Below are 55,817 nucleotides of genomic sequence, written 5' to 3'. Positions count from 1 at the left end.
GCCTCGGCCATGGCCTCGACGGAGGCGGTGGCGGACGGGGAGATCAGCAGGATGTCCGCACCGGCCGCGATCAGCGCGGGCAGCCGGCGCTGGGCGACCTGCCCCGCCCCGAGGACGACCACACACCGCCCGGAAAGGCGCAGTCCGACGGGGTATGCGAAGTGTTCGGACATGGCGGTGCGGCTCTCCTCGTGCGAATGCGCGGCCGCTGCGGCGCTGGAGCGGCTGATCGACTGGGGCTTGATCGACTAGAGCTTGATCGACTCTGGGGCGGAGCCCCCGCCGACACCCTACGCGGCGGGGGCGCGCATCAGTTTTTCTCCGTGACCCCTGCGGAGTCGAACGTGGCCACCTCGTGCATCGCCCGTGCGGCGCTCTGCACCACCGGGAGGGCGAGCAGCGCCCCGGTGCCCTCGCCGAGCCGCAGATCCAGATCGACCAGGGGACGCAGACCCAGCTTGTTCAGGGCCGCCACATGGCCCGGCTCGGCGCTGCGGTGGCCCGCGATGCAGGCCGCCAGCACCTCGGGCGCGATGGCCCGGGCGACCAGCGCGGCGGCGCCCGCGCTCACCCCGTCCAGGATCACGGGCGTACGCAGCGAGGCGCCGCCCAGCAGCAGCCCGGTGATCGCGGCGTGCTCCAGGCCGCCGATCGCCGACAGGACGCCGATGGGGTCGGCCGGATCGGGCTGGTGCAGCTCGAGACCGCGCCGTACGACATCGATCTTGCGCGCGTGCATCTCGTCGTTGATGCCCGTGCCGCGCCCGGTCACCTCGGCCGGGTCGGCGCCGGTGTAGATGGAGACCAGGGCGGCCGACACGGTGGTGTTGGCGATCCCCATCTCTCCGGTGAGCAGCGCCTTGTTCCCGGCGGCCACCAGATCGCGGGCCGTCTCGATGCCCACCTCGATGGCGCGCAGCACCTCCTCGCGGGTGAGCGCGGGGCCGACGGTGAAGTCTCCGGTGCCCGCCCGCACCTTGCGCGGCAGCAGCCCGGGGGTACTGGGCAGCTCGCTCGCCACCCCGACGTCCACGACGCACACCTCGGCACCCACCTGGGCGGCGAAGGCGTTGCAGACCGCGCCGCCGCCCAGGAAGTTGGCCACCATCTGGCTGGTGACCTCCTGTGGCCAGGCGGTGACGCCCTGGGCGTGCACCCCGTGGTCGCCCGCGAAGATGGCGACGGCCGCGGGCTCCGGGATCGGCGGCGGGCACTGCCGGGACAGCCCGCTCAGCTGGGCGGAGATGATCTCCAGCATGCCGAGCGCACCCGACGGCTTGGTCATCCGCTTCTGCCGCTCCCACGCCTCGCCGAGCGCCTTGGCGTCCAGCGGGCGGATGCCCCGCAGGGTCTCCTGGAGCAGGTTGTGCGGATCGCCGCCGGGCAGCGTGCGGCGGCCGTACGTCTCCTCGTGGACGACCCAGGACAGCGGGCGGCGCTTGGACCACCCGGCCTTCATCAGCTCCGGCTCCTGCGGGAACTCGTCGACGTACCCGACGCACAGATACGCCACGATCTCCAGATGGTCGGGCAGCCCGAGCTCCCGCACCATCTCGCGCTCGTCGAAGAAGCTGACCCAGCCGACGCCGAGGCCCTCGGCGCGGGCGGCGAGCCACAGGTTCTCCACCGCGAGCGCGGAGGAGTACGGCGCCATCTGCGGCTGGGTGTGCCGGCCGAGGGTGTGGCGGCCACCGCGGGTGGGGTCGGCGGTGACGACGATGTTGACCGGGGTCTCGAGGATGGCCTCGATCTTCAGTTCCTTGAACTGCTTGGCCCGGCCCTTGGGGAGGGACTTGGCGTACGCGTCCCGCTGGCGCATGGCCAGCTCATGCATGGCGCGCCGGGTCTCCGCCGAGCGGATGACGACGAAGTCCCACGGCTGGGAGTGCCCGACGCTGGGCGCGGTGTGCGCCGCTTCGAGGACGCGCAGCAGCACCTCGTGCGGGATGGGGTCGGACCGGAAGCCGTTACGGATGTCCCGGCGCTCGCGCATCACGCGGTGGACGGCGGCGCGCTCGGCCTCGTCATACCCCTCGGCGCGGGGGCCGATGGGGATCGGCTCGGGCTCGGTTTCGGCGTCGGTCTCGGGCTCCGGTGTGGATTCCTGGGCCTCGTCCGCTACGGGCTCGGTGGCCATGTCGGGATCCGTTTGGGGCTCGGGCGCCGGCTCGGAGGCGGTCGCCTCGAGTTCGGCGGCTTCCGGGTCTGTGGGCTCCGGTTCGGCGGTCCCGGCCTCGGGCTCGGGGGCTGCGGTCGCGCCGGCCTCGGGCTCGGCGGCTGCGGGCTCGGCGGCTTCCGGGCTATCGGCCTCAGCGGTACCGGTCTGCGGCTCCGTGGCTTCCTGCTCGGTGGCCTGCGGCTCGATGGCTTCGGCTTCGGCCTCGGGTGCCGTTTCGGGCGTCGTGGCCTCGGGCTCGGTGGGCTGGGCCTCCGCCTCTGCCTCAGCCTCGGGCTCGGTGGCTTCGGCTCCGGCCTCCGGCGCTGCCTCGGCCGCCGCTTCCGCGTCCGGCTCGGCGGGCGCCGCCTCGGCCTCGGCGGTCTCGGGTGCCTCCGCCTCAGTGGCTTCGCTCTCGGTGGCCTCAGCCGCCGGGGTGTCCGCCGCTTCGGCCTCGGGAGCCTGCTCCACCGGGGACTGCTCCGCTGCCTCGGCCACGGTCTCCGTCTCGGCGATCGGCTCGGGCTCCGGCTCGGCCGCCGCCTGCTCAGGCGTCTCGGCGGGCTCCTCCGACGCCGCTGCCTCCGCCTCCGGTACGACCTCCGCTTCGGCCTCGGCCTCCGGCTCGACGGGCGCCTCCTGCTGAGGCGTCTCGGCAGCGGCCGGCTCCTCAGCGGCTGCCTCCTCAGGCTGAGGCGGCTCGTCGGCCACTTCGCCCACTTCGCCCACTTCGGCCACTTCGGCCACTTCGGCCACTTCGGCCACTTCGGCCACTTCGGCCACTATCGAGAGTGCCGGGTCCACCGCGGCCTGCTCCACCGTTTCGGCGGGCTGATCCGGGAGTTCCTCGACGGCGGGGGCGTACGGCTCCTCGGCCGTGACCGGCTCATGGGCCAGCTGCGCCGGGATCTCCGGTACGGCCTCCGCGACCGGGGCGGGGGCGGGCTGGGCCTCGGGCTGTTCGGTGACGGGCTCGGTCTGGGCCTGGGCCGGGATGTCGAGGACCTGCTCCTCGGCCACGGCGGCCTCTGGGGCGGGCTCCATGACGGGCTCCCCGGCCTGGGCCGGGATCGTCGCGCCCATCTGGTGCGGGTCCGCGACCGCCGGGTCCCCGTACGTCTGGTCCATCGTGACCGGCTGCGCCTCCGGCGCCATCGCCTCGGGCTGGGCGAACTGCTGAAGAGCGGGCTCCGCTTCGGGCCCCTCCACGACCGGAGGCTCCTCGGCCGTACCGGCCATCTCCGCGGGAGCGGGCGCGGGCGCAGCGGCCTGCGCGGCCTGCTGCGCAGGCGGCGTGGAGTCCCAGGCGTCCCCCGGCTGCGGGGCGTCGACCATCTGCGGGAGGTCCGCGAGCTGGGGCCCGGGGAGCCGACTCAGGTCGTCGGGCTGCGGGGTGAAGTACTGCGGCCCGGCGGCGTACTGGGGTGCGGTGGAGTAGTCGGCCGCCAGAGGCTGCTCAAGCTTGACCGGCTGCTCGGGAACGACGAACTGCTCAGGCGCGGCAAGCTGCTCAGGCGTGGCGAACTGCTGCTCGGCCTCGGCAAACTGCTCAGGAGCGGCAAACTGCTGCTCGGCCTCGGCGAACTGCTCGGGCTCCGCGAACTGCTGCTCGGGCCCGGCAAAGTGCTCGGGCCCGGCGAACTGCTGCTCCGCCATCCCGCTCTGCTCAGGCCCGGGAACGCCCTGCTGCGGCCCCGGCCCGTACTCGGGCTGGGCCCCGACCTGATGCGGCACCTGCGGATGTGGCTCCGGTACGGCCTGCGGCTCGGGCTCCGGCTGGCGTACGGGCGCGGCGTGCCGGCCCGCGGCCGGGCCCCGGTCGGCGAGCGAACGCACCACGCCGTTGGAGCTGTCGGGCACCGGCGGGCCCATGTGGAGCGGTCGCCGGGCGGGGGCGGCGGGCGCCGCGTACGCGGCCTGGGCGGGGGCCGACTGCGGTAGGGGCTGCTCCGCCACGGGCTGCGGCTCGGGCATCTGGGTCTCGGCGTACGCGGCGGCGCCGGGGTCGAGCACACCCGCCTCGTACGCCCCGGTCTGGTACTGGGCCTGCTGCTCGCTCCAGGCGCCCTGGGCGCCCGGCATCAGCAGCAGATCGTCCTCCTCGCCGACGTGTTCGGGCCCGTCGAGGAAGGTGTAGGCGGCGCCGGGAGGGACACCGGGATGCGGCTGCTCGATGTAACCGGCGTCGGCAGGCGGGGCATGGACATCCGCCGGGTGCGGATGTCCGAGTCGTCCGCCTGCGTTCTCCGGCAGTCCCTCTCCCGGGACCTGGCCGGTGTCGGTCATGCGTACCCCTCGCCCATCGTTAGTGCTCCTTCCAACCGCCTACCGCCGAGAGCAAGCCCCCTGAGCAAGAACGAGCATGCGCCGTGCGCGGCACGTAGACACGCCCGAGGCTTGCCTACCGCCACCCCTTCAAGGAAGGGGCGTTTTCCGGCCTTTGGCCAATAAAGCGCCGAACGCCGGGCAGCGGTACAGGCAGTACAACGATCCGCCAGCCTACCCCGCGCGGTGCCCGGGGCAGGTCACCGGGGCGAAGCTCGGGGCGAACGTCACAAGGACAAAATCACTGGTGCGGGCGGTGGCCGCAGAGCATGAAGGCGACCGCGCGCTCCCGTTCGGTCCAGCCCCGCGTGTCCAATTCGACGGACTGCAGCAGCACGCATTCGACGGCGTAGCCGCCGTCCTCCAGCGCCTGGCCGATGGCCTCCGCCTCGTCGCGAGTCGCGGCGTGGGTGACGATGCGCTCGGGGCGGCGCGCGGCGCACGCGGCGACGACGGACGCGCCCCCTCCGCCGATCCGTACCACGTCCGGTTCCGGCAGGTCCTCCAGCACCTCGGGGGCGACGCCCTGGACGACCTGGAGCTGTACGCCGAAGCGGCGGGCCAGGGTGTCGGTGCGCTCGCAGGCGTCCGGGTCGCGGTCGACGGTGATGACGGCGGCGCCGAACCCGGCGGTCTCGACGGCCGCCGCGCCGCTGCCCGCTCCGATGTCCCAGACCAGGTCGCCCAGGCGGGGGCCGATGCGGGCGAGTTGGAGGGCGCGCAGCTGCGGGGACTCGCTCTCGCCCAGCACGGTCCCGTACGCGGGGCCGGGCAGCGCCCAGCCGCGGACGGCGCCCGGGTAGCCGGGGTCGCGTCCGGCGATCCAGCCGCCGCTCTGCAGCGCGCCACGGGCGGCACCGGCCGCCGGGCCGCCGCGGACGGGAGTTATGCCGGAGCCGCCGATGACGATGACTACGTTGGGGTCGCGCCAGGCGTGGTCGGCGGCCTTGTCGGAGGTCAGGACGGTGACCTGCTCGCGTTCGGTGCCCAGCGCCTCGCAGATGACGAAGGTGCGGTGCACGGGGCCGAGCAGCAGTGCGAGTTCGGCGGGGCCGGCGCCGGGCGAGGTGAGGACGGCGACCTTGGTGTGGGCGCGGCAGACGTTGACCGCCCGGCGCAGATCGCGGCTGTGGGCGACGACGACCTGGGCGTCGTCCCAGGGCATCCCGGCCCGGGCGAAGGCGGCGGCGACGGCGGAGACGGCGGGGACGACCTCGACCTCGAGTCCGTGCTCGGGGGCGCGCAGGGCGCGGACGACGCCGAAGAAGCCGGGGTCACCGTCGGCCAGGACCACGGCGGAGCCGCGGTGCTGGGCGATCCTGCGGGCCGCGAGGTCCACGCTGCCGAGCCGGATCCGTTCGGCACCGGGCGGGACTTCGGGCAGCGCCAGGTGGTGGGCGGCGCCGGCCACGAGGGTGGCCGCCGCGAGGGCGGAGCGGGCCGCGTCCGTGAGCGGGGTGCCGTCCCAACCGATCACCGTGACGCGGTCGGCCATCGTCCTTGTTCTCCCCTATGTGTGGCGGGTCGGGTCTGTCGGTGCGTCGCGGTGGGCCGTGTGCGTCGCGTGGTGTGCCTGTGAGGGTTCACGGGCGGGTCGCGGCCGGTGCGCCGCGGGTGCGCGGGGCGCGGTCCCGGATGCGGCCAAGGCGCGGGTGTTCGGCGCGGACGAAGAGTACCCCGGCTGGTCCGGACCGCCGGAGCGGGGGCGGGCGCGGGGGTGGTGCACCGGGGGCGCGGACGGCGCGAATGCGCCGGATCTCCGCCCCGGGCGGGGCGCGGTGGGGCGTCAGCCCCAGTCGGAGTAGGTGGGATAGACGCCGAAGCCCTCAGGTCCGGAGATCCGGTCGGGGGTGCCGTCGAGATCCTCGGCGAGCAGACTCCAGACGATGAGGTCGGTGCGCATATCGGTCCAGCCGCCGTCCTCCGTCTGGGTCCGGGCTATCCAGGCGTTGCGCAACACACCCTCGCTGATACAGCCGACCTTCTGGGCGACCTGCTGGGCGGCGGTGTTGCCGGCGGCGGTGCGCAGCTCCAGGCGCTCGAACTTCTGGTCCTGGAACAGCCAGCGGGCCACGGCCAGCACGGCCTCCGAGGCATAGCCCTCACCGCGCGCCCAGGGGGCGACGATATAGCTGGCCTCGGTGGCCAGCAATCTCCAGTCGGTATGGCTCAGATGCACGATGCCGACCAGCCGCTGGGTGAGGAATTCGGCGACCGCGAAGACGATTCCCCGGCCGGTGGTCCGTTCCGCCGGGGCGAGCCGCAGCGCCTGGTCGCGGGCGTCGGCGGGGCTGTACGGATTGGGCGCCCGGGTCCAGGCGATGATGTGTTCGTCGTTCATCATGTCCGCGAGCGCGGGTATGTCCGCTTCCTCGAACGGGCGCAGCACCAGCCGTTCCGTGCTGATGGAGATGTCCGGGAAGGTGGGTGTCATGCGCCGCTCCGTAACCGGGTCGTTTCAGGGCCGTAGAGAGGCCCAGCATGCAGCATCACGCAGGGAGAATGCAGCACGGGGGGTGAATCGGAAGGCCCCGCATCCGGTTGTGGTCCGGATGCGGAGCCCTGGGGATCCGCTGGTGGGCGGGAAGGTTGGCGCGATCGTTGCGGTGGTGTCGCGGTGGTGTGGCGGCGCGCCGCGAAATCAGAAGGACGCCAGCACGGAGCCCTGGTACTGGTCCTTGATGTACTTCTTCACCTCGGGGGAGGTGAGGAGCTTGGCCAGCTTCTTGACGCGCGGGTCGTCCTCGTTGCCCTTCTTCACGGCCAGGAAGTTGGCGTACGGGTTGTTCTTGGGCGATTCGAGGAGGATGGCGTCCTTGGCGGGCTTGAGGTGCGCCTCGATGGCGTAGTTGCCGTTGACGACCGCGGCGTCCACGTCGTCGAGCGACCGCGGCAGCTGGGCGGCCTCCAGTTCCTTGAACTTCAGGCCCTTGGGGTTGGTGACGATGTCCTTGGGGGTGGCCTCGTTGCCGACGCCGCTCTTGAGCTTGATGACCCCATTGGCGTCCAGCAGCTTCAGCGCGCGGGCCTCGTTGACCGTGTCGCTCGGGACGGCCACGGTGGCGCCCTTCTTGAGCTCGCCGGCCTTCTTCACCTTGTGCGAGTAGAGGCCGAGCGGCTCGAGGTGCACGGTGACGACGGGCACGATGTCGGTGCCCTTCTTCTTGTTGAAGTCGTCCAGGAACGGCTGGTTCTGGAAGTAGTTGGCGCCGACCGAGCCGTCCTGGGTGGAGAGGTTCGGCGTGTTGTAGTCGGTGAACTCCTTGACCTCGAGCTTGAGGCCCGCCTTGTCGGCCAGGTGGTCCTTGACGTAGTTGAGTATCTCCGCGTGCGGGACCGGGCTCGCGGCGACGACCAGCGCGCCGTTCTTGTCGTCGGAGGACGAGGGGCTGCAGGCGGCGGCGCCGAGGGCGAGCGCGCCGGCGGCGAGGACGGTGGTGACGGTCTTGGTGGTGTTACGCACGAAAAGTGCCTTTCTTCGAGGGCGCGCGAATCCGCCGCGGGTGCGGAAGCGGAATGACGGGCGGGTGGTACGGGGGGACGCGGATACAGGGAGTGGCTGGGGGCTCAGGGGACCTTGGTCGGCTCCACGGACTCGATCTCGGCGGGCGCGGCCTGCCGCTCCGGGGCCGGAGCGGGCTTCCCGGCCCGGGACGCGCCGCCGCGCAGCAGCACCAGCCGCGGGGCGACCGAGGAGCGGCCGCGGTGCGACAGGCCGCGGGCGGCGAGATCGCCCGCGAACTGGATGACGGAGATGACCACCGCGAGGATGGCGACGGTGATCCACATCAGCTTGGTCTCGAACCGCAGATAGCCGTAGCGGACCGCCAGGTCACCGAGGCCACCGGCGCCGACCGTGCCGGCCATCGCGGAGTAGCCGATGAGCGCGACGATCGTGGTGGTCGCGCTGGAGATCAGCGCGGGCAGCGACTCGGGCAGCAGCACCTTGCGGACGACGGTCCAGGTGGAGCCGCCCATCGACTGCACGGCCTCGACCAGCCCGCCGTCCACCTCGCGCACCGAGGTCTCCACGAGCCGGGCGTAGAAGGGGATGGCGCCAATCGCCAGGGGCACGATCGCGGCCTCGGGGCCGATGGTGGTGCCCACGATCGCGCGGGTGAAGGAGATCAGGGCGACCATCAGGATGATGAACGGCATCGAGCGGGCGACGTTGACGATCTGCCCGACGACCTTGTTCACCACGACGTTCCGCAGCACTCCGCCGCGGTCGGTCAGGACCAGCAGCACACCGAGCGGCAGTCCGCCGACGACGGCGATCACCGCCGACCAGCCGACCATGTAGAGGGTGTCCCAACAGGCCTGCTCCAGCAGGGGCTCCATCTCGGACCAGGTCACTTGGCGCCCTCCTTGAGCAGCGGGGTCGGGTTCGCACGCGGGCCGTCGGCGATGGCCGCCACATCGACCTGCAGGCCCTGCTCCCGCAGGAAGCCGATCGGGACGACGTTCTCCTCGAACCGGCCGGGCAGCTCGATCCGCATCCGGCCGACCTGGTGGCCGCCGACGGTGTCCATCGCGGCGCCCAGAATCGAGATGTCGATGTTGTACGTACGGGACAGCTGGGAGATGACCGGCTTGGTGGCCGCCTCGCCCTGGAAGGTGACGTCCACGACCGTACGGTCCTCGCCCGAGGGCACCCCGCCGACCGGGAAGAGCTCCTGGGCCAGTTCGGAGCCGGGCGTCGCCAGCAACTCGCTGACCTGGCCGGACTCCACGATCCGGCCGTCGCGCATCAGCGCGGCCGAATCGCAGATCGTCTTGACGACGTCCATCTCGTGCGTGATGAGCAGCACGGTCAGGCCGAGCTGCTCGTTGAGGTCGCGCAGCAGCCGGAGGATCGAGCGGGTGGTCTCGGGGTCGAGCGCGGAGGTCGCCTCGTCCGAGAGCAGCACCTTGGGGTCGCCGGCGAGCGCGCGGGCGATGCCGACGCGCTGCTTCTGGCCGCCGGAGAGCTGCGCGGGGTACGCCTTGGCCTTGTCGCTGAGGCCCACCAGTTCCAGCAGCTCCAGGGCCTTGCGGGTGCGCTCCTTGCCGGAGACGCCGAGGATCTCCAGGGGCAGCTCGACGTTGTCCCGCACGGTGCGCGAGGAGAGCAGGTTGAAGTGCTGGAACACCATGCCGATACGGCTGCGGGCCTGGCGCAGCGCGGAGCCGGCGCTCTGGCCGCGCCCGGCGAGTGCGGTCAGGTCCTGGCCGGCCACGGTGACCGTGCCGGAGGTGGGGCGCTCCAGGAGGTTGACGCAGCGGATGAGGGTGGACTTCCCGGCGCCGCTCTGGCCGACGACGCCGTACACCTCACCCTCGCGGACATGCAGATCGACGCCGTCGAGGGCGGTGACCTCGCGGCCTCGTGAGCGGTAGACCTTGGTCAGGTCCGTGGTGGTGATCACAGGGTTTCCGTCACTGTTGAGTGCACGGCGGTTGGTGCCGCCGGGCACGGCTCGTTCATTTCGGAACGCGGCAGGGGGGACCCGAGGGGATGCGCGATGTGTGGGCGCGTTTCGGGTTCCGGTGACGCGGGGCGGCGCGGCCCGGCGCGCTGGGCGCACGGGTGCGGCTCAGCCGGTCTCGCTTCGGGGCGCGAGGCTCAGGCAGGGGCCCTCAGCAGTCACACATTCGACACCGACAACGAGCACCGGGCGTGGGGTTCGCCTCGGTCGCAGGGATGCGGCAGCTCGTCGTGGTCATGGCTGCAAGTAAAGCAGACACGCGTACGAACCCATCAAGCATGTCCGTATAGCGGACGCTCTTGACCGGTCCGTGGACGGTGGGAGGGGGTCGCCGGGGTCCGGTTCAGACCCGGCAGGTGATCTCCACTCCCCCGTCGAGGAGCCGTGCGGACACGGCCGACAGGTCCTCGACCACGATGTCGGCGACCAGCTCCTCGCGGGCGGTCGTTGTGGTCAATGCCACGGTCCGCATCCCGGCCGCGCGGCCCGCCGTGAGCCCGGCCGGGGCGTCCTCGAAGACCACACAGCGTGCCGGGTCGACTCCGAGCCGCTCGGCCGCCAGCAGGAACGGCTCGGGGTCGGGCTTGCCGCGGGTGATGTCGTCGGAGGTGATCAGCGTTCCGGGGCGTATCGCCACCTCGGCCAGGCGGGCCTCGGCCAGCGGACGGTTGGCGGAGGTGACCACGGCCCAGCGCGCGGCGGGCAGCCCCGCCAGCAGTTCGGCGGTGCCGGGGAGCAGCTTCACCCCGCCCGGTACATCCTCCAGCTCCAGCTCGTCGATGCGCGCCCGGGCCCGCGGGGCGCGGTCGGCGGGGAGCAGATCGGCGATGATGTCGTCCGCCGGGCGGCCGTGCAGCTCGACCGCCGCGAAGTCCTCCGCCGGAATCCCCTGCTCCTCGGCCCAGCGGGTCCAGCAGCGATGCACCGAGTCCAGGGAGGAGACGAGGGTTCCGTCGTTGTCGAACAACAGCGCGTCAGCGGAGATCTTCATGAGCCGCAGCGTACGTGGGGGTCGCGGACGCCCTCCGGCGCGGGGCCGAGCGCAGCACGGCCGGGCGGGCCGATTACCCTCGTCCCATGCTTGTCACTCCCTGTGTGCGCCGCCCTCGGGTGCGCCGCCGCACCGCGCGGAGGTCCCGTTGATCGACGCGCTGACGGTCGCGCTCGGTGTGACCGCGCTCCTCCTCGCCGCGTGGTGCGGCTTCGCCGCCTACCGGGACCAGCCGACCAAGGACTGGCACTTCATCGGCATGGCCGTGGTGGCGCTGCTGGCGATCGTGCAGCTGGTCATAGGAGTGGTGCGGCTGGCGGGCGGCGCCGACCCGCAGCAGGGGGTGGCCATCTTCGTGGCCTATCTCATCGGCTCGGCGCTCGCGGTGCCGGTCGCGGCGTTCATGTCGCTCACGGAGCGGACCCGCTGGGGTTCGGCGACGGTCTCCGCGGCGGCCGTGGTGCTGGCCGTGCTCGAGGTGCGGCTGTACGACATCTGGGGAGGCGTCGGTGGCTGATTCACGGGAGACGCGGGAGACACGGGGAGCACGGGAGGCGTCGATGGCTGAGGACTCGGCGGCCGGGACGACGGCCGGGACGACGGAAACGGCCGCGCGCACCGGACTGGGGCAGGGCCCCGGGCGGCTGCTGGTGCTGCTCTACGGGGTCTTCACCGTGGCCGCCGCGTCCCGCTCGATCTACCAGCTGATCGCCCAGTACCAGGAGGCCCCGCTCGCCTACATCCTCTCGGCGGTCTCCGCCGTGGTGTACGCGTTCATCACGGTCTCGCTGGTGCGCGGCGGCGAGGGCGCGCGCAAGGCGGCGATGGTCTGCTGTGCGGCGGAGCTGGTGGGGGTGCTGACCGTGGGGACCTGGACCCTTGCCGACCCCTCTGCCTTCCCCGACCAGACGGTGTGGTCCGACTACGGGATGGGCTATCTGTTCATCCCGATCTTCCTGCCGGTCACGGGCCTGCTGTGGCTGCGCAAGGCCCGCCGGGACGCACCGGATACGGCGTCGCGGGCCTGACCGAGGCCGCGGGTCTGCCGGGGCTCCGCCCCTGAGCCCGGCCCCCGGTCGCCGGGCGGGCCGGCAGTCCAGCCCGCCCGGCAACCGGCCGCGTCAAGGCCGCGGCCTAAGCGCTGGCCGCGTACGCGGCGGCCGTGGCGTCCTTCTCCAGGGTCACCAGGCTCAGCCGGCGGTTGACCTCCTCGGTGCCCACCTGGGCGTAGCCGTAGCGGCGGTACAGCCGCAGATTGCCCTCGCTGCGGTGGCCGGTGAACAGGCGGTACCGCTTGGCGGCCCGGTCCTCGGTCAGCCGCCCCTCGATGGCCGCGAGCAGCCGTCCGCCCAGGCCGTGCCGCTGCATCCGCGGGTGGACGATCAGCTTGCCGATGGCGGCGGTCCCCTTGTCGTCGACGACTCCGCGGACCGAGCCGACGACCTCCGCGCCGAGCCGGGCGACGAGCACGCAGCCCCCGCTCAGTTCGGCGCGCAGGTCGTCGAGCGACTGCGTCAGCGGTTCGATCGAGTAGTCGCCGTAGAGCTCCGCCTCGCCCTGGTAGCACAGATATTGCAGCTTCAGGATCTGCTCGGCGTCGTCCGCGGTCGCCGCGGAGATGGTCACGCTCATGCCCATGTGCGCATGCCTCCCCTATTCTCAGTCCCCCGGCCGCGGTGAGGGTAGGAGTGCGACCGAGGGTTCATGGCCTGGGTGGAGGCGCCGCATGGTGGGCGTCCGCCTCCGAGGCGCCGGTTGTCTATCGCTCCTTTCCCCATGGTTCAGGAGCCGCAACCTCCGCCATGAGCATTCTGCGCAGGCAAGCCAGACATCGGGAACGTACCGGGCCCAGACTGCCCTGTGACATTCCCAACTGGTGCGCGATCTCGCGGTACGTGAGGTCGGAGCGGGAGAGCATCGCCGCGAGCAGCGCGGGGCAGCGGCCGGGCAGCCGCCGCACCGCAGCGCGCAGCGTCCGGCGGGTCTCCGCGGTCAGTACGGCGTGTTCGGCGGGGTGGGACTCGGGGCCGCTGAGCGGGCCGCCGGCCATCGGGTCGTACGGCACCTCACGGCGCGCCCGGCGCCTGGCCCCGCGCACCTCGGCCCGTACGGCGCAGCGCAGCCAGCGGGCGGGGTGGGGCGGCGGTCCGGTGTCCCGGGTGCGTTCCAGCAGCCGTAGCCAGACGGCCTGTTCGAGTTCGGCGGGCTCGACGCCGACGCCGTATGCCTCGGCCGCCGCTTCGGCGGCCAGCAGCGGGCCCAGTTGCTTCACAAGGTCCATGCCGGGCGGGACGAGGCCAGGTCGTGGGGTGGTTGCCGGGTGACCGTGGTCTCACCCGACCGGGGAAGCGGCGGGGCCGCGCCTTGACGCTCGCGCGGCCCCGCCGTCACCCCCTGCGTACGGACTCCGTGCGGACTACTTGCGGAAGTCCGCCGCCGCGAGAAGGGCAGTGTCCGCATTGTCGGAGAAGATGCCGTCAATTCCGGTCGCGAAGTATGCCTTGAACGCCCCGAAAGCGTCACCGTAGGCGTTGGGGTCGGTGCCGCGGCGGAAGTCGGCCGGGAGGAAGGTGTTCTCGTTGCGCATGGTGTACGGGTGCAGGATCAGCCCCGCCGCGTGCGCGTCCTTCACCACGCTGGTCGGCGTGCCCAGCTTGCCGTCCGGCGTCCGCGGGATGATGACCGACAGATCGGGGCCGATGCCCTGGGCGTAGCTCGCGATCCACTTGAGCCCCTCGGGCTTGACCAGGTCCGCGACCGTACGCGGGTCGTTCGCCTCGACGAAGTCCCAGGGCCGGCTGTCGACGGTGGACAGCAGCACGACGGACGGGGTGCCGACCAGCTTGCGCAGCCGCTGGATGCTGCTCGGCTCGAAGGACTGGAGGAACAGCGCCGCGTCCTTCTTGTGGCGGCCGTACCGGCGCAGCAGCTTGGCCAGCGGCTCCTCGAGGCCGAGGCCCAGCTTGCGGAAGTAGGTGGGGTGCTTGGTCTCCACGTACAACCACACGCGGCGACCGCGCTTGCGGCCCTCGCGCTCGGCCCACTGGAGCACCTCTTCGAAGGTGGGCACCTCCCAGCGGCCGTCGTAGAGGGTGTTGCGCTGACGGTTGCCCGGGATGCGCTCCTTGGCGCGCAGCGTCTTCAGCTCGGCGAGGGTGAAGTCCTCGGTGAACCAGCCGGTGAGCTTGGTGCCGTCGACCGTCTTGGTGGTCTTGCGGTCGGCGAACTCCGGGTGCGCGGAGACGTCCGTGGTGGCCGTGATGTCGTTCTCGTGGCGGCAGACCAGATGGCCGTCCTTGGTGGGGACCACGTCCTGCTCGACGATGTCCGCGCCCATGTCCAGGGCGAGCTGGTAGGAGCCGAGGGTGTGCTCGGGCCGGTAGCCGCTGGCGCCGCGGTGGCCGATCACGGTGGGAACCGGCAGCTCATGGCCCCGGCCGGACGTCCCCGCGGCAGCCGCCGCGCCCGGCGCCGACTGTGTGCCCGCGGCCGTCGCCGTGCCCGCACCGCTCAGCGCCACCGCTCCCGCACCGAGGGCCGCGGCCCCCAGAAGGGCGCGCCGTCCGGGCTGTTGCTCCCGCTCCATCTGCACTCCTTGATGTGGTGTTCAACACCTGTCAAATCCAGTCAGAAGATGGGCTGATGGTAGGCGTGGGCAGCTTTCGTACGGGAGACATCGGACGAAACACGGAGGGAACGCGGGTCAACACTGCGTACCAGGTGGGTGAACCTGGTGTGCGCCGGGGCGCAACCGGCGAGTATCGTCCTCATCGGCGCTCCGGTGCGGTACGAGGTTGACGGACCGTACAACGGTGCGCCCCAGACCTTGACCCCGACCGGAGGGCCCGTGTCCCGATTCGCGTTTCTGAAGGCAGTACTCGGTCCGCTGATGCGCCTGATGTTCCGCCCACGGGTCGAGGGGGCCGAGGGCATTCCGGGCTCGGGCCCGGTGATCCTCGCCGGAAACCATCTCACCTTCATCGACTCGATGATCCTGCCGCTGGTCTGTGACCGTCAGGTCTTCTTCATCGGCAAGGACGAGTACGTCACGGGCAAGGGCCTCAAGGGTCGGCTGATGGCCTGGTTCTTCACCGGCGTCGGCATGATCCCGGTGGACCGGGACGGCGGACGCGGCGGCGTCGCGGCGCTGATGACGGGGCGCCGGGTGCTGGAGGAGGGCCGGGTCTTCGGCATCTACCCCGAGGGCACCCGCTCCCCCGACGGCCGCCTCTACCGCGGCCGTACCGGCATCGCCCGCCTCGCGCTGATGACCGGCGCGCCCGTGGTGCCGTTCGCGATGATCGGAACCGACCGGATCCAGCCGGGCGGCAAGGGGCTGCCGCGGCCGGGCCGGGTGCAGGTCCGTTTCGGCGAGCCGCTGGAGTTCACCCGCTACGAGGGCATGGACCGCGACCGCTATGTGCTGCGGGCCGTGACCGACGAGGTGATGAGCCACGTGATGCGGCTGTCGGGTCAGGAGTACGTGGACATCTACGCCACGAAGGCGAAGGCGGCGGCCTGACGTTTCGGGCGAACCGCCGAGGCTCTGTCGAGCGGCGAGCGGCGAGCAGCACGGCCCGCACGTCGCGGGCCGTCAGCTCACCGCGGGTGACGGCCCGGCCTTTACGCCTTCGGGCGAGCCGCCGGCGCCGCACTTCCGGCGAAACCGCCGCCTCACGTTCGGCCCGGCCGCGGCCCCGCCCCGTTCTGGCGAGCCGCCCCCTACACGTCCGGGCGAATCCGCCGCCTCCGCTGCGGCGGAACCGCCGTCGCATGGCGTTCCGGCCAACCTGCCGGGCAGGGCGAGTTGTCGGCTCCGGTCGGCGTCGCCCGTCGGCATCGTGGCGGAAGATCAGATTCCGCTACCCGCTGGTCACCACCGGGCCCGGGCACTATGGTGCCGCGGGTGACCACAGTGACCGTGCCCTCCCCCGACTTCCTGACGCTGCGCGGTCGGCGATTCGCCCTGACCGATTTCGGCGGACCGGGCGACCCGGTGCTGGCCCTGCACGGCCACTTCGGCCGGGGCAGGATGTACGCGCCCCTGGCCGCCGCCCTCGCCCCGGAACGGCGGGTGATCGCCCTCGATCAGCGGGGGCACGGGCTGACCGGCGGCGGTGGCCCGTTCACGCTGGACGAGTACGTGGCCGACGCCGCCGCACTGCTGCGGGAGCTGCGTCTGGGCCCGGTCCCGGTCGTCGCCCACTCCACCGGCGCGGTCGGCGCGTACGCCCTGGCCGCCCGCCATCCGGACCTGGTGAGCGCGCTCGTCGTCGAGGACATCGGCGCGGTGACGGGCCGTCCGGTGGTCAGCCATCCGGTGCTCGACGTCTCGGGGTGGCCGACCTGGGCCGTGGACCGGGAGAAGCTGCGCTCCGACATCGAGTCCCGGGGCATTCCGGACGCCTCGTACTTCCTCGACAGCGCCGAACGGGACCCCCAAACGGGCGGCTGGCGGCTGCTGTTCGAGCCCAGCCATATGATGGCGTCCCAGCAGGCCATGTGCGGTGACTTCTGGGACGACTGGCTGGGCTCCTCCTGCCCCGCGCTGCTGATGCGCGGCGAGCACAGCTCGCTGCTGCCGCCGGGCCACGCCCACGAGATGGCCGCCCGCCGCCCCAACACGAGGCTCCGCGAATTCGCCGGGTGCGGTCACTGGATCCACGACGACGCGCCTCGGCCGTACGCCCGCGCGGTCCGTTCGTTCCTGAGCGCGGTGTAGGCGAGTCTCCCCCGTCCCCCGCACGCCCTTCGGGCGTGGCCTCAAACGCCGGCCGGGCTGGAAGCAGCCGACTCACCCCATGCCCAACCGGCGGCGCCGAGAGCACCGCACCTGCCAGGGTGCCGACGGCCCCGCGAGGGGTCAGGACCAGGGCAGCTCGGAGCGGTGGTGCCAGTAGGTCTCCGGGGTTTCGGCCGGCCGCTCCAGCTCGGTGAGCTGACGCTCGTCCAGGCGGAGGTCGGCGGCGGCCAGATTCGAGCGCAGTTGGGCCGTGGTGGCGGCGCCGGAGAGGACGACGCTCACCCAGGGACGGTGCAGGACCGCGGCCAGCGCGACGGCGTCCGGAGTCGCGCCCGTCTCCTCGGCCACCTGGCGCAGGGCCGCCGGGAGCCGCTCGGCCGCCTCGGTGAGCCGGCCGTTGGCCACGGCTTCCTTGACGATGACCGCCCGGCCCGCCGCATGGGCCTCGGCCAGCGCCGCCCCGGCCGAGGGCTCCAGCAGGTTGTAGGTGGACTGGACGGTACGGAAGAGCGGGCGCCCTTCGACCTCCACGGCCAGCGCCGCGCGGATCGCCTCGGCCTGGCGCGGACCGCTGGTGGACACGCCGACCGTCACCCCCTCGGCGGCCAGCTCCGCCAGCCGCGCCTGCAGTTCGCGGTCGGTGAGGGCGGGGCTGTCGGGGGTCACCGAGTGGATCTGGTACAGGTCCAGCCGGTCGCCGAGCAGCGCGTCGGTCAGCCCGCGCTGCCGCTCGAAGGTCTGGACGCCATGGTCCTTGACCTCGTGCGTCTCGGCGTCGGTACGCCAGTCCGCGACATACGTATAGCCCCACTTGGAGCCGACCACCACATTCCGCGCGGCGTCCGGGCGGTCGCGCAGCCAGTCGGCGAGGAACTCCTCGGCCCGGCCGTAGGAGCGCGCCGCGTCCAGATAGCGCACCCCGGCGGCGTACGCGGCGTCCAGCAACTCCTGGCTGCGCTGCCGCATCACCTCGACCGGGCGCTCGGCCGGGAGGTCCCGGTCCCGGCCGAGGTTGATATAGGCGGGGCGGCCGACCGCGGCCAGGCCGAGCCCGATCCGGGCCGCCCCCGCCCCGGGGGTCGCGATCTTCGCGAGTCGTTCGAAACCCATGGCTTAAGTCCCCACCTCTCCGTTTCAGCGCTTGGCGCCGGCCCATGCGTACTGAGCGGCCAGGTCCTCCTTGACCTCCACGAGCTGGGCCCGCACCGCCACGGGGGCGGTGCCGCCGCGGCCGTCGCGCGCGGCCAGCGCGCCCGGCACATTGAGGACGCCGCGTACCTCCGGCGTCAGATGCGGGGAGATCTTGGCGAACTGCTCATCGGTGAGCTGGTCGAGCTCGATGCCCGTCAGCTCGCACTCCTTGACGCATTCCCCCGCGACCTCGTGCGCCACCCGGAACGGCACGCCCTGCCGCACCAGCCATTCGGCGATGTCGGTGGCGAGCGAGAACCCGGCCGGGGCCAGCTCCTCCATGCGCTCGCGGTTGACGGTCAGCGTCGCCATCATCCCGGTGAAGGCCGGGAGCAGCACCTCCAGCTGATCGCAGGAGTCGAAGACCGGCTCCTTGTCCTCCTGGAGGTCGCGGTTGTACGCGAGCGGCAGGGCCTTGAGCGTGGCCAGCAGCCCGGTGAGGTTGCCGATCAGCCGGCCGGATTTGCCGCGCGCGAGCTCCGCGATGTCCGGGTTCTTCTTCTGCGGCATGATCGAGGAGCCGGTGGAGAAGGCGTCGTGGAGGGTCACGAAGGAGAACTCCTTCGTGTTCCAGAGGATGATCTCCTCCGCGATCCGCGACAGATCGACGCCGATCATCGCGGTGATGAACGCGAACTCGGCGACGAAGTCACGGGAGGCCGTGCCGTCGAGCGAGTTGGCGGACGAGCCCCGCTCGAAGCCGAGGTCGGCCGCGACCGCCTGCGGGTCGAGCCCGAGCGAGGATCCGGCCAGCGCGCCCGAGCCGTACGGCGAGACGGCGGTGCGCTCGTCCCACTGCCGCAGCCGCTCCGCGTTCCGCGACAGCGCCTGGACATGGGCGAGGACATGGTGGGCGAAGAGCACCGGCTGGGCGTGCTGGAGGTGCGTACGGCCGGGCATCGCGACGTCGGGGTGCGCCTCCGCGAGCCCCACCAGGGCCTGCTGGAGGTCGGCGATCAGCCCGCCGAGGATCCGGGCGTGATCGCGCAGATACATCCGGAAGAGGGTGGCGATCTGGTCGTTGCGGGACCGTCCGGCCCGCAGTTTGCCGCCGAGGTCCGGGCCGAGCCGCTCCAGCAGCCCGCGCTCCAGCGCGGTGTGCACGTCCTCGTCGGCGATGGTGCCGGTGAAGTCGCCGGAGGCGACATCGGCCTCCAGCCGGTCCAGGCCCGCCAGCATCCGCTCCAGCTCATCGGCGGTGAGCAGCCCCGCCGTGTGCAGCACCCGGGCGTGGGCGCGGGATCCGGCGATGTCGTACGGCGCCAGGCGCCAGTCGAAGTGCACGGAGGCGCTGAGCTTCTCCAGTGCCTCGGACGGGCCGTCGGCGAAGCGGCCGCCCCAGAGCCGGACGTCGCCGCTGTTGCCGTTGCTCACGCTGTTGCTCCTCAGGCCAGGGGGTGTGCGACCGCCTCCCCGCCGCGGGGCGGGGAGGCGGCTTCGATGTGGTCGCGCACGTCTCGTACGTCTCGCACGTCTCGTACGCGGGCTTACGTCTGGTACGCAGGCTACTGCTGCAGATCCCGCTTCGCGGCGATCTTGCTGGACATCCCGAAGATCTCGATGAAGCCCTTGGACAGCGACTGGTCGAAGGTGTCGCCGCTGTCGTAGGTCGCCAGGTTGAAGTCGTAGAGCGACGCCTGCGACTTCCGTCCGGTGACGACGGCCCGGCCGCCGTGCAGGGTCATCCGGATCTCGCCGGAGACCTGCTCGTTCGCCTCGGCGATGAAGCCGTCCAGCGCCCGCTTGAGCGGCGAGAACCACAGACCGTCGTAGACCAGCTCGCCCCAGCGCTGCTCGACCTGCCGCTTGTAGCGGGCCAGCTCGCGCTCGACGGTGACGGCCTCCAGCTCCTGGTGGGCGGTGATCAGGGCGATGGCGCCGGGCGCCTCGTAGACTTCCCGTGACTTGATCCCCACCAGCCGGTCCTCGACCATGTCGATCCGGCCGACGCCCTGGGCGCCCGCCCGCTCGTTGAGCCGCTGGATGGCCTGCAGCACGGTGACCGGCTCGCCGTCGATCGCGACGGGGACGCCCTTGTCGAAGGTGATGATCACCTCGTCGGCCTCGCGCGGGGTGGCCGGGTTGGAGGTGTACTCGTACACGTCCTCGATCGGCGCGTTCCAGATGTCCTCCAGGAAGCCGGTCTCCACGGCCCGCCCGAAGACGTTCTGGTCGATCGAGTACGGGGACTTCTTGGTGGTAGCGATCGGCAGGCCCTTGGCCTCGCAGAAGGCGATCGCCCTGTCCCGGGTCATCGCATAGTCCCGGACCGGCGCGATGCAGGTCAGATCGGGGGCGAGGGAGGAGATGCCCGCCTCGAACCGCACCTGGTCGTTGCCCTTGCCGGTGCAGCCGTGGGCGACGGTCCCGGCGCCGTGCTTGCGGGCGGCGGCGACCAGGTGCTTCACGATCGTCGGCCGGGACAGCGCGGACACCAGCGGGTAGCGGTCCATGTACAGCGCGTTGGCCTTGATCGCCGGAAGGCAGTACTCCTCGGCGAACTCGTCCTTCGCGTCCGCGACCTCCGCCTCGACCGCCCCGCAGGCGAGCGCGCGCTTGCGGATCACGTCCAGGTCCTCACCGCCCTGGCCGACGTCCACGGCGACGGCGACGACCTCGGCACCCGTCTCCTCGGCGATCCAGCCGATGGCGACGGACGTGTCCAAACCGCCCGAGTAGGCGAGTACGACGCGCTCGGTCACGGGTGCCTCCTTACGATCCATTGACGATCCATGCGTGCTTAGGCATAAGTATGCACTGGGCCGCATGGTTCGTCAAAGCGGAAGGCGGGAGGGCGTCAGGCAGCGGCACTACGATGCCGGTATCAGGTGCCCGAAAGGGGAGGTAACCAGCATGGGCGTCCAGGACGACATCCTCCGGCAAACGGCTGAGCGCGCCGCAGCACAGTTCGAGGGCTTCAAGATCGAGGTCGTGGGGGGCCACATCGTCATGACGCCGCAGAGCAGCATCCAGAGCTGGACCATCCTCGACGTCCAGATGGCCGCCATGGCGGCCGGAATCGACAAGTCCCGCCTGCTGTCCGACGTACTGATCCAGTTCCCTGGAGAGCCCCCTCGCGTACCGGATGTCACGATCCTCGAAGAGGGCGCGGCCGAGCCTTACTCGTACGAGGACATCCTGGCCGCCGTCGAGATCGTCTCCACCAAGAACGACGGCAACGATTACGCGGTCAAGGTGCGCCAGTACGCACACTTCGGCGTTCCGATCTACCTGATCATCGACCCCTTCACCGGTCGGTGCACGCTGCTGACGCGCCCTAAGGACGACAGCTACGCATCGCGGGACGAATACACCTACGGCGAGACCGTCACGCTGCGTCTGAGGGATGGCGGCACGGTCGACATCCCCACGAGCGAGTTCAAGCGCAGGGCCTGAGGTCCGGCACCCCTCGTAACCGGCCCGCGTGACGACGAGGTTGCCACGCTGCCGGACGGCTCGTATGGCTGATGCGGTGATGTCACCATGGTCGGTGCGGGGGAGACACAGCTGCGGACCGAAGGGGAGTCGGGGCCGGTGCAGAAGAAGCAGACGATGATACTCGGCGCGATCGTGGTGGGGGTGTTGGTGATCAACAACCATGGTGACGGCAACACCCGCGACGGCAAGTCGCCGAATCCGCATCAGACGGCCCGGTACCCGGTCCACTTCGAGAAGAAGAAGGACGATGGGAAGGGCACCAAGAACGGAAAGGGCGGCAAGAAGCAGCCCATACCGCGCTCTACGGTGTCCTACCCGATCAAGTTCGACCATCGGTGACATCGTTCGCGGTTCCCTGGTGGGTGGAACGCGACGACGACTCCCGCCCGCCCAGGGCCGTTCATGGCGCCGTGGGACGACGTTCGGAACCGGAACGCACGCTGACCGCCATGAATCACCTGAATACTGCCCCCAGTCGACGCAGATTCCTCGCCGTGGCGGCCGGCCTCGGCGCCACGGCCGCCGCCGGGACGTCCGGGGTGGCGGCAGCCGCCACGGGTCCGCGGCGGCTGCGCGTGGCCACGTTCAACATCCACCACGGCGCCGGCCCCGCCGACGTACTGGACCTGGAACGCGTCGCCCGGGTGATCGAGGACCTGCGGGTGGACGTCATCGGCCTGCAGGAGGTCGACCGGTACTGGAAGCGCAGCGGCTTCGTCGACCAGCCCGCCTGGCTGGCCCAACGGCTGGGGATGCGTCACGTCTTCGGCGCCAACCTCGACTTGGACCCGGAGGAGCCCGGGCGGCCGCGCCGTCAGTACGGCACCGCGGTGCTCTCCCGCGGGCCGATCCGGTCGTGGACCAACACCCACCTTCCGCTCGTCCCCGGCCACGAGCAGCGCGGCCTGCTCCAGGCCACCGTGGACGTGCGCGGCACCTGCGTCGACTTCGCCGTGACGCATCTGCAGCACGACGACAACAAGGAGCGCGAGCGGCAGGCCGCCCGGATCGTCGAGCTCCTCGGGTCCTCCCCCGAACACACCGTCCTGGTCGGTGACCTGAACGCCACGCCCGAGACCCCGGAGATCGGGATCCTGACCGGCGCGCTCGACGACGTGTGGCCGCGGGCCGGCGGCGGCGACGGCTTCACCTACGACGCCCTCAACCCGCACGCCCGCATCGACTTCCACCTCGCCTCCCGCGACCTGCGCCCGCTCACCGCCCAGGTGGTCACGGCGGACCCGGAGGCGTCCGACCATCTGCCGGTGGTGAGCGACCTGCGGATGCCCGTACGCCGCCACCACCGGTGAATCCCGGAACCTGTGATTCCGGGCCCGAACCTGTGAACCCCGACCGAAACCTGTGAATCCCGTCGGCCTTTGAGTCATCCCGCGCTCGCGGCCGTATTCCCTTGCGCCGGAGCCCAAGGGAAGGGGACAGGCCGTGACGACGCTACTGAACAGCCGGGCCGGGCGGCGGCAGGCCATGCGCCGCATCCAGCCTCGCCGTTCGCCAGCCGTGCCGTTGATCCTGCTCAGCTGGGCGGGCGCGGCGGCGGTGCTGTCGCTGTGGTGGCAGAACACTCCGAACGTCGAGGGCACCGCGCAGTGGCTGACCCACGCCGGACGGCTCAGTGGGCTGCTCGGCGGCTATGTCCTGGCCCTCGTCGTCCTGCAGATGGCGCGCGTTCCGGCGCTGGAGCGGCGGGTGGGGTCGGACCGGGTGGCGCGGTGGCACGCGATGAGCGGGCGGTACGCGCTGTGCCTGATCGTGGCGCATGTCGGGCTGATCATCGCCGGATACGCGGAACAGGCCGGCACCGGCTTCGTCGACCAGTCCGTGACCGTGGTCACGGACTACCCGGACATGATCAAGGCGACGGTCGGCACCGCGATCCTGGTGGTGATCGGGCTGATCTCGGCCGGGATGGTGCGCCGCCGGATGCCGTACGAGGTCTGGTACTACCTGCATCTGCTCACCTACGCCGCGGTCTTCCTGACGTTCTGGCACCAGCTCGCGACCGGTGCGGAGTTCGTCGGGAACAAGACCGCGGAGACCGCCTGGTACGCGCTGTACGGCACGGTCACCGCGCTGGCGGTCTGGTACCGGCTGCTGGTGCCGCTGCGGCTGAATCTGCGGCACCGGATGCGGGTGGAGGCCGTCGTACCGGAGGCGCCCGGGGTGGTGTCGGTGCTGATCAAGGGGCGCAAGCTGCACCGGATCGGGGCGCAGGCCGGGCAGTTCTTCCGGTGGCGGTTCCTGGCTCCAGGCATGCGCTGGGGCTCCCATCCGTACTCGCTCTCCGCGCCGCCCCGGCCGGAGCTGCTGCGGATCACGGTGAAGGCGGTGGGCGGCCACAGCACCGGGCTGGCCTCGCTGCAGCCGGGGACGCGGGTGTGGGCGGAGGGGCCGTACGGCGCGATGACCGCGGCGCGGCGCAGCCGCGGCAAGGTGCTGATGATCGCGGGCGGGGCCGGGATCACCCCGATCCGGGCGCTGTTCGAGACGCTGCCGGGCAAGGGCAGCGACCTCACCCTGCTGTACCGGGCCCGCAGCGTCGGGGATCTGGCGCTGTGGAGCGAGTTGAAGCAGATCGCGACCGAGCGCGGGGCCCGGCTGCTGTACGCCGTGAACGGCCCGGACGGCGCCCGGCCGGAGATCACCGCGGAGCGGCTGGGCCATCTGCTCCCCGATATCGAGGACCACGACGTCTATCTGTGCGGCCCACCGGGCCTGGCCGAGCACGCGTACGGCGCGCTGCGTGAGGCGGGCGTTCCGGATCGCCGGATCCACCACGAATCGTTCGAGCTGTGACCGAGACGTCCGAGCCGTGACCGAGACATTCGAGCCGTGACCCAGTCGTTCGAGCTGTGACCGAGGGGAAGCCATGAAGAGGAAGCATCCGCTGCGCCGCATCGTCCTGGGCACGGCCGCCACCGTCTCCGGTGTGGTGCTGCTGCTCGCACTGAAGCAGCCTGGTTCCGGGGGCGGTGAGGCCGTCGCCCAGAACCAGCCGGGGCAGGCGCCCCCGGTCGCGGCCACGGCACAGCCGGGCGGGGGCGGCGCGGGGGCCGGGGCGGGTGCGGGTGGCGCCCGTACCGTCACCGGCGACGTCGCGCAGACCCAGTACGGCCCGGTCCAGGTGAGCCTCACCGTCAGCGGCGGGAAGATCACCGCCGCGCAGGCGGTCAAGACGCCGAACTCCGGGCCGCAGAGCGACCAGATCGCCAAGGACTCCATCCCGAAGCTCAATCAGCAGGCGGTGGCCGCGGCGAAGGTGGACACGGTCTCCGGTGCCACCTACACGAGCGAGGGCTATGCCAAGTCCTTGCAGAGCGCTCTCGACAAGGCAGGTGCCCAATGACGTACCAGAGCGACGAACCCGGGCCGCTGCGCCATGTCGAGCACGTCATGGGCACGGTCTTCTCCTTCGACGTACGCGAGGTCGCGGCCGCCGACCGGCCGCGGGTGCAGGCCGCGCTGGACGGGGCCGTGGCGGGGCTGCACCGGGTGGACGAGCTGTTCTCCACCTATCGCCCGGACAGCGAGATCAGCCGGCTGGGGCGCGGTGAGCTGACGCTGTCGCGGTGCGACCCGGAGGTCCGGGACGTGCTGCGGATGTGCGAGGACGCCGAGCACCGCAGCGGCGGCTGGTTCAGCGCCCGCTACGCCGGTGGCCAGCCCGACCCGACGGGCCTGGTCAAGGGCTGGGCCGTGGAGCGCGCCGCCCGGATGCTGGTCTCCTCGGGCGCCGGGTCGGTGTGTGTGAACGGCGGCGGCGACGTCCAGGTCCACGGCGGCCCGTGGCGGGTGGGCATCGCCGATCCGCTGCGCCGGGGCGAGCTGGCGGCGGTCGTGGAGGCACACGGCGAACTGGCCGTGGCCACCTCCGGCCCGGCCGAGCGGGGCTGCCACATCCTGGACCCGCGCACCGGACGCCCCCCGGCACAGGGCCTGGCCTCGGTCACCGTGATCGCCACCAGCCTGGCCGACGCGGACGCCTGGGTCACGGCCGCCTGCGCCATGGGCGCCGACCGCGCCCGCCCCTGGCTGGGACGGCTCCCCGACGCCGAGGCATTCGTCATCACCGCCGACGGCACCACCTGGCACACCAGCGGCTTCGCCCGCTATACGGCGGGGCTGTGCGTGTAGGGCCGCGGCTGGTCTGACCAGCCCACCGACACGCTGAGTAGGAATACTCAGGCGCCCGCCCCCTGACCTCCCTAGACTCCACGTGGTTTTTCCATCACTGACCCGGGGGGGGGCAGAGGTCGTGACGACCTTCGAGCAGGAGTGGGCGCGCATCAAAGCAGGTGCCTCAACGGACGTGAGCACGAGGCTCGCGAGCGCTGACGGGTGGGGCAGCGGCGGCAACTCGGGCGGTCTCCGGTCCGACAAGAAAGCATGGACCGCGGCGGCGAGCGGGGTCGGAACGCTCAAGGAAATCGTCAAGACCGCGCTGACGGAGCTGGAGCGGGGGCAGAAGAGCCCCGAGGGCTTCGACCCGTTGGCGGTGATCCCCGTGATCGGTCCCACTGCCGCCCCAGGCTCGCAGTGCGTCGCCGCTCAGCGGGAGGTCTACCGGTCCTGGAAGCGATACCTGGACGACGTGAGCGGTAGATGCGCCGCGCTCAAGGGGCGGCTGGAGAAGGCGGGCCAGAACCACTACACGAACGACAAGGCCGTCCAGGACGCGTTCGAGGAACTGGAGAAACGCTACGAAGACACCCCTCAGGTGGGCGGCCAGAGCCGGGGCCGGTGATCCGAGCCGATGGACTACGCGGCGTTGAAGGCTCTCGAGCCCGCCGAGTTCGAGGATGCGGCGGCCGGGTACCGCGCCACCAGGGATCTGGTCAGCGGGGCCAAGGACATCCTGGAACAACGGATCGCGGGCAAGATGCAGGCCGACCTCGAAGGCGAGGCCGCGAGTGCGGCCCTCAAGCAGTTGCGGGAGCTGTGGCAGAACTTCCACTACGCCCAGGTGGAATGCGGCCTGGTCACCACGGCCCTCACGGCGCTGTACTCCGAGATGCAGGCCGCCAAGAACAAGCTCGAGGCCGCCGTCGAGGACGCCCGAGCCGACAAGATGACGGTGAACGCGGACGGCTCGGTCAGCTACCCGGCGGGAGGTGAGAAGGTCGACGGCAAGGTGCCGGCGGGTGGCAGGGTGACCGGCAGCTCCGGGGGCGACAGGGGCGACAGTCCACTCGACCCGGTCGACCCGTCATCCCTCGCCGACGCGCTGGACCGGCAGGCGGCGGCACAACACCCCAACCCCTACTTCGGCCGGGCCATCGAGTACGCCAACCGGATAGCCGAGGCGGTCAAAGAAGCGACGGAGGCCGACGAACTGTGGGCCCCGAAGCTACGGCGGCTCAAAGCGGATGACGACCTGACCGTCTCGGCCAAGGACTGGATCGACGTCGAGAACGACACCGGCGGCGTCCGCAAGGCCGCGAAGAGCTATCTGGACGACATCAAGCCCCCTCCCAAACACGGTGATCCGACGGCGAACGCCGTTTGGTGGCGGGGCCTCTCCCCGGAAGAACAGGACGCTTACCTCTCTTTACACCCCGCCAGTGTGGGTGACCTGGACGGGCTCCCCGCCGAGGTCCGCGACGAGGCGAACCGCACCGTCCTTGCGGAGTCCCGCGCCCGTGTCACGGAAGATCGCACTCGTCTGCTGGCGCAGGAGCCCACGAAGAGCAAGCTGCTCTACGATCCCGAGACCGGACAGCCGGTAGGGAAAGTAGATACGGTGGAGTGGACCAAGTGGAACGACCGGAAGAAAAAGCTGGACAACGCGATATCCGGCATGGACATCATTCAGCAGCGCTTCGAGCGAACGGGAACCGGCGACCTGCCCGAAGCGTATCTACTCGGCTTTGACCCCTTTGCGAACAAAGACGGAAGGGTCATCATCGCCAACGGCAACCCGGACACCGCCGACCACACAGCGGTGTTCGTCCCAGGCACGAAAACGGTGTTAGGGAATATCGACGACGAGATCGACAAGAGCGATCGCCTGTGGCGGCAGAGCAACAAACTGGCCCCTGGCGAATCTACATCGACCATCACCTGGTTCGACTACGATGCACCGCGCTCGGCGAAGCCCGGTGACGCCGGAGACATCGACCCCGAGGCGAGGGACGACTCATATGCGAGGAAAGCCGCGCCCACGCTCCGGCACTTCCTGGACGGCACAGGGGCGGCCCATCAGTCAGCCACCGGGGACACCTCGCACACGACCCTTATCGGACACAGCTATGGCAGCACAGTCATCGGCGACACAACCAAATACCCCAGCGACTATCGCGTCGCTGACGACATCATCGCAGTCGGCAGTCCCGGGATGCAGGTGGAGCGCGCCGCGGATCTCGGCCTCAACCCCAAGCACGTATGGGCCATGGGCGGCGGTGGCGACGACAAATGGGTCAGGGAAGGGGGACGGCTCGGCGGGCTGGGCGAGAACGGAGTCATTCCCACGGACGAGGCATTCGGCGCGAATCTCATGGAAAGCGACTCCCCCAGTCATGGTGGTTTCTGGGCCGAGGAGTCCAATACACCGTCTGTCAGTCTGGAAAACCAAGCCAAGGTCATTGTCGGGAGATACGACGATGTCAAACTGGACAGGGAAGCCCATTGGTGACGCGCATCGGTCGACGTCGGATCCGGATGGCTCTGGTGCTGCCCTGCGCCCTGCTGCCGATGATGGGATGTTCCTCCGTGGACAAGGACGTGAACAAACTCGGCTACGAGCCCGTGGTGCGGGACAAGCAGGAAGTCGAGGACGAAGTCGGCTCGCTGTCCAGCAGGGTCCTGGAGATGCTCCGGGTCAAAGGTCAGGTAACCGAACCCGGGCCCATGACCAACTTCTGCGACACCGGTGGCGATGACACACCGCGCTACAAGGTCGTGGCCCATCCATGGTCGCTGTACGGCGTGGACAACAGCGCCCTCGGTGAGGGGATGGACCGCCTCGCGGACCAACTGCCGAAGAAGGGCTGGAAGGTGTTGCGGCACGGGCCGGACAGCAGCAAGAACCGGAATCTGGAGATCGTGGCCGTCCACACGAAGACGCACACACATCTCGAGGTCACCTGGATGAAGGGCCGGGACGGCCATGAGCCACTGATCTCCGTCGATGTCACCTCCCGGTGCTTCCGCGAATCCGGCACATCAAGCGGCTGACCGTCGCGGCGCTCATCCGTGGTCGCGGATTGCCTCGGCCAGGACCTGGACATGGCCGTGGTCGAGGTCCTTCACGGCCGTGAGGAGGGTCAGGGGGCCGGAGGTGGCCAGGGCGTGGAGGTGGTCGACGGCCGCCTGGCGCTCCGGGGTGGTGAGTTCGGCGCGGTAGCGGCGGGTGAATTCGGGGAAGCGGTCCGGTTCGTGGCCGTACCAACGGCGCAGTTCGGTGGAGGGGGCGGCGTCCTTGGCCCATTCGTCCAGGTGGGCGTCGGCCTTGGTGAGGCCGCGGGGCCAGACGCGGTCCACCAGGACACGGGTGCCGTCGTCCGGGCCGGGGGTGTCGTACACCCGGCGGATGCGGATCGCGGGCCCGGTCGCGGACGCTCGCGCGGAGGCTTTCTTGGAGGCCATACGTCCATGGAAACATCGCCCCGGCGGCCACCCGCGAGGATAATGCGCCACATGGGAAAGGTGTACGAACGCATCGACGGCAAACTCCGCACCTTCATCGAAGAACAGAAGATCTTCTTCACCGCGACCGCCCCGCTGGACGGGGACGGCACGGTGAACCTCTCTCCGAAGGGGCTGGCCGGCTCCTTCGCCGTGCTCGACGAACTGACCGTGGGCTACCTGGACTTCGCGGGGAGCAACGCGGAGACCATCGCCCATCTGCGGGAGAACGGCAGGATCACCCTGATGTGGTGCGCCTTCACCGGCCCGCCGAACATCGTGCGGGTGCATGGCCGGGGCGAGCCGGTGTTCCGTGACGATCCGCGCTTCGGCGCGCTGCTGAAGCACTTCCCGGGCATCGACGTGGACGCCCACGGGCTGCGGGCGGTGATCGTGGTGACGGCCGAGCTGATCCGGGACACCTGCGGCTTCGCGGTCCCCTTCATGGACTATCGCGAGGAGCGCACGCTGCACGGCGATCGCTTCCGGCGGGAGGACGACGCGTCGCTGGACCGCTACTTCCACAAGAAGGAGCACATCGCCAGCAGCCTCGACGGTCTGCCGGGGCTTCCGCTGCCGCTGCCGCCTCTCGGTTCCCCATAGTGGGTGTAGTGACCACATAACGAGACGGTGTTGCGGAAGGTACCTCCGGAAGCGTTCGATCACGCGGTGCGATCCGAATCGAAGAGCTCCGCGGCGGACCCCTCGGCGACGGCGGCCCAGCCGCCCTCGCCGACGCCGGAGTCCACCTCCACCGACCGGGCGGCCCGGCGGGCCGTCACCGTCTTCCCCATCCTGGTCCTCGCCGCCGGGGCGGCGGGCCTCACCACGCCCGGCACCTTCAGCGGCTGGGCGCCGAATGTGCCCTATCTGCTCGGCGTGATCATGTTCTGCATGGGGCTGACCATGACCCCGCGGGACTTCTCCGGTGTGGTCAAGCGGCCGTGGGCGGTGGCCCTCGGGCTGGTCGCGCACTATGTGATCATGCCGGGGCTGGGGTGGCTGATCGCCAACGCCCTCGATCTCTCCCCGCAGTTGGCGGCCGGAGTCATCCTGGTCGGCTGTGCGCCGAGCGGAACGGCCTCGAATGTGGTGACCTATCTGGCGCGCGGCGATGTGGCCCTGTCGGTCTCGGTCGCCACCGTCTCCACGGTGCTCGCGCCCCTGGTCACCCCGCCGCTGACGCTGCTGCTGGCCGGGGAGTTCCTGCCGGTGGACGCGGGGTCGATGGTCACCGACATCCTCAAGACCGTGCTGCTGCCGGTGATCGGGGGGCTGGTCGTACGGCTGGTCGCCGGGCGGTACATCCACCGGGTGCTGGGGCTGCTGCCCTGGCTGTCAGCCGTCACCATCGGCGTGATCGTCGCGGTCGTGGTGGCGGCCAGCGCGGACGCCATCAAGTCGGCGGCGGCGCTGGTGCTGCTCGCCGTGGTGCTCCACAACGGGCTCGGCCTGGCGCTGGGATACGGGGCCGGCAAGGTGGCCCGGCTGGGCCCGCCCGCCAGCCGCGCCATGGCCTTCGAGGTCGGCATGCAGAACTCCGGGCTCGCCGCCTCCCTGGCCGCCGCCCACTTCAGCCCGCTGGCCGCGCTCCCGGCCGCCGTGTTCTCCGTCTGGCACAACGTCTCGGGCGCGGTGGTGGCGGCCTGGATGTCGTACCGGGCGCGCGGGGCGGCCGCCGGCTGACGGCGGTCATCCGACCGTTGTCATATGACGGCCGGCTCCCAGGCCCGGTCGACCACCCGTACCAGGCCCATGTCGGTGAGCTTGACCTGCGGCGACACCGGCAAGGTCAGCGTCGAGACGCTCATGAAGGCGTTGCGGTGGCGCCAGCCCCACGCGTGCAACGCCTCCCGTACGGCCCCCGCGCCGTCGGCGACCTCGGGCGCGGGGGCCGCGGACATCACGCCGCCCACCGGCAGCGGGAGATGGACGGCCGGACGGCCGGCGACGGCCACACAGATGCCGCCTTGTGAGCCGATGACGCGATTGGCCGCGTGGCGCAGCGCGGGGGCGTCGGTGGCGATGACGGTGAGGTTGTGGCTGTCGTGCGCGTAGGTGGTGGCGACGGCGCCCTCGGCCAGGTCCAAGCCGACCACGGGCGCCATGGCCCGGCGGCCGCTGCCGTGGTGGCGCTCGTACACGGCGAGCAGGGCCGTGCGGCCCTCCCACTCCACGATGCCGTCCCGCACGGGCAGGGCGATCTCGGCCGGTTCGGTGTAGGTGTCGACGGGGTTCACCCTGAGCGCCCGGAAGGTGTGCTCACCGTCGGGGAGATCGACCCGCCAGCGGCAGTCGTCCTCGTCGAGGGGCACGAGGCGGACCGAGTCGGCGAAGGGGTTGGCCGCCGGGGCCGCCGGGGCGCCGGAGTCCTCGACCACCAGCCCGCCGCAGACGACGGTCACCGGCGTCGGGTCCTCCAGGGCACGCAGCAGGACGAGGTCGGCGCGCTTGCCCGGGGCCACCACTCCCCGGTCGTCGAGGCCGAGGCGCCGTGCCGGGTGCAGGGTGAGGGCGCGCAGGACGGTCAGCGGGCCCAGCCCGGCGTCCAGCGCGACCCGCGCGATGTGGTCCAGGTGCCCGTGCTCGAGGATGGCGTCGGCCGCCAGGTCGTCGGTGACCAGGCAGAAGTCGGGCAGGACGGGGAGCTCATGGAGGCGCCCGACGAGCTCGGGGGTCAGGCACTTCTCCTGGAGCATGAGCAGCATCCCCAGGCGGGCCTTCTCGACGGCCACCTCGGGAGTGTTCTTGGTGTGGTCGGAGTCGATCCCGGCCCACAGATACTCACCCAGGTCGTCGCCGGAGAGGCCCGGGCAGTGGCCGTCGAGGCGGACGCCCTTACGCCGGGCGGCGTCGACGATGGCCCGCATGCGCGGGGAGCCCGCGACCACGGCGCGGTAGTCCATGACCTCGCCGAGGGTGGTCACCCCTTCCCAGCCGAGCATGTCGGCGATGTCCTCGGCGGTCAGCCGGGATCCCGCAGTCTCGAAGCCTTCGAGCGCGGGCACGCAGGAGGGCACGGCCCACAGCATGGTCTGTGAGGGGGAACGGCCCTGCTCGATCATCCACGCCATGGCCTCGCGCCCCGCCACATTGACGATCTCGTGCGGGTCCGCGAGCACCGTCGTCGTACCGCGCCGCACGGTGATCCGGGCGAACTCGGCGGGCGTGAGCAGCGAGCTCTCGATGTGCATATGCGCGTCGATGTATCCGGGCGCGAGGAGCAGCCCGTCGGCGTCCAGGACACGGTCGGCCTCGATCCGCACACCGGGCGCGGTGACGGCGCGGATGAGGTCGCCGCTCACCACCACGTCCGCCGGGACGATCTCGCCGGTGTGCACCGAGACGACGCCGGCACCACGGATGAGGAGGTCGCAGTGGCTGGGTATCGGCATGGGGTCTCCTGCTCGTTTCCATTTTTTTGCGGCTCGGTTCGCCTCCGGGGCGCTCGAGCCTCCCCCGGTCTTCGGCGGGGGTGCCCCGCGTCGACGGTCGACCGTGCTCGGCCCGCCACGCGGCGGTAGCCGCATATCGACGAGAGCCCGAGGGGCCTGCGCGCGCTCCCTTTCGACAGCGGCGCGCCCTTTCGCTCGCCCCGGCTACCGCTGGGGGTGCCCCCAGCCGGGGGTCAGTGGGACGACGCGGCGCCGGCCGCACCGTAGCGGCCGCGCAGCCGGGACATCAGGAAGGCTCGGAACGCGTCCGCGTCGACGCCCGTCGCGACCTTCGCGTTGGCCGACCGCCCGGTGCGCCCGTGGACGTCGGCGACCAGAGCACCACGGGTGAACTCGCCCGCGCACTCGACGGTCACCCATGCCGGTGTCCACTCCAGGAGTTCCGGTCGGACGACGGCGGCGACGGCGAGCGCGTCGTGCACGGCGCAGGCGCGCACCATGTGGCGGCGCGCGTACCGCTCGATGAGGTGGCTCAGCATGTGCCCGGCCGCGGCGGTCACCGGGGCGCCGTCGGCGATGAGCGCCTGGGCGTCGGCGAGCGGCGTCAGGGCCTGGCGGGTCACATCCAGCCCGACGATGCGCAGCGGCACACCGGCCTCGGTGACATACCGGGCGGCCTCGGGGTCGGCGTGGAAGTTGAACTCGGCGGCGGGCGTGGTGTTCCCCGGGGCGAACGCGGCTCCGCCCATGACAACGATCTCCGTGAGCCGCGTCCGGGTGTCGGGGTGGGCGTGCAGCAGCGCGGCGACATTGGTGAGCGGCGCGGTCGCGATCAGGGTGATCTCACCGGGGCGGTCGCGTATCTGGTCGGCCATCCAGTCCACGGCGTGGCCCGGCTGGGCGGCCCGGCCGGCCGCGGGCAGTTCCACGCCTCCCAGGCCGTACGCGCCGTGCACCGGTTCATCGGGGTGGCGCGGCACCCGGGCCAGCGGCCCGGCGTATCCGCGGAGCACCGGGGTGTCCGCCGCCGGGCCGCCGATCACGTCGCACAGCCGTAGGGCGTTGTCGACGACCTGATCGAGTCCGACGTTGCCCGCGACGGTGCACACGCCCGCGATGTCGAGCTCCGGCGACGCGTACGCCAGCATGAGCGCGATCGCGTCGTCGATGCCCGGGTCGCAGTCGATGATGACCCGTGAGGGGGCCTCGCTCATCCGGAGACCTCTCGCTGGAAGCGGTCCACCCACTCGTCGTTGTGGTCGACCGCGTAGCCGAGGTCGGGGGAGGTGAAGCCGGCGGCGGACGGGTCACTCGCGGCCTTGCCCGACACCTTGGTGATCACGGCAGGCACCTTGGCGTCCTTGTTGACCGGCTTGTCGCTGAAGGAGGCGGCCGCCTTCTCCTGGACGTCCGCGGAGAGGAGATAGTTGATGAACTTCTCGGCGCCGGCCTTGTTCTTACCGCCCTTGACGATCTGGGCGGTGTTGGCGGCGACATAGCGGCCCTTGTCGAACGGCGCCCAGCCGATCGGCTTTCCGGCCTTGGCCGGGTCCACCGCGAACAGGTCCAGGCCGGGGGCCATCTCGACCTCGCCGCGGTCCAGGAGGCTCACCAGCTCGGTGCTGCGGTTGAAGAACTTGAGCACGTCGGGCTTGAGGTCGGAGAGCTTCTTGAAGGCGGTGTCGGTGTCCTTCGGCCCGGAGCCGTAGGTCGCGGCGGTGGCCTGGAGGAACGGGGCGCCGGCGCTGGTGGACAGGTCGGGGACGGCGACCTTCCCCTTGTGCTTGGCATCCCACAGGTCCTTCAGCGTCGGCGGCTGAGTGAACTTGTCGGTGCGGTAGAGCATGCCGAGGAGCTGGTAGGTGTAGGCCGGTCCATAGCCGTCCGTGCTCTTGGCGAAGTCATAGATCTTCGAGACGTTGGGGACCTTCTTCGGGTCGATCTTGTCGAAGAGGCCCTGCTTCTGGCCCATGGCGGCGAAGAGGTCGGAGATCATCACGACGTCCACGGTGGGGTCGGCCTTGTTGACGCGCAGCTTGGTCAGCCGGTCGGCGTTGGCTCCGGCCTCCACGGTGACGTCGATCCCGGTCTTCTTCTCGAACGGCTTGACAACGGTCTTCTCGAACTGGTCGGCGCCGAAGCCGAAGGTACTGACGGTCAGCTTCTTGGGATCGGCGTCGGCGGATTGGGCACAGCCGGAGAGGGAGAGGGAGACAAGGGCGGCGGCCGCTGCGCCGCCTATGAGTCGGGTGGTGCGCATCATGCGGGGCACTCCTGCTGATCGGGGGGTTCGAGCCGGGCGTCAGCGTCGTCGCCGGGCAGGGGGACGGCCCGCGCCAGGGGCAGATGGAGCCGTATCGACGCGCCGGGGCGCAGGGCCTCGTCGGTGCTGACGGCCTGGAGTGTGCGGTCGCCGACGGTGACGGTGACCGCGAAGTCCGTACCGCGGAACCGGACCGCGGTGACGGTCGCGTCGACCACCTCACCGCCGGCGGGCGGCTTCTGGGTGGGAGCGAGGATCTCGATGTGCTCGGGCCGGATGGTGACCCGGCCCCGTCCGGGCAGGTCGAGGAAGTTCTCGTAGCCCAGGAACTGAGCGACGAAGCGGGTCGCGGGCGCCCGGAACACCTCGCGCGGATGGCCCTGCTGCACGATCCGGCCGCGGTCGAGGATCACCATGGAGTCGGCGAGTTCGAGCGCCTCCTCCTGGTCGTGGGTCACCAGGATGGTGGTCAGCCCGGTCTCGCGCTGGACGCGCAGCAGCTCCTGCCGCATCTGGATCCGCAGCCGCGCGTCCAGGTTGGACAGCGGCTCGTCGAGCAGCAGCACCGAGGGCCGGATGGCCACGGCGCGGGCCAGCGCGACCCGCTGCTGCTGGCCGCCGGAGAGCTCCTTGGGCTTGCGCCGTGCGAGATGAGCGAGCCCGACCAGCTCCAGCGCCTCGCCCACCCGGGTGCGGATCTCGGCGGCGGGCACCCCCCGCATCCGCAGCCCGAACGCGACGTTCTTCTCCACGGTCAGATGCGGGAAGAGGGCGTACGACTGGAAGACCATGCCGATGTTGCGGCGCTCGGGCGGCAGGCGGGTGGCGTCCTTGCCGTCGAGCAGGATCGTGCCGCCGCTGGGGGACAGAAATCCCGCGATCATCCGCAGCGTCGTCGTCTTGCCACAGCCGCTCGGGCCGAGGAGGGCGGTGAACTGTCCGCGCTCCACGGTCAGATCGATGGCATCCACGGCCACCGAACCCGAAAACTCCCGGGTGATGCCCTGGAGTTGGACCACAGGCGTCGTCATCTGGCGCATCCCTACTTGCTGAAGACCTTGTTGAAGCCGACGAGCCGCTCCGTGACCACGGCGACCAGCACGGTCGCCGCCAGCAGCAGCGTGCTCACGGCCGCGACGACCGGGTCGAAGGAGAATTCGACGTAGTGGAGCATCTCGACCGGGAGGCTGGAGACTCCCGGGCCGTTGAGAAGCAGCGAAAGCGGCACGTTGTTGAAGGAGGTGAGGAAGGACAGCACGGCCGCGGAGACGATGCCGGGCGTCATCACCGGCAGGGTGATGTGAAGGAACGTCCTGAGCGGGCCCGCGCCCAGACCGCGTCCCGCCTCCTCCAGGGCGGGGTCGGCCATGGCGAGCGACGCCCCGGTCACCCGTACCGCGTACGGGAGCAGCAGCACGGTGTGGCCGATCAGCAACGCGCCCAGGGCGGTGATCCGCAGGGTGACCATCAGCTGCTGGAACAGCGCGAAGCCCAGGACCAGCTCCGGAACGATCGCCGGGGACAGGAACAGCGCCTCGACCGCCTTGCGACCGCGGAATCGCCGCCGCTGGATGGCCAGCGCGGCCGGTATGCCCACCAGCAGGGCGAGGACCGTGGCCCCGGCCGCGACCAGCAGACTCGTGCCGAGCGCGGCATGGAAGGGCTGGTAGGACAGCGCCTTGCCGAACCACCTGCCCGACAGGCCCGGGGGCGGGAACTCCACCGTGTCGCCGGAGGAGAACGCGATCGCCACGACGAGCAGGATCGGTCCCAGCAGGAACACCATCGCCAGCGCGGACAGCGCGGTGAGCACCGGACGGCCGCGCATCAGACCGCCCCCACCTTGGACAGCCGGCCCGAGACCACGCTCGCGGCGAGCACCAGGGCCGTCATGATCAGGGCGACGGCGCTGGCCGCGCCCCAGTCGAGCTTCACATTGGCGTAGTCGTACAGCAGGGTGGCCAGGGTGCGGTTACGGGTCCCCCCGAGCAGCAGCGGCGTGGTGAACGCGGTGACCGCGCCGGCGAACACGAGCGTCGCGCCGACCAGCACCCCGGGCAGCGCGAGCGGCAGCACCACACGCCGGAAGGCCCGGCCCGAACTCGCGCCCAGTCCGCGGGCCGCCTCCTCCAGCTTCGCGTCGACATGGGACAGCGAACTGTACGAGGTCAGGATCATGATCGGAGTGAAGAGCTGGGTGAGCCCGGCGACCAGGGCGAACTCGGTGTACAGCAACTGAGTACCGCCGTCCGCGAGCCCCAGGTCGACCAGCAGGGAGCTGATCAGCCCATTGCGGCCGAGGATCACCAGCCACGAGAAGGTGCGCACGACGGTGGACAGCAGCAGCGGGAAGACCGCCAGGGCCAGCAGCAGTCCCTGGCGGCGCGCGGGCGCCCGGGATATGAGGTACGCCACCGGGAAGCCGAGCAGCAGGCAGATCGCCGTGGTGAGGGCGGCCACCCTGACGGTGCGGGCCGCCACCTCCAGGACATAGCCGTCCCCGAGCATGGAGCCGAGTTTGCCGAGGACATCCGGATCGTCAGCGGCGGGCGGCGCGAACAGCGTGATGCCGAAGGGATAGAGAAAGCCGAAGGCGAGAAGCGCCATGCCCGGCAGGAGCAAGAGGCCTGATGCCGCTCTGCGTGACACGGGCCGGTCCCCCTTGAGTGCGATCGGATGTCTGCAACCGGTTGCAGCAACCGATTGCAGGCAAGCTACGCTAAGCACGGGGAGACCGTCAACGGTGGCCGGTTAAAACCGTGTAACCAGCAAGGAAAGCAGGGGCGGATGGTTCGGCTGACAGATGTCGCACGCGCGGCGGGCGTGTCCACTTCGACGGCGTCGCGCGCCCTCAGCAGGCCCGATATGGTCGCGCGGGAGACCCGGGAGCGGGTCTCCCGCGCGGCCGCCGAGATGGGATTCCGGCTCAACGCCACCGCGCGTGCGCTGACCACCGGCCACACCGGCCTGGTGGGGGTCATCGTCCCCACCCTCGCCAACCCCTTCTTCCCGCCCATCGTCACAGGGGTTCAGCAGTCCCTCACCGAGGCGGGCGGCAATGTGCTGCTCGGGGTCTGCGACCACTCGGCCGAACGGGAGCGGGAGCTGGTGACGCAGCTGGGATCCCAGGTCGACGGGCTCATCCTGGTCGCGCCGGTCAACGCCGACGCGACGCTGCGCGCCTTCGCCGAGCGGCTGCCGGTGGTGACCGTGGACCGCACGGCGCCGGGACTGCCTGGAGTGGTGGTGGACACCCCCGGCGGCGTACGGAAGCTGACGGCGCATCTGCTCGACCTCGGCCACCGCCGCATCGCCTACCTCGGTGGCCCGCCCGGCTCCTGGATGGACCGGCAGCGCCGGAAGGCCGCGCTGGACTCGGTGGCGGACAGCGGGGGCGAGCTGACCGTACTGGACCCCGTACCGCCGCAGTTCGACGCCGGGCTCGCCGCGGCGGAGCATCTGGTACGACACGAGGCCCAGGTCACCGCCGTCATGGCCTACAGCAGCTATGTGCTGCTCGGGCTCTTCATGGGGCTGGGCAGAGCCGGGCTGCGCGTGCCTGCGGACATCAGCCTCGCCGCCTCGGACGACCTGACCGTCATCGGCATGACCCAGCCGGGCAGCACCGCGCTGCATGTGCCCCTTCAGGAGGCGGGCAGCGCGGCGTGCCGGCTGGTGAGGGAGACCCCGTCCCCGGGCGGGCGGCCGCCACGGATCCGTATCCCCACCCATCTCGTGGTGCGCGACTCCACGGCGGCGCCGCGGAGCGACGGCTGAACCTCAGCGCTCCGCTGGAAGCCCGGTGCGTCGCCTGCGGGTCCATCGTGGCTGGTCGCACCCCGCGGCGGAGCCGCATATCGATACAGCCCCGCGCCCCTTCGGGCGCTGCCGAACCGCACCGGACCCGGCTAGCGTTCCTTCTGGGCCAGGCGCAGCAGATGGTCCGCGAGCTGCTGGCCGCCCACCGGGTCGCGGCTGATCAGCATGAGGGTGTCGTCGCCCGCGATGGTGCCGAGGATGTCGTGCAGCTCCGCCGAGTCGATGGCCGAGGCGAGGAACTGGGCGGCGCCCGGCGGCGTGCGCAGCACCACGAGGTTGGCCGAAGCCTCCGCCGAGATCAGCAGCTCGGCCGCCAGCCGGGCCATCCGCGCCTCGCTCGCCGACTCGCCGAGCGGGGCACGCGGCGTGCGGTCGCCGCCCTCGCTCGGCACCGCGTAGATCAGCTCACCGCCGGTGTTGCGGATCTTCACCGCGCCCAGCTCGTCCAGGTCCCGGGAGAGCGTCGCCTGGGTGACGGAGAGCCCGTCGTCGGCGAGCAGCTTGGCGAGCTGACTCTGGGAGCGCACGGCCTGCCGGTTCAGGATGTCCACGATCCGGCGGTGGCGTGCGGTGCGGGTCTGCGGCACGGCCGGTCCGCCGTGGTTGGCGTCCTGCACGTCGGTGTGCTGCGGGTCGGTGTGCTGCGCCTCGGTCATCGGTGTCGTCAGTCTCCGGCTCGTCGTTCCCCGTCACCCTCGCGTGCGGCGTCCAGAACGGCGGGCAGCTCCCGTAGGAAGGTGTCCACCTCCTCGTCGGCGATGACGAGCGGCGGGGCGAGCCGGACCACATCCGGCGCGACCGCGTTCACCAGGAGTCCCGCGTCCTGAGCCGCCTGCTGCACCTGCGGTGCGAGGGACTCTGTGAGCACGATACCGAGCAGCAGCCCGGCGCCGCGGACCCGGGCTACCAGAGAGTGGTCGAGCGATTCGATTCCGTTACGCAGCCGCTCCCCCGCCCGCTTGACCCGGTCCAGGATGCCGTCGGCGGCGATCGTGTCGAGGACGGCGAGAGCGGCGGCGCAGGCGACGGGGTTTCCGCCGAAGGTGGATCCGTGCTGACCCGGGGTCAGCAGGTCGGCCGCGGGCCCGAAGGCGAGGGTGGCGCCGATGGGCAGCCCGGCGCCGAGCCCCTTGGCGAGGGTGACGACATCGGGCTCGACGCCCTGCGCCTGGTGCTCGAACCAGTGTCCGGTCCGCCCGATCCCGGTCTGGATCTCGTCGAGCACCAGCAGGGTGCCGGTGGCCCGGGTGATCTCCCGCGCCGCCGCCAGATAGCCGGCCGGCGGCACGATGACGCCGTTCTCGCCCTGGATGGGCTCCACGATGACGAGGGCGGTGTCGGTGGTGACGGCCTCGCGCAGCGCCGCCACGTCCCCGTACGGCACATGCGTGACGTCGCCGGGCAGCGGGAGGAACGGCTCCTGCTTGGCGGGCTGGCCGGTCAGCGCGAGGGCGCCCATGGTGCGGCCGTGGAAGCCGCCGGTGGTGGCCACCATATGGGTGCGCCCGGTGCGCCGCCCGATCTTGACGGCGGCCTCGACCGCCTCCGCGCCGGAGTTGGAGAAGTACACGCGTCCGGAGCGGCCGAAGAGCTGGAGCAGCCGCTCGGCGAGTGCCACCGGGGGCTCGGCGACGAAGAGGTTGGAGACATGGCCGAGGGTGGCGATCTGGTCGGACACGGCCCGGACGACGGCGGGGTGGGCATGGCCGAGGGAGTTGACGGCGATACCGCCGACGAAGTCGAGGTATTCGGTGCCGTCCGCGTCCCAGACCTTGGTGCCCTTGCCGTGGGTGAGCGGGAGGCGGGGGGTGCCGTAGTTGTCCATGAGCGCCCCCTGCCAGCGCTGCTTCAGCTCCGCGTTGCTCACTGGTCCTCCCCCTTGTCGCCCTGGTTGTCCGGGTGTCCCTTGTCGCCCTTGCCGCCCTTGTCGCGCTGGTCGATCACGGTCCCGTCCGGCAGGACCATCGTGCCGATGCCCTCGTCGGTGAAGATCTCCAGCAGGATGGCGTGCGGTACGCGTCCATCCAGCACACGGGCGGTGGTGACCCCGTGGCGCACGGCGTACAGACAGCCCTCCATCTTCGGCACCATGCCGCTGGCCAGCTCCGGCAGCAGCTTCTCGAGCTGGCTCGCGGTGAGCTTGCTGATCACATCGTCGCTGTTGGGCCAGTCGGCGTAGAGGCCCTCGACATCGGTGAGCACCACGAGCGTCTCGGCGCCCAGCGCGACGGCGAGCGCGGCGGCGGCCGTATCGGCGTTGACGTTGTAGACATGGCCGTCGTCGGCACTGCGGGCGATGGAGGAGACGACCGGGATGCGGCCGTCGTCCAGCAGGGCCTGGACCGCGCCGGTGTCGATCTCGGTGATCTGGCCGACCCGGCCGATGTCCACCTGCTCGCCGTCGATCTCGGCGAAGTGCTTGGTGGCGGACATCAGATGCGCGTCCTCGCCGGTCATGCCGACGGCGAGCGGGCCGTGCCGGTTGAGCAGCCCGACCAGTTCGCGCTGGACCTGTCCGGCCAGCACCATCCGTACGACGTCCATGGCGTCGTCGGTGGTGACCCGCAGCCCGGCCTTGAACTCGCTCACCAGACCGTGCCGCTCGAGCTGGGCGCTGATCTGGGGGCCGCCACCGTGGACGACGACGGGGCGCAGGCCCGCGTGGCGCAGGAAGACGACGTCCTGGGCGAACGCGGCCTTCAGCTCGTCGTCGACCATGGCGTTGCCGCCGAATTTGATCACCACGGTCTTGCCGTGGTGCCGGGTCAGCCAGGGCAGCGCCTCGATGAGGATGCGGGCCTTGGGCAGGGCGGTGTGTTTACGGGCGGTCGGCTCGCTCATGAGGAATATGCGCTGTTCTCGTGGACGTAGTCGGCGGTCAGGTCGTTGGCCCAGATGACCGCCGAGGCGCCGCCCGCGGCCAGGTCGGCGGTGATGCGGACCTCGCGGTAGCGCATGTCGACCAGTTCGCGGTCCTCGCCCACCGAGCCGTTCTTGCACACCCAGACGTCGTTGATCGCGACGTTGAGCTGGTCCGGTTCGAAGGCGGCCGAGGTGGTGCCGATCGCGGAGAGCACCCGGCCCCAGTTGGGGTCCTCGCCGTGGACGGCGCACTTGAGGAGGTTGTTACGGGCGATGGAGCGGCCCACCTCCACGGCGTCGTCCTCGGTGGCCGCGCCCACGACCTCGATCCGAATGTCCTTGGAGGCGCCCTCGGCGTCCCCGATCAGCTGGCGGGCGAGATCGGCGCAGACCTCGCGGACCGCCTCGGCGAACTCGGCGGCGTCGGGCGTGACACCGGAGGCACCGGAGGCCATCAGCAGCACCATGTCGTTGGTGGACATGCAGCCGTCGGAGTCGATCCGGTCGAAGGTGGTGCGGGTGGCGGCGCGCAGCGCGGTGTCCAGCCCGGGGGTGTCCACGTCGGCGTCGGTGGTGAGGACCACCAGCATGGTGGCCAGGCCCGGAGCCAGCATCCCGGCGCCCTTGGCCATACCGCCGACCGTCCAGCCGGCGGGGCTCTGCGCGACGGCCGTCTTGTGAACGGTGTCGGTGGTCCTGATGGCGATCGCGGCCTTCTCGCCGCCGTGCGGGGAGAGCGCCTCGGCGGCCTTGCCGACCCCGGACAGCACCGCGTCCATCGGCAGCCGGACGCCGATGAGCCCGGTGGAGGCGACGGCGACCTCGCCCGCGCTGTGGCCGAGGGCGTCCGCGACCTTCTCGGCGGTGGCGTGGGTGTCCTGGAAGCCCAGCGGGCCGGTGCAGGCGTTGGCGCCACCGGAGTTGAGGATCACGGCCGAGACCTGGCCGCCCTTGAGGACCTGCTCGGACCACAGGACGGGGGCGGCCTTGACGCGGTTGGAGGTGAAGACGGCCGCGGCGGCGAGGCGCGGGCCGGTGTTCGCGACGAGTGCGAGGTCGGGGTTTCCGTTCTCCTTGATGCCTGCCGCGACGCCGGAGGCCGTGAAGCCCTGGGCTGCCGTAACGCTCATGGAGCGACTCCGATCGTGGAAAGTCCCAGCTCCTCGGGGAGGCCGAGGGCGATGTTCATGCTCTGCACCGCGCCACCGGCGGTGCCCTTGGTGAGGTTGTCGATGGCGCTGATCACGATGGCGCGGCCGGCCGCCTCGTCATGGGCGACCTGGAGCAGCGCGGCGTTGGATCCATGGACGGCGGCGGTGGAGGGCCACTGGCCCTCGGGGAGGAGGGTGACGAACGGCTCGTCCCGCAACGCCTTCTCGTACGCGGCCCGCAGGCTCTCCCCGGTCACCCCGGGCCGGGCCGTGGCGCTGCAGGTGGCGAGGATGCCGCGGGGCATCGGGGCGAGGGTCGGGGTGAAGGAGACCGAGACCCGCTCCCCCGCCGCGGCCGACAGGTTCTGGATCATCTCGGGAGTGTGCCGGTGGCCGCCGCCGACGCCGTACGGGCTCATGGAGCCCATGACCTCGCTGCCCAGCAGATGGGGCTTGGGCGCCTTGCCCGCGCCCGAGGTCCCGGAGGCGGCGACGATCACCGCCTCGGGCTCCAGCAGCCCCGCGGCGTACGCCGGGAAGAGCGCGAGGGAGACGGCGGTGGGATAGCAGCCCGGAACCGCGATGCGCTTGGTCCCCTCCAGCGCGGAGCGGGCCCCGGGCAGCTCGGGGAGGCCGTAGGGCCAGGTGCCGGCGTGCGGCGAGCCGTAGAACTTCTCCCAGTCCGCCGCGTCCTTCAGCCGGAAGTCGGCGCCGCAGTCGATGACCAGGACCTGGTCGCCGAGCTGCTCGGCGACGGCGGCGGACTGCCCGTGCGGCAGCGCCAGGAAGACCACGTCATGCCCGGCCAGCGCCTCCGCGGTGGTGGGCTCCAGCACCCGCCCGGCCAGCGGAAGCAGATGGGGCTGCAGCCCGGCGAGGGGCTGCCCGGCGTTGGAGTTGCCGGTCAGGGTGCCGATCTCCACCTCGGGGTGGGCGAGCAGCAGACGCAGTAGTTCCCCGCCCGCGTATCCGCTCGCGCCTGCCACCGCAGCACGTATGGCCATTGCCGTCTTCCTCCCTCACACGATGGCATGACTATACGATTGATCGCAGCTTTATGCAAAGCCCGCCAGCCGCTCGCGGTTCGTTTGCAGGACGTGAGTGAGGCGTGAGTGAGGCGTTTCCAGAACGTCAGCGGCCCCGGGAAAAGTGGTGTCCACACCGCGGGACGCCGAAGAAGACTCCCGCACGAGACGCAGGGGAACCCTGATCATGCGTACTTCCCGGATTCGTACCGCCGCCCTGGCCACCGTCACCGCCGCGCTGGCGCTGGGCCTGACCGCCTGCGGCGGCAACGACGGCGGCTCGAAGGCGGCGGGCGGCGACAAGGCCGCCGGCACCTCGCAGAGCCGGTCCGCGTCCGACGGGGACGCCAAGACGGGCGAGCGCTCGACGACCGCCTCGGGCGGGTCGGACGAGGTCGCGAACAAGGCCACGACGGCCGCCCAGCAGTGCCGCGGCGACGAGATGATGGTCACCGCGGTGCACCAGCTCGCCGACCAGCAGGGCGACCACCTGCTGATCACCGCGTCGAACGAGGGCGACAAGCCGTGCTGGGTCACCTCGTACCCGTCCGTGAAGCTCGGCGGCGACGTCGACAGCGCCGCACTGCCGCACTCGAAGAAGGACAACCCGGGCGGCGACAAGCGCATCACGCTCCAGCCCGGCAGCACGGCATACAGCGCGGTGAACCTCTTCGACTACGGCTCGAAGAACCAGACGGCGCAGTCGTTCGCCATCGCGCTGCGCGGCGCGGACGGTCAGGACGGCCCCTTCTACTCCGTCGACAGCAAGGGCGACAAGCCGCAGTTCAGCTGGAACGAGGCCGACGTGCTGAACTGGAGCACCGAGAAGCCGTACGACTTCTGATGGTCACGCCCCCCTGCTCAGCCCGGGCGCCTCGCGTCCACCGGGCCCAGGTCCGGGCGCTTGGCGGTGTGGCCGTCGCCGGAGGAACGGCCGCGGAGCCGCCGGGTGAGCCAGGGGCCGAGGAACGTGGCGGTCCAGCGCAGTTCGCCGGGGGCGGCGCGCCATCCGGTGGGCACGGGTATCACCGGCGGGGGCAGGGGGTGGGTCCAGGTGTCGTCGGTGCCGGGCAGGCTGAGGGCGTGCGCGAGGGCGGCGGCGATGCGTTGGTGGCCGAGGGGGCTGGCGTGCAGGCGGTCGCTGCTCCACAGACGGGGGTCGGCGACCACGGGGTGCCGGCTGGTTTCGGCGACCGTGACACCGTGACGACCGGCGGCTTCGCGGATGCGCTGGTTAAGGGCGACGACGCGCGGGGCGAGGGGACGCGCCAGCGGGGTGATGCGGGCGGGGTCGGGGAAGGTGAGCGTGGCCACGCGGGCGCCCTGGGCGGTGAGCGCGGCGAACATCGCCTCCAAGTGGTGGGCGACATGGTCGGCGTCGAAGCGGGGGCGCAGCAGGTCGTTGACCCCGGCGACGACGGTGGCCAGGTCGGGGCGGAGGGACAGGGCGGGTGCGAGCTGCTCGGTGTGAACCTGCGCGGCGAGGCGGCCCCGTACGGCGAGGTTGGCGTAGGAAAGGCCGGGGTTGTGGTGGGCGAGGTGTTCGGCGAGGCGGTCGGCGAAGCCGCGCAGACCGGTGGCCTCGTCGCCGTCGCCCAGCCCCTCGGTCTGGCTGTCGCCCAGCGCGACGTAGCGACGGTAGGGCGCGTCAGTGCCGGGCATGGGTGTGCTCCCTCTGTCGCAGGACCATGATCGTGCGCTCGCACCAGTCACGGTTGCCCTGTTCGAGGGCCAGGCCGCGCAGGCAGGTCAGATACGGGCCGATGGGGCGGCCGTGGCGAAGGAACTCCTCCTCCGTAAGATCACCGCGGATTTTGCGCAGCAGCTTGCCGAAGAGGTGGATCTTGGCCTGGGCGAAGGCGGCCCGCTCGGTGAGCTGGGCGATCAGGGTCTCGGTGTCGACGTGGTCGGCGGCCTGGACCTTGACGAGCAGGTCGTCGCGGATGAAGGAGGGCTTCGCGAAGGCGGCCGTGAATTCCTCCAGCTCCGCCAGCCCGGCATCGGTCACCTGGAACAGACGCTTGGTGGGGCGGGTCTCCTGGGCCACCTCCCGGCCCGCGATGAGCCCGTCCTTCTCCAGGCGGGTCAGCTCGGCGTAGAGCTGCTGCGGCTGGGCGTGCCAGAAGTTCGCCACGCCGATGTCGAACGCCTTGGTCAGCTGGTATCCGCTGAGCTCCCCCTCGAGCAGCGCTGCCAGCACGGCGTGCCGTAGGGCCATGGGATCGCCTCCTTCATGCCGCTGCCTTCATGCCTCTGCCGCCGGAATGCCTCTGCCGCCGGACACGGAACCATGATAGTCATGAAAATGACTAATCACATCCATGACTAGCGAAGGTGGGGCCGCGATGAACGCTGCCGACCGTTTCCGTGCCGCCGTCGACAACAAGGACCTGACGGCCCTGGACGACCTGTTCACCGAGGACATCCGCCTCTACAGCCCCGTCAAGTTCACCCCCTTCGAGGGCAAGCCGATGGTGCTCGGCCTCTTCGGGGTCCTGCTGCGCACGTTCGAGGACTTCCGTTACGTCGGCGACTACACCGGCACCGCGCAGACCAGCACCGACGGCACCTCCGCCGCGTCGGCGGTGCTGCTCTTCCGCGCCCGGGTGGGCGACAAGGAGATCCACGGCATCGACCTGCTGCACTTCGACGACGACGGCCGGATCAAGGAGTTCACCGTCATGGTCCGGCCCCAGTCCGCCGTCCACGCCCTCGGCGAAGCGGTCCTCGCCGGTCTGGTCGAGGACGGCCTCGCACCGGCGCCCGCGGGCCAGTAGACGCACGTCCTGTCCGTCGCCGCAGGGGCCACGCGGACAGCACGTGATGTGGGGCTCCAGCAGGCTGGAGCCCCACATCACCTCATCGTCCGGCGGAACGGGTCAGAGGCTGTCCGCCATCCCCGGGAGTCCCGGAGGTGTGGGGATGGGCAACTTCTTGAAGCCCTGCTCGCGCTGCGACGCGGGCGTACGGCATGTCAGGTCCTTCGCCGGGAGACGGCCGGTGGACAGATAGCTGGAGGTCGGCTTGTCCGCGCACGACTTGGTGTAGCCGTAGATACCGTGGCCCTCGCCTCCGGCGACGGTGACCATCCGCGAGCCCTTCATGGCCCGGTGCATACCGCGACCGCTGGCCAGGGGCGTCTGCGAGTCCCACTCGTTCTGCAGGATCAGCGCGCCGACCTTGTTGTCGACCTTGGTGGCGGGCTCGCTGCCGTCCTTCTTCCAGAAGGCGCACGGCTTGATGGTGGATCCGAAGTCGCCGTACAGCGGATACTTCGCCTTGGCCCGCAACGCGTCGCTACGGTACTGCTCGGGGTCGCGCGGCCAGTCACGGGTGTCGCCGCACACGACGGACCAGAAGGCGGCGGTGCCGTTGTCCGGGGCCGCGGCGCGGCCGAAGGCCGGCTGGGCGGGACGGCTGGGCGCCGTGGACTCGCCGGTGCGGGCCGGAGCCCCGTCGGCCGCCTTCTTCAGCCTGGCGATGGCCTCCGCGCCCTCGCGCACCGTGAAGAGCGAGGCGCGGATGCCGCCGCGGATGTCGTCGCCGGTCAGTTTCTGGCCGTCGAGCTCGATCGGCTCACGGTCGGCCTGGGCGACCAGGTCCCAGAAGGTCTTGCGAACGGCCTCGGGGGTCTTGCCCAGTTTGTACGTGCTGTGCCGCTGGGCGGTCCACTCGCTCCACCGCGTGAAGGCGGGTTCGGCGCCCTCGGCCCAGATCTGGATCATGCCGCGCCATATGCGTGCCGGGTCCACGGAGCTGTCCAGGACGAATCGGTCGGCGCGCCGGGGGAAGAGCTGCGTGTAGACGGCGCCGAGGTAGGTGCCGTACGAGTACCCGAGGTAGGAGATCTTCTTCTCGCCCAGCACGGCCCGGATGACATCCATGTCGCGAGCCGTGTTCCGGGTGGTGATGTGGCGCAGCTTGTCGCCTTGTTCGGTGTCGCATTTCTCGGCGACGGTGCGCGCCCACTTCACGTCCCGGGCGAGCGTCTCGTCCCGGTAGGGGCGTTCCCAGCTCTCCTCGATGCCGGTCAGACCGCAGGTGACGGGGGAGCTCCGGCCGACGCCCCGGGGGTCGAAGCCGATGAGGTCGTACTTCTCCGTCACGGACTTCGGCAGCTCAGTGGCCAACGAGAGCGGCATGCCGATGCCCGGACCGCCCGGTCCACCGGGGTTGAGCAGCAGCACACCGCGGCGCTCCGCCGCGGTGCTGGTCTTCATGCGCGATATCGCGAGATCGGTCTTCTTGCCGTCGGGGCGGCTGTAGTCCAGCGGGACCTTGATGGTGGCGCACTGGTAGGAGGCCGGAGTGTCGCCGGCGCAGCGGTGCCAGGCCGGCTTCTGACCGAGGTACGGCTCCAGGGGGTTGCCGGCGGCGGAGGCGGTGGCCGGGGCGAGGGCCGGTATCAGGGCCGCGAGGGTGCTCGCCGCCAGGACATGGACGAATGGTCTGGTTCGCACGTGGGGAGTCCTTATGGGCAGTCTGGGTTGTGACGCAATCACCCTTTCTCATGGGGCAGTTGGGGAGAAACCCTCGATGGGATGGGATGCCCTACGCCGCTGGGGGTACAGGTCGGCGGGCAGGTGGCTCTGAAGTCTTACGCCATCGGCCCCCCACGCACGTTGGCTTCCGCGGTGGTCGCCCCGGACAGGAGCCGTAGCGGACAAGACGAAGCGCCCCGGCCGGAGGGTACCGGCCGGGGCGCAGCGGTGCGCCGGGGCGTCAGCCGAGGGTGGCGAGGGCCTGGTTGAAGGTCGCGGACGGGCGCATGACCGCCGCGGCCTTGGCCGCGTTCGGCTGGTAGTAGCCGCCGATGTCGGCCGGTGAGCCCTGGACCGCGAGCAGCTCGTCGACGATCGTCTGCTCCTGGGCGGTGAGCACCTCGGCGAGCTGGGCGAACGCCTTGGCCAGGGCCGCGTCGTCGGTCTGCCGGGCCAGCTCCTGGGCCCAGTACAGGGCCAGGTAGAAGTGGCTGCCGCGGTTGTCGATACCGCCGACGCGGCGGCTGGGCGACTTGTTCTCGGCGAGGAAGGAGCCGGTCGCCCGGTCGAGGGTGTCGGCGAGGACCTGGGCCCGCGCGTTGCCCGTCTTCTGCGCGAGGTGCTCGAAGCTGACCGCGAGGGCGAGGAACTCGCCCAGGCTGTCCCAGCGCAGGTAGTTCTCCTTGACGAGCTGCTGCACGTGCTTGGGCGCCGAGCCGCCCGCGCCGGTCTCGAACAGCCCACCGCCGTTGATCAGCGGGACGACCGAGAGCATCTTGGCGCTGGTGCCCAGCTCCAGGATCGGGAACAGGTCGGTCAGGTAGTCACGCAGGACGTTGCCGGTGACCGAGATCGTGTCCTCGCCGCGGCGGATCCGCTCGAGGGAGAGCTTGATCGCCTCGACCGGCGAGAGGATCTTGATGTCCAGGCCCTCGGTGTCGTGCTCGGGCAGGTACGCCTTGACCTTCTCGATGAGGTTGGCGTCGTGCGCCCGGCCCTCGTCGAGCCAGAAGACGGCCGGGTCGCCGGTGGCGCGGGCGCGGGTGACGGCCAGCTTGACCCAGTCCTTGATCGGCACGTCCTTGGTCTGGCACATCCGGAAGATGTCACCGGCGCCGACGACCTGCTCGATGACCGCGTTGCCCGCCTCGTCCAGGACGCGGACGGTGCCCGTGGTGGGGATCTCGAAGGTCTTGTCGTGGCTGCCGTACTCCTCGGCCTTCTGCGCCATCAGGCCGACGTTGGGCACCGAGCCCATCGTGGCCGGGTCGAAGGCGCCGTTGGCGCGGCAGTCGTCGAGGACGGCCTGGTAGATCCCGGCGTAGCTGCTGTCCGGGATCACCGCGAGGGTGTCGTGCTCCTCGCCGTCCGGGCCCCACATGTGGCCGGAGGTGCGGATCATGGCCGGCATGGAGGCGTCGACGATGACGTCGGACGGCACATGCAGGTTGGTGATGCCGCGGTCGGAGTCGACCATGGCCAGCTCCGGGCCCTCGGCCAGCTCGGCGTCGAAGGACGCCTTGATCGCCGCGCCCTCGGGCAGGGCCTCCAGGCCCTTGAGGATGCCGCCCAGACCGTCGTTCGGGGTCAGACCGGCGGCGGCGAGGGTCTCACCGTGCTCGGCGAAGGTCTTGGGGAAGAAGGCTCGTACGGCGTGGCCGAAGACGATCGGGTCGGAGACCTTCATCATCGTGGCCTTCAGGTGCAGCGAGAACAGCACGCCCTCCGCCTTGGCGCGGCCGACCTGCGCCGAGAGGAACTCGCGCAGCGCCGCGACGCGCATCACGGAGGCGTCCACGACCTCGCCCGCCAGCACCGGCACCGACTCGCGCAGCACGGTGGTGGAGCCGTCGTCGCCCGCCAGCTCGATGCGCAGCGAACCGGCCTCCTGGATCACCGCGGACTTCTCGGTGGAGCGGAAGTCGTCGGTGTCCATATGGGACACATTGGTCTTGGAATCGGCCGTCCAGGCGCCCATGCGGTGCGGGTTCGCCTTGGCGTAGTTCTTCACCGAGGCGGGGGCGCGGCGGTCGGAGTTGCCCTCGCGCAGCACCGGGTTCACGGCGGAGCCCTTGACCTTGTCGTAACGGGCGCGGATCTCCCGCTCCTCGTCGGTCTTCGGGTCGTCCGGGTAGTCCGGCAGCGCGTAGCCCTGCTCCTGCAGCTCGGCGACCGCGGCCTTGAGCTGCGGGATCGAGGCCGAGATGTTCGGCAGCTTGATGATGTTGGCCTCAGGGGTCTTGGCAAGGTCACCGAGCTCGGCGAGGGCGTCGGGGATGCGCTGGCCCTCTTCGAGGTGCTCCGGGAACTGGGCGATGATGCGCCCCGCCAGAGAGATGTCCCGGCTCTCCACGGTGACCCCGGCCGTCGAGGCGTATGCCTCGATCACCGGCAGGAACGAGTACGTCGCGAGGGCAGGGGCCTCGTCCGTGTGCGTATAGATGATGGTCGAGTCAGTCACCGGGTGCTCCGCTCCACGTCTGCAACATTGCTCGACATCAAGATATCTGGTGCCGGGCGCTTTCCCGAAAGGGCCCTGGGCAGAACGACGCGCCCTGGTCACCGCCCGCGCTTCCTGGGATCGTCCCGTCCATGCCGACGACCCTGCGGGGCGCACAGGTGGTGCTGCGCCCCACCGACCCCTCCGATGTCCCCGTCCTGGCCGCGATCCGCGCGAAGCCCGAGGTCTACGCGCGCTGGCGGGGCGGCGAGGACCTGGTGGCGGCGGTGCGCGAGGACCTGGCCGAGCCCGGCGCCGAGCATCTGAGCATCGAGTACGGGGGCGCGGTGATCGGCATGATCCAGTGGGCGGCCGAGACCGAGCCGGACTACCGGCACGCGAGCATCGACATCTATCTGGACCCGGCGGTGCACGGGCGGGGGCTGGGCACCGACGCCGTACGCACCCTGGCCCGCCATCTGATCGCCGACCACGGCCACCACCGGATCGTGATCGACCCGGCGGCGGACAACGCCGCCGCGATCCGCTGTTACGGCAAGGTCGGCTTCCGGCCCGTCGGCATCATGCGGTCCTACGAGCGCGGCCCCGACGGTACGTGGCACGACGGCCTGCTGATGGATCTGCTGGCCGAGGAGATCACGGAGGCGCCGTGAGCGCTCCTGTCACACCCCGTCCACGCGCAGCCGCCATTCGCCCGCCCGGCCGGTGAGGGTGACGGTGGAGAGCGGGCGTATGTCGACGTTCCAGTAGCAGTGCGGCGGCGCCTTGATCGCGTACATCAGGGCGGCGCGGACCACCCCGGGGTCCGCGACGGCCACCATCTTGGCGTGGTCCTCGGCCGGGCGGGTGTCCAGCCAGCCGCCGATCCGCATGATGAAGGCGTGCAGCGACTCCCCGCCGTGCGGTACCGAGCGCGGATCGCCGAGCCAGGCGTCCACCTCCCCCGGTTCGCGCGCCATCACATCGGCGAGGGAGCGGCCCGCCCATCGGCCCATGTCGCAGTCACGCAGGGCGAGTTGGACCAGTGGGGTGAAGCCCAGCGCATCGCCGGTCTCCCGGCTGCGGGCCGACGGCGAGCAGTAGCGCAGCTCCGCCGCGGCCAGCGGTACGAGCGCGGGGGCCGCGCGCTCGGCGGCGAGCCGGCCCTCCGGATCCAGCGGCCGGTCGTCACCGAAGCGCTCCCCCAGCCGGGAGGAGCTGCGGCCGGCGGCGACCAGCGTCAGCCGAAACGTCATCCCGGCATCGTACGGTCACGGCCGGGCTCCGGTGGGCCGCTACGGGGAGAAGACCGGGGCCATCCGGTGTACGCCGGATCGCCGGGCGGCTCGAAGCGGCCGTCCGGTGAACGCGGTGCGCAGCGTGGGTGGCGGGCAGGATGCGGCGCGGACCGCCGGATGCTTCCGGCGGGGACGCCCTGGCCGACGCCCCGGCGGCAAACCACCCGGCGCGGCGCGCCCGGCACGGTCGGCCGGGCGCGTCGGACCGGGCCGGTGGGCCCGGGGAAGAGGACGCAGCGGGGTCGGAGGCGGCGTGCGGACGGGCCCGGACACCCGCCGGACCGCGCCCGGGTCGCACGGCGGCGGGCTGCTGCCCCGGGCCCATTGCGGGTGCTACCGCCCGGGACGCGGTGCGCGGCGCCAATGGTGCGGCCCATAACCACTACGCCCGCCCGAGCACCTCGTCCCACGCGGTACGCAACCGCCGTACGCCCTCGGCCAGTTCGCCGACACCCGCCACCGACGCGAAGCTCAGCCGCACATGCGGCGCGGGCGGTTCGGCGCAGAAGTACGGGCCGCCGGGGGCGACGGCGACCCCGGCGCGCAGCGCGGCGGAGTCCAGCGCGGTCTCGTCGGTGCCCTGGGGCAGCCGCAGCCACAGGTGGTAGCCGCCGGGCGGGACATAACGCAGCTCCAGGGCGGGCAGTTCGCGCCGTACGGCGGTGACGAGCACGTCGCGGCGGGTGCGCAGCTCGGCGGCGACGTTGCGCAGATGGCGGGGCCAGGAGGGGGCGCCGACGAGTTCCAGGGCCGCCTCCTGGAGCGGGCGGGGCACGAAGAAGCTGTCGACGACCTGGATCGCGCGCAGCCGCCCCAGCGCGGGGCCGCGGGCGGCGAGCGCGCCCACCCGCAGGCTGGGCGAGGTGGGTTTGGTGAGCGAGCACACATGGACCACCACCCCGTCGGGGTCGTCGGCGGCGAGTGTGGGGGCCAGCGGGGGCGCGTCCTCGTGGACGAGCCGGCGGGCGAAGTCGTCCTCGACCACGAACGCGCCCGCCTCACGGGCGATCCCGATCACCTCGCGGCGCCGCTCGGGGGCGAGCATCGCCCCGGTGGGGTTCTGGAACAGCGGCTGGCAGACGAAGACCCGGGCGCCGGTCGCCCGCAGCGCCTCGGCGAGCAGCTCGGGCCGGACCCCCTCGGTGTCCACCGGCACCGGGACGGGGCGCAGCCCGGAGGCGCGGGCGGCGGCGAGCACCCCGGGGTAGGTCGGGGATTCGACGAGGACGGGCGCGCCGGGCGGGGCGAGGGCGCGCAGCGCGCAGGTGAGCGCGGACTGGCCACCCGCGGTGATCAGCACGTCGGCGGCGCCGAGGGTTCCGCCCGGGCCGCCGATCTCGCGGGCGAACCAGGCGCGCAGCTCGGGGAGCCCCTCCACCGGGGGGCGGCCCCATGCCCCGGGCCGCCGTCCGGCGCGGGCCAGGGCGGCGGACAGCGCCCGCTCCGGCTGCAACGAGGAGTGCAGATAGCCGTTGTTGAATTCCAGGATCCCGTGCGGTGGCGCGGCGAGCGTGGCCAGGACGCCGGAGGCGTCCACCGAGCGCCGCACCGGCTCGCCGGCCGTCTCCACGCTCAGCGCGACCTCCTGCCAGGAGGTGTCGCCCGGCCGTGGCGCCGCGGCCCCGGGGCGGTCGGCGCGGAAGGCACCGGCGCCGGGGCGGGTGACCACCAGCCCTTCGGCGGCGAGTGCGGCGAGGGCACGGGAGACGGTGACCGGGCTCACCCGGTGGCGCTCGACCAGGGCACGGCTGGACGGCAGCTTCTCTCCGGGTGAGTAGCGGTCCAGCTCCTTCCGCAGTGATTTCGCGAGTTCGGCCACACTGCTACGCTGTTCCATGACAGCACAGGATAGCGCTACTGATGACAGTGCGATAGCGGTGAGCGGCGGCCCCACCGGGGGCGGGGACAACACCGCCCGGGGCGGGGACAACACCGCCCGGGGCGGGGACAACACCACCCGGGGCCGGGGCGTCACCCCGTCGCCGTCCGCCGCCCGCACCGGCACCGTGCTCGCCATGCTCGGCGTGGCCGCCTTCTCCCTGACCTTCCCCGGCACTGCCTGGGCGCTCACCGGCCTCGGCCCCTGGTCGGTGACCACGTGCCGGGTGGTGCTCGCCGCGCTGATCGCGGGCGGCGCGCTGGCCGCCCTGCGGGTGCCGGTGCCGGACCGCCGCCACTGGCCGGGGCTGCTGGTCGTGGCGGCCGGGGTCGTCGTGGGCTTCCCGCTGCTGACCACGCTCGCCCTGCAGACCTCCACCACGGCGCACGCGGCCGTGGTGGTCGGCCTGCTGCCGCTCACCACCGCCGCCCTCTCCGCCGTACGCACCGGGGTGCGGCCCTCGCGGACGTTCTGGGCGGCGGCGCTGGCCGGGGCCGCGGTCGTGATCGCCTTCGCGCTGCAGCAGAGCGGCGGCGCACCCACCGCCGGTGATCTGTATCTGTTCGCCGCGCTGCCGGTGTGCGCGGCGGGCTATGCCGAAGGCGGACGGCTGGCCGGCCATATGCCGGGCTGGCAGGTGATCGGCTGGGCGCTGGTGGGCTGTCTGCCGCTGTCGGTGCCGGGCGCGGTGCTCGCACTGTCGGCCGAGGACGTTCACCTCGGCGGCCGCGCGGTGGCCGGGCTGCTGTGGCTGGCGGTGGGCTCGCAGTTCGTGGGCATGGTGGTCTGGTACCGGGGGATGGCCGCCATCGGGGTGACGCGGGCCAGCCAGCTCCAACTGGCCCAGCCGCTGCTCACGTTGGTGTGGTCGGTGCTGCTCCTCGGCGAGGAGCTGACCCCCGCCGCCCCGATCGCCGCCGTGGCGGTGCTGGTGTGCATCGGGGTGACGCAGCGGGCGCGGGTCCCGGCGACGAGGGCCGTACGGATCCCGGCGGCGGCGGGCCGGGCACAGGGAACCACGGCAGTGGAGCGGGCTCCCGAAGCGGCGAGCCGGGCTCCCGAGGAGGCGGGCCGGGCTCCCGAGAAGGCGGGCCGGGCTCCCGAGAAGGCGGGCCGGGCTCCCGAGGAGGCCGAGCGGATCCCCGAAGCGGCGAGCCGGATCCCCGAAGTGGGGGACCGGAATCACCCCCCGGCGGGGGCAAACCAGGACAACCGGCCATAGACTGGCCCCAGGGATCGCATTGCCCTCCAGCGGACAGGAGGTCACGCACATGGAGGCGACCGTAGGCGACAAGCTGCTGGTGCACGGCAGGGTTGTCGGGATTCACGATCGTGTAGCGGAGATCATCGAAGTGCTCGGGACCGACGGGGAACCGCCCTACCGCGTGCGTTACGAGGACGACGGACACGAGTGCCTGTTCTCCCCCGGGCCCGACTCGGTCGTCCGCCACCTGGCCGCCGGACCCGGGCAGCGTTAGCCGGCCCGGGGCCCCGGCTCAGCGGGGCGGACGGACACGATGGGGATAGTGGTCGGCGACCACACGCGCCATGGCGCCGTTGCGGTCGGCGGCCACTTCCTTGGCCGAGAAGTACACATTGCCGCGCACCTGCGGAAAGCCCTGGTCGAAGGTGAGGTGCCGGGACAGCTCCGCCGGGTCCTGCCAGGGCGCGGGCTGCGCCGGATCGCCCGCCTTGTAGAGCGCCTCGCCGATGTAGAGGTTCACACCCGTGCCCCGGACCACCTCCGACCACCAGGGGACGAGCGCGGCGTAGTCGGCGGCGGCGAAGCCGATGTTCCAGTAGACCTGCGGGACGATGTAGTCGAGCCATCCCCGCCGCACCCAGCCACGGGTGTCCGCGAAGAGGTCGTCGTAGGTCTGCACCCCTGCCGTGGTGGCGGAGCCGAGCGGGTCGGTGGCCTGGTTGCGCCAGACGCCGAAGGGGCTGATGCCGAACCGCACCCGCCGCTTCAGCCGCTTGACGCGCACGGCCGTCTCGTACACCAGCCGGTCGATGTTGTTCCGCCGCCAGGCCGCCCGGTCCGGGAAGCCCGCACCGTAGCGCGCGTAGGCCGCGTCGTCGTCGAAGACCTGGCCGGCCACCGGATAGGGGTAGAAGTAGTCGTCCCAGTGGACGGCGTCGATGTCATAGCGCGCGACCGCGTCCAGCATGGCGTCCTGGACGAAGCGGCGGACCTCGGGCAGCCCGGGGTTGTAGTAGAGCTTCCCGCCGTACGGCACGACCCACTCGGG

At 71.5% G+C, this 55,817-nt stretch carries 53 protein-coding genes and 1 pseudogene (2 of these 54 cut by a window edge); 21 read left to right on the top strand and 33 right to left on the bottom strand.

The window, feature by feature from the left end; genetic code table 11:
* The 8 genes from cobA to J5X86_RS39280 form a co-directional block, all read right to left on the bottom strand.
* Positions 1–173: the 5' portion of a uroporphyrinogen-III C-methyltransferase gene (gene cobA, locus J5X86_RS39315; RefSeq protein ID WP_208521437.1), read on the bottom strand. It extends 1,048 nt beyond the left edge of the window; 173 of the gene's 1,221 nt are visible here — the first part of the coding sequence; the start codon lies at positions 171–173; its stop codon lies beyond the left edge, outside the window.
* A 137-nt stretch (positions 174–310) separates the two neighbouring features.
* Positions 311–4,441, bottom strand: a complete 4,131-nt coding sequence (gene cobT / locus J5X86_RS39310) for a nicotinate-nucleotide--dimethylbenzimidazole phosphoribosyltransferase (protein WP_208521436.1) — start codon at positions 4,439–4,441, stop codon at positions 311–313.
* Positions 4,442–4,721: 280 nt separating this feature from the next.
* Positions 4,722–5,975, bottom strand: coding sequence for a precorrin-6y C5,15-methyltransferase (decarboxylating) subunit CbiE (gene cbiE / locus J5X86_RS39305; RefSeq protein ID WP_208521435.1), 1,254 nt, complete (start codon positions 5,973–5,975; stop codon positions 4,722–4,724).
* Between the two features lie 291 nt (positions 5,976–6,266).
* Positions 6,267–6,914, bottom strand: a complete 648-nt coding sequence (locus J5X86_RS39300) for a GNAT family N-acetyltransferase (protein WP_208521434.1) — start codon at positions 6,912–6,914, stop codon at positions 6,267–6,269.
* Positions 6,915–7,121: 207 nt separating this feature from the next.
* A complete protein-coding gene (locus J5X86_RS39295; RefSeq protein ID WP_208521433.1) occupies positions 7,122–7,943 on the bottom strand; it encodes a MetQ/NlpA family ABC transporter substrate-binding protein in 822 nt (273 codons plus the stop codon).
* Positions 7,944–8,047: 104 nt separating this feature from the next.
* The gene (locus J5X86_RS39290) at positions 8,048–8,836 is read right to left on the bottom strand and encodes a methionine ABC transporter permease (RefSeq protein WP_208521432.1); all 789 of its coding nucleotides are present in this window, start codon (positions 8,834–8,836) and stop codon (positions 8,048–8,050) included.
* Complete coding sequence (locus J5X86_RS39285; protein WP_208521431.1) at positions 8,833–9,888, bottom strand: methionine ABC transporter ATP-binding protein; 1,056 nt, start codon at positions 9,886–9,888, stop codon at positions 8,833–8,835. The genes J5X86_RS39290 and J5X86_RS39285 overlap by 4 nt, the downstream gene beginning before the upstream one ends.
* A gap of 403 nt (positions 9,889–10,291) precedes the next feature.
* The gene (locus J5X86_RS39280) at positions 10,292–10,939 is read right to left on the bottom strand and encodes an HAD-IA family hydrolase (protein ID WP_208521430.1); all 648 of its coding nucleotides are present in this window, start codon (positions 10,937–10,939) and stop codon (positions 10,292–10,294) included.
* 148 nt (positions 10,940–11,087) lie between these two features.
* Between J5X86_RS39280 and J5X86_RS39275 the strand changes: the two genes are divergently transcribed.
* Positions 11,088–11,456, top strand: coding sequence for a hypothetical protein (locus J5X86_RS39275; protein WP_059147974.1), 369 nt, complete (start codon positions 11,088–11,090; stop codon positions 11,454–11,456).
* Between the two features lie 43 nt (positions 11,457–11,499).
* A complete protein-coding gene (locus tag J5X86_RS39270) occupies positions 11,500–11,967 on the top strand; it encodes a hypothetical protein (RefSeq protein ID WP_208521429.1) in 468 nt (155 codons plus the stop codon).
* A gap of 106 nt (positions 11,968–12,073) precedes the next feature.
* On the opposite strand, the gene J5X86_RS39265 is transcribed toward J5X86_RS39270, so the two are convergent.
* From J5X86_RS39265 to J5X86_RS39255, 3 genes are all read right to left on the bottom strand, one after another.
* Positions 12,074–12,577, bottom strand: a complete 504-nt coding sequence (locus tag J5X86_RS39265) for a GNAT family N-acetyltransferase (RefSeq protein ID WP_078639926.1) — start codon at positions 12,575–12,577, stop codon at positions 12,074–12,076.
* A 121-nt stretch (positions 12,578–12,698) separates the two neighbouring features.
* Positions 12,699–13,220, bottom strand: coding sequence for a sigma-70 family RNA polymerase sigma factor (locus J5X86_RS39260; protein WP_208521428.1), 522 nt, complete (start codon positions 13,218–13,220; stop codon positions 12,699–12,701).
* A 135-nt stretch (positions 13,221–13,355) separates the two neighbouring features.
* Positions 13,356–14,525, bottom strand: a complete 1,170-nt coding sequence (locus J5X86_RS39255; protein WP_208521427.1) for a glycerophosphodiester phosphodiesterase — start codon at positions 14,523–14,525, stop codon at positions 13,356–13,358.
* Between the two features lie 240 nt (positions 14,526–14,765).
* On the opposite strand from J5X86_RS39255, the gene J5X86_RS39250 reads away from it, so the two are divergent.
* Positions 14,766–15,461: a 1-acyl-sn-glycerol-3-phosphate acyltransferase gene (locus J5X86_RS39250; protein ID WP_240450789.1), complete on the top strand. Its 696-nt coding sequence runs from the start codon at positions 14,766–14,768 to the stop codon at positions 15,459–15,461.
* A 372-nt stretch (positions 15,462–15,833) separates the two neighbouring features.
* A complete protein-coding gene (locus J5X86_RS39245; RefSeq protein ID WP_208521426.1) occupies positions 15,834–16,661 on the top strand; it encodes an alpha/beta fold hydrolase in 828 nt (275 codons plus the stop codon).
* A 141-nt stretch (positions 16,662–16,802) separates the two neighbouring features.
* On the opposite strand, the gene J5X86_RS39240 is transcribed toward J5X86_RS39245, so the two are convergent.
* The 3 genes from J5X86_RS39240 to J5X86_RS39230 form a co-directional block, all read right to left on the bottom strand.
* Entirely contained in the window at positions 16,803–17,792 is a 990-nt protein-coding gene (locus J5X86_RS39240; protein WP_208521425.1) for an aldo/keto reductase, read from the bottom strand.
* A gap of 24 nt (positions 17,793–17,816) precedes the next feature.
* A complete protein-coding gene (gene argH / locus J5X86_RS39235; RefSeq protein WP_208521424.1) occupies positions 17,817–19,247 on the bottom strand; it encodes an argininosuccinate lyase in 1,431 nt (476 codons plus the stop codon).
* Between the two features lie 131 nt (positions 19,248–19,378).
* Positions 19,379–20,575 carry an argininosuccinate synthase gene (locus J5X86_RS39230; RefSeq protein ID WP_078639932.1) on the bottom strand — a complete coding sequence of 399 codons (1,197 nt, stop codon included), beginning with the start codon at positions 20,573–20,575 and terminating at the stop codon, positions 19,379–19,381.
* A gap of 151 nt (positions 20,576–20,726) precedes the next feature.
* Here J5X86_RS39230 and J5X86_RS39225 point away from each other — a divergent pair, with 151 nt between their 5' ends.
* The 9 genes from J5X86_RS39225 to J5X86_RS39185 all read left to right on the top strand — a co-directional run bounded on the left by J5X86_RS39225 (position 20,727) and on the right by J5X86_RS39185 (position 28,502).
* Positions 20,727–21,269, top strand: a complete 543-nt coding sequence (locus tag J5X86_RS39225) for a Uma2 family endonuclease (RefSeq protein ID WP_208521423.1) — start codon at positions 20,727–20,729, stop codon at positions 21,267–21,269.
* A 138-nt stretch (positions 21,270–21,407) separates the two neighbouring features.
* Positions 21,408–21,650, top strand: coding sequence for a hypothetical protein (locus J5X86_RS39220; RefSeq protein ID WP_162953160.1), 243 nt, complete (start codon positions 21,408–21,410; stop codon positions 21,648–21,650).
* A gap of 110 nt (positions 21,651–21,760) precedes the next feature.
* Positions 21,761–22,621, top strand: coding sequence for an endonuclease/exonuclease/phosphatase family protein (locus tag J5X86_RS39215; protein ID WP_208521422.1), 861 nt, complete (start codon positions 21,761–21,763; stop codon positions 22,619–22,621).
* A 175-nt stretch (positions 22,622–22,796) separates the two neighbouring features.
* Positions 22,797–24,125, top strand: a complete 1,329-nt coding sequence (locus J5X86_RS39210) for a ferric reductase-like transmembrane domain-containing protein (protein ID WP_208521472.1) — start codon at positions 22,797–22,799, stop codon at positions 24,123–24,125.
* 73 nt (positions 24,126–24,198) lie between these two features.
* On the top strand, positions 24,199–24,675 hold the full coding sequence (locus J5X86_RS39205; protein WP_119992255.1) for an FMN-binding protein: 477 nt from the start codon (positions 24,199–24,201) through the stop codon (positions 24,673–24,675).
* Positions 24,672–25,463, top strand: coding sequence for an FAD:protein FMN transferase (locus J5X86_RS39200; protein WP_208521421.1), 792 nt, complete (start codon positions 24,672–24,674; stop codon positions 25,461–25,463). The genes J5X86_RS39205 and J5X86_RS39200 overlap by 4 nt, the downstream gene beginning before the upstream one ends.
* A gap of 121 nt (positions 25,464–25,584) precedes the next feature.
* Positions 25,585–26,073, top strand: a complete 489-nt coding sequence (locus J5X86_RS39195) for a hypothetical protein (RefSeq protein WP_208521420.1) — start codon at positions 25,585–25,587, stop codon at positions 26,071–26,073.
* A 9-nt stretch (positions 26,074–26,082) separates the two neighbouring features.
* Positions 26,083–27,960, top strand: a complete 1,878-nt coding sequence (locus J5X86_RS39190) for an alpha/beta hydrolase (protein ID WP_208521419.1) — start codon at positions 26,083–26,085, stop codon at positions 27,958–27,960.
* Positions 27,957–28,502: a hypothetical protein gene (locus J5X86_RS39185; RefSeq protein WP_208521418.1), complete on the top strand. Its 546-nt coding sequence runs from the start codon at positions 27,957–27,959 to the stop codon at positions 28,500–28,502. The genes J5X86_RS39190 and J5X86_RS39185 overlap by 4 nt, the downstream gene beginning before the upstream one ends.
* A 12-nt stretch (positions 28,503–28,514) precedes the next feature.
* On the opposite strand, the gene J5X86_RS39180 is transcribed toward J5X86_RS39185, so the two are convergent.
* The gene (locus tag J5X86_RS39180; protein WP_208521417.1) at positions 28,515–28,913 is read right to left on the bottom strand and encodes a DUF488 domain-containing protein; all 399 of its coding nucleotides are present in this window, start codon (positions 28,911–28,913) and stop codon (positions 28,515–28,517) included.
* 51 nt (positions 28,914–28,964) lie between these two features.
* On the opposite strand from J5X86_RS39180, the gene J5X86_RS39175 reads away from it, so the two are divergent.
* Both J5X86_RS39175 and J5X86_RS39170 read left to right on the top strand, forming a co-directional pair.
* The gene (locus tag J5X86_RS39175) at positions 28,965–29,555 is read left to right on the top strand and encodes a pyridoxamine 5'-phosphate oxidase family protein (RefSeq protein WP_208521416.1); all 591 of its coding nucleotides are present in this window, start codon (positions 28,965–28,967) and stop codon (positions 29,553–29,555) included.
* Between the two features lie 66 nt (positions 29,556–29,621).
* Positions 29,622–30,638 carry a bile acid:sodium symporter family protein gene (locus J5X86_RS39170; protein WP_308124852.1) on the top strand — a complete coding sequence of 339 codons (1,017 nt, stop codon included), beginning with the start codon at positions 29,622–29,624 and terminating at the stop codon, positions 30,636–30,638.
* A gap of 20 nt (positions 30,639–30,658) precedes the next feature.
* On the opposite strand, the gene J5X86_RS39165 is transcribed toward J5X86_RS39170, so the two are convergent.
* The 6 genes from J5X86_RS39165 to J5X86_RS39140 all read right to left on the bottom strand — a co-directional run bounded on the left by J5X86_RS39165 (position 30,659) and on the right by J5X86_RS39140 (position 37,217).
* Positions 30,659–32,347: an adenine deaminase C-terminal domain-containing protein gene (locus tag J5X86_RS39165; RefSeq protein ID WP_208521414.1), complete on the bottom strand. Its 1,689-nt coding sequence runs from the start codon at positions 32,345–32,347 to the stop codon at positions 30,659–30,661.
* A 233-nt stretch (positions 32,348–32,580) separates the two neighbouring features.
* Positions 32,581–33,561, bottom strand: a complete 981-nt coding sequence (locus tag J5X86_RS39160; RefSeq protein ID WP_243982599.1) for a nucleoside hydrolase — start codon at positions 33,559–33,561, stop codon at positions 32,581–32,583.
* Entirely contained in the window at positions 33,558–34,610 is a 1,053-nt protein-coding gene (locus tag J5X86_RS39155) for an ABC transporter substrate-binding protein (protein ID WP_208521413.1), read from the bottom strand. Before J5X86_RS39155 ends, J5X86_RS39160 begins: the two co-directional genes overlap by 4 nt.
* Positions 34,607–35,641, bottom strand: a complete 1,035-nt coding sequence (locus tag J5X86_RS39150) for an ABC transporter ATP-binding protein (protein WP_243982597.1) — start codon at positions 35,639–35,641, stop codon at positions 34,607–34,609. The genes J5X86_RS39155 and J5X86_RS39150 overlap by 4 nt, the downstream gene beginning before the upstream one ends.
* 11 nt (positions 35,642–35,652) lie before the next feature.
* Positions 35,653–36,438: an ABC transporter permease gene (locus J5X86_RS39145; protein WP_203348376.1), complete on the bottom strand. Its 786-nt coding sequence runs from the start codon at positions 36,436–36,438 to the stop codon at positions 35,653–35,655.
* Positions 36,438–37,217, bottom strand: a complete 780-nt coding sequence (locus tag J5X86_RS39140) for an ABC transporter permease (protein ID WP_237298673.1) — start codon at positions 37,215–37,217, stop codon at positions 36,438–36,440. Before J5X86_RS39140 ends, J5X86_RS39145 begins: the two co-directional genes overlap by 1 nt.
* A 180-nt stretch (positions 37,218–37,397) precedes the next feature.
* On the opposite strand from J5X86_RS39140, the gene J5X86_RS39135 reads away from it, so the two are divergent.
* Complete coding sequence (locus tag J5X86_RS39135) at positions 37,398–38,387, top strand: LacI family DNA-binding transcriptional regulator (RefSeq protein ID WP_208521411.1); 990 nt, start codon at positions 37,398–37,400, stop codon at positions 38,385–38,387.
* Between the two features lie 131 nt (positions 38,388–38,518).
* Here the strand turns inward: J5X86_RS39135 and J5X86_RS39130 are convergent, their stop codons facing one another.
* The 5 genes from J5X86_RS39130 to argC are packed head-to-tail and all read right to left on the bottom strand — an operon-like array spanning position 38,519 to position 43,446.
* The gene (locus J5X86_RS39130; protein ID WP_208521410.1) at positions 38,519–39,085 is read right to left on the bottom strand and encodes an arginine repressor; all 567 of its coding nucleotides are present in this window, start codon (positions 39,083–39,085) and stop codon (positions 38,519–38,521) included.
* 8 nt (positions 39,086–39,093) lie between these two features.
* Positions 39,094–40,296, bottom strand: a complete 1,203-nt coding sequence (locus tag J5X86_RS39125; protein ID WP_208521409.1) for an acetylornithine transaminase — start codon at positions 40,294–40,296, stop codon at positions 39,094–39,096.
* Positions 40,293–41,270 (bottom strand): acetylglutamate kinase, encoded by a 978-nt coding sequence (argB, locus tag J5X86_RS39120; protein ID WP_208521408.1) that lies wholly within the window; start codon positions 41,268–41,270, stop codon positions 40,293–40,295. The genes J5X86_RS39125 and argB overlap by 4 nt, the downstream gene beginning before the upstream one ends.
* Entirely contained in the window at positions 41,267–42,421 is a 1,155-nt protein-coding gene (argJ, locus tag J5X86_RS39115; RefSeq protein WP_208521407.1) for a bifunctional glutamate N-acetyltransferase/amino-acid acetyltransferase ArgJ, read from the bottom strand. The genes argB and argJ overlap by 4 nt, the downstream gene beginning before the upstream one ends.
* Positions 42,418–43,446, bottom strand: a complete 1,029-nt coding sequence (argC, locus tag J5X86_RS39110; RefSeq protein ID WP_208521406.1) for an N-acetyl-gamma-glutamyl-phosphate reductase — start codon at positions 43,444–43,446, stop codon at positions 42,418–42,420. Before argC ends, argJ begins: the two co-directional genes overlap by 4 nt.
* 208 nt (positions 43,447–43,654) lie before the next feature.
* Here argC and J5X86_RS39105 point away from each other — a divergent pair, with 208 nt between their 5' ends.
* Positions 43,655–44,311 carry a DUF4232 domain-containing protein gene (locus J5X86_RS39105; RefSeq protein ID WP_208521405.1) on the top strand — a complete coding sequence of 219 codons (657 nt, stop codon included), beginning with the start codon at positions 43,655–43,657 and terminating at the stop codon, positions 44,309–44,311.
* Positions 44,312–44,328: 17 nt separating this feature from the next.
* On the opposite strand, the gene J5X86_RS39100 is transcribed toward J5X86_RS39105, so the two are convergent.
* Both J5X86_RS39100 and J5X86_RS39095 read right to left on the bottom strand, forming a co-directional pair.
* Entirely contained in the window at positions 44,329–45,129 is an 801-nt protein-coding gene (locus J5X86_RS39100; protein WP_208521404.1) for an SGNH/GDSL hydrolase family protein, read from the bottom strand.
* Positions 45,116–45,685 carry a PadR family transcriptional regulator gene (locus J5X86_RS39095; protein WP_208521403.1) on the bottom strand — a complete coding sequence of 190 codons (570 nt, stop codon included), beginning with the start codon at positions 45,683–45,685 and terminating at the stop codon, positions 45,116–45,118. Before J5X86_RS39095 ends, J5X86_RS39100 begins: the two co-directional genes overlap by 14 nt.
* Positions 45,686–45,812: 127 nt before the next feature.
* Between J5X86_RS39095 and J5X86_RS39090 the strand changes: the two genes are divergently transcribed.
* Positions 45,813–46,244, top strand: coding sequence for a nuclear transport factor 2 family protein (locus J5X86_RS39090; protein WP_208521402.1), 432 nt, complete (start codon positions 45,813–45,815; stop codon positions 46,242–46,244).
* Positions 46,245–46,346: 102 nt separating this feature from the next.
* Here J5X86_RS39090 and J5X86_RS39085 read toward each other — a convergent pair whose 3' ends face one another.
* A complete protein-coding gene (locus tag J5X86_RS39085) occupies positions 46,347–47,927 on the bottom strand; it encodes an alpha/beta hydrolase (protein ID WP_208521401.1) in 1,581 nt (526 codons plus the stop codon).
* Between the two features lie 262 nt (positions 47,928–48,189).
* Complete coding sequence (locus tag J5X86_RS39080; RefSeq protein WP_208521400.1) at positions 48,190–50,409, bottom strand: NADP-dependent isocitrate dehydrogenase; 2,220 nt, start codon at positions 50,407–50,409, stop codon at positions 48,190–48,192.
* A gap of 131 nt (positions 50,410–50,540) precedes the next feature.
* On the opposite strand from J5X86_RS39080, the gene J5X86_RS39075 reads away from it, so the two are divergent.
* Positions 50,541–51,062, top strand: coding sequence for a GNAT family N-acetyltransferase (locus J5X86_RS39075; protein WP_078639959.1), 522 nt, complete (start codon positions 50,541–50,543; stop codon positions 51,060–51,062).
* Between the two features lie 9 nt (positions 51,063–51,071).
* On the opposite strand, the gene J5X86_RS39070 is transcribed toward J5X86_RS39075, so the two are convergent.
* Both J5X86_RS39070 and J5X86_RS39065 read right to left on the bottom strand, forming a co-directional pair.
* Positions 51,072–51,644 carry a histidine phosphatase family protein gene (locus tag J5X86_RS39070; protein WP_093466036.1) on the bottom strand — a complete coding sequence of 191 codons (573 nt, stop codon included), beginning with the start codon at positions 51,642–51,644 and terminating at the stop codon, positions 51,072–51,074.
* A 424-nt stretch (positions 51,645–52,068) separates the two neighbouring features.
* Positions 52,069–53,523, bottom strand: coding sequence for a PLP-dependent aminotransferase family protein (locus J5X86_RS39065; protein ID WP_208521399.1), 1,455 nt, complete (start codon positions 53,521–53,523; stop codon positions 52,069–52,071).
* 157 nt (positions 53,524–53,680) lie between these two features.
* On the opposite strand from J5X86_RS39065, the pseudogene J5X86_RS39060 reads away from it, so the two are divergent.
* Positions 53,681–54,526 (top strand): annotated as a pseudogene (locus tag J5X86_RS39060) (DMT family transporter); the annotation flags it as partial.
* A gap of 310 nt (positions 54,527–54,836) precedes the next feature.
* Positions 54,837–55,043, top strand: coding sequence for a DUF1918 domain-containing protein (locus tag J5X86_RS39055; RefSeq protein ID WP_014056134.1), 207 nt, complete (start codon positions 54,837–54,839; stop codon positions 55,041–55,043).
* 18 nt (positions 55,044–55,061) lie between these two features.
* On the opposite strand, the gene J5X86_RS39050 is transcribed toward J5X86_RS39055, so the two are convergent.
* Positions 55,062–55,817, bottom strand: partial view of a glycoside hydrolase family 10 protein gene (locus J5X86_RS39050; RefSeq protein ID WP_078639963.1) — the 3' portion only. It continues 477 nt past the right edge of the window; 756 of the gene's 1,233 nt are visible here — the last part of the coding sequence; the start codon falls outside the window, past its right edge; its stop codon occupies positions 55,062–55,064.

Source organism: Streptomyces sp. NEAU-YJ-81 (assembly GCF_017592595.1).
GTDB classification, from domain to species: Bacteria; Actinomycetota; Actinomycetes; order Streptomycetales; family Streptomycetaceae; genus Streptomyces; species Streptomyces hygroscopicus_B.
Note: the sequence above shows the minus strand (reverse complement) of the source record. Positions and strands in the feature narration are given on the sequence as shown.

Excerpts from the sequence above, each read along its gene's own strand:
- argB (WP_208521408.1), bottom strand. The coding sequence starts at position 41,270 with ATGAGCGAGCCGACCGCCCGTAAACACACCGCCCTGCCCAAGGCCCGC.
- J5X86_RS39165 (WP_208521414.1), bottom strand. The coding sequence starts at position 32,347 with ATGCCGATACCCAGCCACTGCGACCTCCTCATCCGTGGTGCCGGCGTC.
- J5X86_RS39215 (WP_208521422.1), top strand. The coding sequence starts at position 21,761 with ATGAATCACCTGAATACTGCCCCCAGTCGACGCAGATTCCTCGCCGTG.
- J5X86_RS39210 (WP_208521472.1), top strand. The coding sequence starts at position 22,797 with ATGCGCCGCATCCAGCCTCGCCGTTCGCCAGCCGTGCCGTTGATCCTG.
- J5X86_RS39100 (WP_208521404.1), bottom strand. The coding sequence starts at position 45,129 with ATGCCCGGCACTGACGCGCCCTACCGTCGCTACGTCGCGCTGGGCGAC.
- cbiE (WP_208521435.1), bottom strand. The coding sequence starts at position 5,975 with ATGGCCGACCGCGTCACGGTGATCGGTTGGGACGGCACCCCGCTCACG.
- J5X86_RS39160 (WP_243982599.1), bottom strand. The coding sequence starts at position 33,561 with ATGAGCGAGGCCCCCTCACGGGTCATCATCGACTGCGACCCGGGCATC.
- cobT (WP_208521436.1), bottom strand. The coding sequence starts at position 4,441 with ATGACCGACACCGGCCAGGTCCCGGGAGAGGGACTGCCGGAGAACGCA.
- J5X86_RS39280 (WP_208521430.1), bottom strand. The coding sequence starts at position 10,939 with ATGAAGATCTCCGCTGACGCGCTGTTGTTCGACAACGACGGAACCCTC.
- J5X86_RS39130 (WP_208521410.1), bottom strand. The coding sequence starts at position 39,085 with ATGACCGAGGCGCAGCACACCGACCCGCAGCACACCGACGTGCAGGAC.
- J5X86_RS39155 (WP_208521413.1), bottom strand. The coding sequence starts at position 34,610 with ATGATGCGCACCACCCGACTCATAGGCGGCGCAGCGGCCGCCGCCCTT.
- J5X86_RS39140 (WP_237298673.1), bottom strand. The coding sequence starts at position 37,217 with ATGGCGCTTCTCGCCTTCGGCTTTCTCTATCCCTTCGGCATCACGCTG.
- J5X86_RS39265 (WP_078639926.1), bottom strand. The coding sequence starts at position 12,577 with ATGGGCATGAGCGTGACCATCTCCGCGGCGACCGCGGACGACGCCGAG.
- J5X86_RS39090 (WP_208521402.1), top strand. The coding sequence starts at position 45,813 with ATGAACGCTGCCGACCGTTTCCGTGCCGCCGTCGACAACAAGGACCTG.
- J5X86_RS39135 (WP_208521411.1), top strand. The coding sequence starts at position 37,398 with ATGGTTCGGCTGACAGATGTCGCACGCGCGGCGGGCGTGTCCACTTCG.
- J5X86_RS39055 (WP_014056134.1), top strand. The coding sequence starts at position 54,837 with ATGGAGGCGACCGTAGGCGACAAGCTGCTGGTGCACGGCAGGGTTGTC.
- J5X86_RS39095 (WP_208521403.1), bottom strand. The coding sequence starts at position 45,685 with ATGGCCCTACGGCACGCCGTGCTGGCAGCGCTGCTCGAGGGGGAGCTC.
- J5X86_RS39075 (WP_078639959.1), top strand. The coding sequence starts at position 50,541 with ATGCCGACGACCCTGCGGGGCGCACAGGTGGTGCTGCGCCCCACCGAC.
- J5X86_RS39260 (WP_208521428.1), bottom strand. The coding sequence starts at position 13,220 with ATGGACCTTGTGAAGCAACTGGGCCCGCTGCTGGCCGCCGAAGCGGCG.
- J5X86_RS39150 (WP_243982597.1), bottom strand. The coding sequence starts at position 35,641 with ATGACGACGCCTGTGGTCCAACTCCAGGGCATCACCCGGGAGTTTTCG.
- J5X86_RS39255 (WP_208521427.1), bottom strand. The coding sequence starts at position 14,525 with ATGGAGCGGGAGCAACAGCCCGGACGGCGCGCCCTTCTGGGGGCCGCG.
- J5X86_RS39145 (WP_203348376.1), bottom strand. The coding sequence starts at position 36,438 with ATGCGCGGCCGTCCGGTGCTCACCGCGCTGTCCGCGCTGGCGATGGTG.
- J5X86_RS39065 (WP_208521399.1), bottom strand. The coding sequence starts at position 53,523 with ATGGAACAGCGTAGCAGTGTGGCCGAACTCGCGAAATCACTGCGGAAG.
- J5X86_RS39240 (WP_208521425.1), bottom strand. The coding sequence starts at position 17,792 with ATGGGTTTCGAACGACTCGCGAAGATCGCGACCCCCGGGGCGGGGGCG.
- J5X86_RS39300 (WP_208521434.1), bottom strand. The coding sequence starts at position 6,914 with ATGACACCCACCTTCCCGGACATCTCCATCAGCACGGAACGGCTGGTG.
- J5X86_RS39175 (WP_208521416.1), top strand. The coding sequence starts at position 28,965 with ATGGGAAAGGTGTACGAACGCATCGACGGCAAACTCCGCACCTTCATC.
- J5X86_RS39180 (WP_208521417.1), bottom strand. The coding sequence starts at position 28,913 with ATGGCCTCCAAGAAAGCCTCCGCGCGAGCGTCCGCGACCGGGCCCGCG.
- J5X86_RS39225 (WP_208521423.1), top strand. The coding sequence starts at position 20,727 with ATGGGCGTCCAGGACGACATCCTCCGGCAAACGGCTGAGCGCGCCGCA.
- J5X86_RS39245 (WP_208521426.1), top strand. The coding sequence starts at position 15,834 with ATGGTGCCGCGGGTGACCACAGTGACCGTGCCCTCCCCCGACTTCCTG.
- J5X86_RS39105 (WP_208521405.1), top strand. The coding sequence starts at position 43,655 with ATGCGTACTTCCCGGATTCGTACCGCCGCCCTGGCCACCGTCACCGCC.
- J5X86_RS39190 (WP_208521419.1), top strand. The coding sequence starts at position 26,083 with ATGGACTACGCGGCGTTGAAGGCTCTCGAGCCCGCCGAGTTCGAGGAT.
- argC (WP_208521406.1), bottom strand. The coding sequence starts at position 43,446 with ATGGCCATACGTGCTGCGGTGGCAGGCGCGAGCGGATACGCGGGCGGG.
- J5X86_RS39205 (WP_119992255.1), top strand. The coding sequence starts at position 24,199 with ATGAAGAGGAAGCATCCGCTGCGCCGCATCGTCCTGGGCACGGCCGCC.
- argJ (WP_208521407.1), bottom strand. The coding sequence starts at position 42,421 with ATGAGCGTTACGGCAGCCCAGGGCTTCACGGCCTCCGGCGTCGCGGCA.
- J5X86_RS39070 (WP_093466036.1), bottom strand. The coding sequence starts at position 51,644 with ATGACGTTTCGGCTGACGCTGGTCGCCGCCGGCCGCAGCTCCTCCCGG.
- J5X86_RS39200 (WP_208521421.1), top strand. The coding sequence starts at position 24,672 with ATGACGTACCAGAGCGACGAACCCGGGCCGCTGCGCCATGTCGAGCAC.
- J5X86_RS39270 (WP_208521429.1), top strand. The coding sequence starts at position 11,500 with ATGGCTGAGGACTCGGCGGCCGGGACGACGGCCGGGACGACGGAAACG.